We start from the raw sequence: 42,690 nt of genomic DNA, 5'->3' as shown, positions 1-42,690 counted from the left end.
GCCCCACAGCCCGAGGACCTGCACGGCGACGAAGGACGCGACGAGTCCGAGCAGGGTGCACCAGAACATGCGCGGGCGGGACGTCGTACGCGGCAGGTAGCGGCTGAAGTCACCGGCATACGGCGCCCAGGACAGCGACAGGCTCAGCGCGATGGTGCTGGTGAGCACGAACGCGCCGACGCGGTCGGCGCCGGTGGCGGACCCGGTCGTCGCGGGGTGGACCCCGTCGAGCATCCGCCAGGCGATCACCGCGAAGGCCACGGCGAGCACGAACGTCATGACGATCTGCAGACGGTGGATCGCTTCGTAGCCGAGCACGCCCAGAGCCCCCTGAGCCGCCATCATCACCAGCACGCCGAGCCAGAACGGCCAGCCGCACAGCCGCGCCAGCGCATCCCCGCCGAACAGCCCGATCAACGCGTCCCAGGCGACCGAGGACAGCCACTGGAGCGTGCCGGGAAGTACCACGGACCGGCCGAACGCGAGGCGCGCGAGCGGGAGTTGGCCGGTGCCGGTGAGGCCGCCCCAGGTGCTGAGGTAGGCGGTGGGCAGCGCGCCGAGCACGGTCCCGAGGACGACCGCGGCGAGTGCGGTGGTGAAGTCCAGGCCGAGCGCGATCCCGATCGTGCCGGTGAACACGCCCGTCATCGTCAGGTTCGGGGCGAACCACACGGTGAACAGGCGTCCCGCCCCGCCGTACCGGTTGCTCTCGGGGACCGGCTCGATGCCGTGCCCCTCCACGCGGAGGTCGCCGGGTGCGGCCGGCATCCGTCCGTCGAAGACAGCGGGCCGGCCGTCGGCGGGCAGCCCGCCGGGAACATGCGCCAATGGCATGGAAGACATCCCTCCGCCAGTATGAACTGGTTCAGGTTCGACGGGTGTGATCTCAGCCCTCGGATGGGGCACCCCGTGTCCGGTACGACGGACACACTAACCGTTCTCTGCGACGGAGCGGGAGGGGGTCCTCACTCCCGCGGACCAGCGCACGCCCGCGCGTGCTCCGGTTCATTCGAACGGCGCGGGCGGGCCGGTTCACAGCGCGGCGCGTGTCTCCCCTCGGTACTGTCGGAAGTGATCGCCGCTCGCTCTGCGCTCCCGGGTTCCGGGCCCCGGTGGCAGGGCGGAAGGAGGCAGGGTGCCGTGACCGTGATCTCCCTGAAGTCCGCGCGGGTGCGGGAAGGCCTCGCCCTCCCGTACGCCGAAGCCGGCTACCCCAGTGGTACGCCGGTCGTCTTCGTGCACGGTCTGGCGGACTCCTGGTGGTCCTTCGAACCCCTCCTGAGGCGCCTTCCGGCGTCCCTGCACGGATACGCGCCCACGCAGCGCGGGCACGGCGATGCCGACCGGCCCCCGGAGGGCTACACTCCCGATGACTTCGCCGCCGACCTGGTGGCCTTCCTGGACGCGGTCGACATTCCGCGGGCCGTCCTGGTCGGGGCGTCCAGCGGCGGTGTACCGGCCCGGATCGTCGCGGGCAGCCACCCCGACCGCATCGCGGGGCTGGTGCTGCTCGGCGTCCCCGGCACCCTCGCGGACAAGCCGGCGGTGACCGGCCTGGTGACGGCCATGGAGGACCTGGCCGATCCCGTGCCCCGCGCGTTCGTCGAGGACTTCCTGGCCGACACGGCGGCCCGCCCGATCGCCCGGGGGTTCGTCGAGACCATGGTGGAGGAGAACCTGAAGGTGCCCGCTCACGTCTGGAAGGACACCTCCCGCGGGCTCCTCGACGCCGATCTCCGCGCGACCCTCGGGGGCATCCTCGTGCCCACACTCGTCATCTGGGGTGAACAGGACGAATTCCTGCCGCGCGAGGACCAGCAGACCATCCTGGACGCCGTCCACGGCGCCGACTTCCTCGCCTACCCGGGGACCGGGCACTCCGTCCACTGGGAGCAGCCCGAGCGCGTGGTCGCCGACATCACCGCGTTCGTCACGCGGATCGAGCACCCCGGCACGCGAGCCGGCGGCGGCTGACCTCACCCGGCGGGTGCGCGGAAAGCCATCGGCCCGGGGTCACGGTCACTGACGCGATCTGTACCGCCGCCGCCCCGCCGACGTGTCTGCATGGCATGCTCATGCTCCCCACAGGAAGGGATCACGTGCCATGAGACCGAGCCGACGCTCCCTGCTCGCCGCCACCGCCGTACTGGGATCCGTTGTCGCCGCCCCCGCGCCCGCGGGCGCCGCCGAAGTGCCCACCGCGGGCGCCTTCTACGTACAGAGCGCCGTCACAGGACTGAACGCCGCCGACAGCGCGGGCGCGGTCGTCCAGCACAACCCCAAGGGCAACGAGGACCACCAGCAGTGGACCCTGCGCCAGAGCGGGACCTCCTTCGTACTCGAAAGCGCCGACGCGGCGGGCAGTTGCCTGGGCCGCTCGGGCGGCCAGGCCCGAACCGTCGCGTGTGCGAGCGCGGATGCCGCCTGGGAGGTGACGCCGAGCGGCACCGACCAGTACGCGCTCAAAGCCCCGGGAACGAACAGCTACTTGACCGTCTCCGACAAGTCCTCGGGCGCCAACTACCCCGCCGAACTTGCGGTCGGAGCACCGGGCGCCCTGGCTTCCTGGTACCTCACCCCGGTCGCGGCCACGACCCGGTCGATGCCGTCCCAGGACCAACGCACCCTGGACCAGGTCACGTTCCTCACCGCGCACAACGCCTACGCGAACGGGGTGGACGGCGGATTCGCCCCGCCCTTCGTGAACTTCGTACCCAATCAGAAGCGAGGCATCAATCAGCAACTCGCCGACGGCGTACGGGGTTTCATGCTGGACCTGCATCAAACCCCCGACGGGGCCATCCTCTGTCACAACAGTTGCACCCTCGTCAGCAGGCCGGTCGCGCTCTGGGTCGACCTCCAGCGCATGGTCGACTTCCTCAAGCAGCACCCCGATCAGTTCGTCACCGTGTTCCTGGAGGACTACGTCGACCCGGGCGTCCTGCGTGCCGAACTCGCCCGGGTGAACGGCCTGTCCGACGTCCTCTACCGTCCCGACCAGACCGGTGTGCGCGAGCACGGCTGGCCGAAGCTCGCCGATCTCACCGCCGCCGGGCACCGCCTGCTCGTCTTTACCGACCACAGCCGTTCGTCCGACGAGTCCGCCGGACTGACCCGGGACAGTTTCGGCGTCATGTACCAGCGCGAGTGGACCGTCGAGAACTACTGGTCCATGGGCTCGGGCCTCGGCTCCTCCGACTGGTCCTGCTATAGCCGCTGGTACGACGCGGGCACGAATGTCCCGCTCACCCGCACCGAGACGGGGTTCCGTCCCCTCTTCGTCATGAACCACTTCCGCGACGTCACCATCTCGGGGACCGCCGGCACGGACAACACCAAACTCGCCGACCGGGCGCGCCGCTTCTGCGAGCCGGCCGGCCGCAAGAAGCCCAACTACCTGGCTGTCGACCGCTACGACCTGGGCGACCCCGCCTCCGCGGTGAACACGCTGAACGCATACGTGTATCCGTAGGCGGCCGCGACGGGGCATCGACGGGGGCGGCGACGGGGGCGCCGCCCCACGGCGGATGTCAGTGCCGTGCGGCAGGATCCACCTCCCGACCGGAGAGGGGATCAGTCATGGGTATGGGGTACAAGACGTCCTGGCTCGCTGTGCCCGGCGTCGACAGCGGGGCGGTCGCCGACGCGCTCGGACTGGTCGGGCGAGTGGCGATGGACTGGGAAGCGGGGACGGAAGCGGCGTACAGGCGGGGCGTGTTCGTGGCGTCCCCCGTGGAAGGCTGGACGCTCGCCCACGGCCGGATCCACCTCGACAACGGACGCGACGGCGACGGTCCCGCCATGCTGGACTGGCTCGGGTCCCTCGGCCGGTGCCTGGGTGAACTCCAGTACTTCAGCACGGATCGCATCGGCGAGTACCACGCCTGGGCGAGAGTGGAAGCCGGCCGAGTCGTCCGGGCCTATTGCTACAACGGCTGCGCCGGTGACGTGCCCCTGCGACACGGCGAGCCCACCGAGATCGAGTGCCAACTCGGCGTCGGGCAAAGGGGGCTGGAGGAGGGCCGGGAGAACTGGAGCGATGCCGAATGGGACGACTGGCATGCCGCCATGCCCAACGAGCAACACGTCATGGCCATCGCCCGGAACTGGGGAATCCTGCCTCTGGAGATCCCGGACGGTGCCCCGGTGGACGACGGCATCCGTGGACTTCCTCCAGGCGTCGAATGACGCTGACGCGCCCGCAACCCGCCGGTGAGCACGTGACGCTTCGTTCAGTGCTCGCGGAGGCCGCATTCGGCGGAGTAGAGAGTGGAGCCCGGAAGGAGCTGGCAGGTTGCTGCCCCGAATTGGACGACGGCGGCGCCCGAAGGGTCCACGGTGAGGGCGTCGACCCACACGTTCGCAGCGGACAGCACCGCTGCCGGTGTGTGCACTTCAGCCTCGGCCGGTGGGGAGAAGGGCGTGCCGTCGAGGAAGGCGAGGGCGGTCCGACCGCCGTCGGGCAGGAACTCCGCCTCCTCGATGGTCAGCCGCCAGTAGCCGGAGCGCCTGAGCGACGCCCTCCGGGTCGTCCCAGTGATGCCCTGTCGGATTGGGCAGGGCCGACCGGTCGACGGCATCGATGGCGTCCAGCGAGGCCACCCGGCCCGGCGGGGTGTTCATCGCCAGGCTCCGTGGACTCGCTCGATCTCGCCGAGGTACTGCGCAAGATGGAATCGAACCTCCTCGACGACCCCGTGTTCCCGGTCCGGGTACATCAGCTCGGACCAGACGACCGTCTCGCCCTGGAGCCGCACGGTGATGGTGAGTCCGCCGGGGTCCGCAGGGGCTTGGCCACGATCCGCCACCCGCACAGGCCGAGGCGCGTCCGACGGGTAGAGGGGTCCGCCCGGCCGGAGGAGCCGCCGGGGGTGCAGACCGAGCGCGCTGCCGTCGCTGCGCGTCACGAGGTCGAGCCCATCGACAAAGAGGTACGAGTGCACATCGACGCACTCCGGCGGTCCGGGACACGTACTGATCAGCAAGGAACTCACCACGGCATCGCTCCGCCGACCGGACGTCCCGCCCCGAAGCCCACCCGGGGCTCTACGCGGCATCGGCCTCATGTGACGTCATGGGCCGAGCATAGCGAGAGCACGGCTCGGCTTCGGAGGACCGGCTACGAGCACCGGACTTGGGCCACCGACCACCGACCACCGACCACGGGTCACCGACCACCGGCCACGGGCCGCCGCTCCGAGCGGAACGGACTCGGAAGCCATGGCCTGTTGGTATCAGGTCGAGACAATTGCCGGGGTATCGCCTCGTCTCTTCCCTCGTAAACTCCGAAGGGTGAAATGGGGGCGTTCAACCGGCGTCATCGCTCTCGCGCTTCTGCTGACCGGTTGCGGTGCGGAGTTCGATCCACTCTTCGTCGAGAGCGGGAGTTCCGGTCCGGTGATCGGCTGGCGTGAGTGCCCGGGCGCCGAGCACGACGGCATCACCGAGGTCGGCCTGTACCGGTGGGATCACGACGGCAGTGTCGATGATCCGGGCCAGATGCTGTGGCACATCAAGACCTCCGACGGGACCCCGCTCCACCGCATACAGCTCGGAAGTGCCCCGCGAGGCTTCACGACTCGGCTCCCCCTGACCGTCGAGTTGGACCCCACCTCCACCTACGCGCTGCGCACCAACATGACGTCGGACGATCTCGTTTCAGGTTTCCTCACGTTCGAGCCGCGCCAACTCGCCACGGGACGCGTCGTCTTCAGCGAGGGCCAGGAGGAATCACGAAGGTCGTACGAGAACCGGAACGACGAAGACTTCGGCTGCTTCCGCGACTGAAGGACCCTGGGCTGCGATCCTCGGCGCTCACCGTCCGCCCGCGGCGTCCACCGTGTCGGCTGCCACGACGCAGGCGAGCGCGGCCACCCTGCAGGCGATCAGAAACGCCGCGTTGGGACGCGAAGTATTGATCACGACCGCCAACTCCGCCGACCACGGCCACAGGGTTCGCGGGGGCCTCATGACGTGGGTGTACTCGCTCCGCTACGAGCTACGAGCTACGAAGCAGAGTGAGGAGGGGCGTCGCGCTGCTCCCGGGGTCCGTCTTCGGGTCCGTCCGCCGTGGGGTCCTCGCGGACCGGCGTCGTCGTCAGCGCCGCGTACCTGTGGGGGAGGAACCGCGTCACGACGTACACGAGCAGGCTGAGCCAGCACAGGGCGAACAGCCAGCCGCCCACGACGTCGGAGAACCAGTGAACGCCCAGGTAGACGCGGGACAGACCGACCAGCACGGCCCAGCAGCCGATGAGCAGGGCCAGCGCTCTCCTGGACTGTGGGGCGCGGGCCAGCACCGCGAGGACGAGGATGCCGCCCGCGACGGCCGAGGTCGTGGTGTGACCGGAGGGGAACGACCAGCCCGAGGCATGGGTGGCCCAGTTCTCCACGGGGGGCCGGGGACGGGCGATCAGTGACATCACCGCGAACCGCACGGTCTGCGCGGCGGCCAGAGCGCACACGCACGCCGTGACGGTGGTGACCCGCTGCCGCGCCGTATGCCCGAAGAGAAGGCCGGCCACGACGACCAGCACGTACGGAACGGCTCCTGTGCCGGTGTACGTCACGCCGCGTGCCAGGGCGAGCGGTATCTCCGGACGGTGCGCGAGCGACCACGAGGCGAGCTCGCTGTCGCCGGACAAGGGAGCACCCTCGTGCGTGGTCACGACCAGCGTCAGCAGCACGAACGCGACCAGGCTTCCCACCGCGGCCGACCCGGCGACGGCACCGGTGCCCCCGCGCTTCACGGCCGGGCCGAAACGGCATCGGCCTCGGGCGCAGGCGTGGCGCACGTGGCGGAGGACATGGATGTGGCCCCTTTCCTCGGCAGGCGCGCACGAGGCAGGACACCCCGCCCCGTACATGTCCCGCTGCATTCGTCTACATAACTGTAGACGAACGGCGGCCGGGATCGTTCCCGGTTCGACCCGTGAAGATCGCCGTTCTCTCAGCCTGCGACGCCCGGCGCTCCGTCGCCCGGCGGGATCGGTGCCGCGCCGCCCCGCCGGGCGGGCGGAAGACGCGGCCTCGCTGACCGCCCACGGCGACCCCTCTGGCGCACGACAGGGAATGCCGTACCCTACGTGTTACGTATAACCCTGGAGAGCCCCGATGAGACGCATCGCCCTGGTCACCCTCGTCGTCGACGACTACGACGAGGCCATCCGCCACTACACCGAAGCCCTCGGGTTCCGCCTCGTCGAGGACACCCCGCGGCCCGACGGCTCCCGCTGGGTCGTGGTCGAGCCGGGCACGGACGGCGGAGGAACCGGGCTGCTGCTCGCCCGTGCCAAGGACGAGGCACAGCGCGGCCGGATCGGCGACCAGACCGGCGGACGGGTCGGCTTCTTCCTCCACACCGACGACTTCGCCCGCGACCACGCCAGGATGCGCGCCGCGGGCGTGACCTTCCTGGAGGAGCCGCGCCACGAGCCGTACGGCTCGGTCGTCGTCTTCCAGGACCTGTACGGCAACCGCTGGGACCTGCTCCAGCCCGCGGACTGACCCGGCCTCCCGCACCTCGCGCGGGCTGCCGCACCCCCACGCACTTCCGCTCCCTCCCGCTCCGAACGACCTCACGAGGAACACCGCACATGACCGCGCCCCGCATCGACATCGACACCATCCGCCGCCTGCCGAAGGCGGTCCTGCACGACCACCTCGACGGCGGCCTCCGCCCGGCCACCCTCGTCGAGCTCGCGGAGACCGTCGGCCACACCCTGCCCACCACGGACCCGCAGGAGTTGGCCGCCTGGTACTACGAGGCCGCCAACTCCGGCGACCTCGTCCGCTACATAGCCACTTTCGAGCACACCCTCGCCGTGATGCAGTCCCGCGAAGGCCTGCTGCGTACGGCCGAGGAGTACGTCCTCGACCTCGCCGAGGACGGTGTCGTCTACGGCGAGGTGCGCTACGCGCCCGAGCTCATGGTCAACGGCGGGCTGACCCTGCCCGAGGTCGTCGAGGCCGTGCAGGAGGGTCTCGCCGCCGGTATGGCCAAGGCCGCCGCGGCGGGCACCCCGGTGCGCGTCGGCACCCTGCTGTGCGGCATGCGGATGTTCGACCGGACCCGCGAGACCGCCGACCTCGCGGTGGCTTTCCGGGACGCCGGCGTCGTCGGCTTCGACATCGCCGGCGCCGAGGACGGCTTCCCGCCGGCCGACCACCTGGACGCCTTCGAGCACCTGCGCCGCGAGAACGTCCCGTTCACGATCCACGCCGGTGAGGCCCACGGCCTGCCCAGCATCCACCAGGCGCTCCAGGTCTGCGGCGCCCAGCGCATCGGCCACGGCGTCCGTATCACCGAGGACATCGTGGACGGCAAGCTCGGCCGCCTCGCCGGCTGGGTGCGCGACCGCCGCATCGCCCTGGAGATGTGCCCGACGTCCAACCTCCAGACCGGCGCGGCGAAGTCCATCGCCGAGCACCCCATCACCGCCCTGCGCGACCTGGGCTTCCGAGTCACCCTCAACACCGACAACCGTCTGGTGTCGGGGACGACGATGACCCGGGAGATGTCGCTGCTCGTCGAGGAGGCGGGCTGGGGCCTGGAGGACCTGCGCACCGTCACGGTGAACGCCCTCAAGAGCGCGTTCATCCCCTTCGACGAGCGCAACGCCCTCATCGAGGACGTCGTCCTTCCCGGTTACGACATCTGAATGAGCCCGCGGACGTAGGCGGCCTGTCCGACGTGCTGGAGATCGTCGGACAGGACGCTGACCAGGCGTACGCCGAGCGTGACCGGCGGGTCCCAGCGTTCGTCCACGACGCGCTCGAAGTCGTCCGCGGCCAGACCGCCGATGTAGTCGAGGGTCCGTTCGTGGACCGCGTCGTAGTAGCCGAGCAGCAGGTCGCCCGACTCCACCCGGACCCGGGCGACCTTCGCGGACGTGTGGCCGTACCCGGTGTCGCCCCGTGGCAGGTCGAGCCCGAAGCGCTTCGCCCAGTCGTCGGTGAGCCAGACCTGCTCCGTCCCGGCCGCGTCGGCGACGTGGTCGTCCTGGATCCGGGTGAGGTGCCAGACCAGCCAGGAGATCGAGTTCGCCGTCTCGGCGGGGCGGGCGTTGAGGACCTCGGGCGCGAGGCCGCCGACGGCGGCATGGACTTCTTCCCGGATGCGGCCGAATCCGTCGCTGAGGATGTCCTTCGCAAGCATGGAACCACCATCGCGCATCGCGCCCGTCCCTGCGTCCGGAACGGCCCGACCCGGCGTCCCGAACCGGAATCCCGAACCGGGTTCCGTCCGGCATCCCGAACCGCCCCCGCATCCCGCACCGCGCCCCCGGCATCCGGGGCCAGGGCCTCACTCACCTGCCTCGGGAACCACGGGTCCGCGACGGCTCAGGCCCCGTCCTCCGAGGTGTCGAGCAGCGCCATCAGAGCCCGTGCGGCCGGGCTCGTGGCCTCCTCGGGCGGCAGCATCGCGACCGTCTCGTACGACCCCTCAGAAGCGCCCTTGAAGGCCAGCGCGGTGAGATCGCGGGCCTCCGGCTTGTGACCGAAGTGGCGTGGTACGACGGCGATCCCGAGGCCCTCGTGGACGAGCTCCAGGAGGCTGTGGACGTCGTTGACCTCCAGGGCCACCGTCCGCTGCACTCCCGCCGCCGTGAACGCCGCGTCGGTGGTGCGCCGCGGACCCCAGTCGGGGTGGAAGTCGACGAAGGCCTCCTCGCCCAGTTCCCCGGGCGTGACCACGGCCGCGGTGGCGAGCGGGTGCTCCGGGTGGCAGAGCACGGTCATCGGCTCACTGGCCAGCGGCACCGACCGCAGATGCTCGGAGTCGGCGCGGGTCCGCACCGCGAAGGCCAGGTCGAGACGGCCCGCCGCGACCTCCTCCGCCAGCGCCTCGGAGCCCGCCTGGCGCAACCGGATCTCCACGTCCGGATGACGCCGCCGGAACGCCGCGAGCAGTCTGGCGCAGTGCACGCCGGCGATGCACTGTTCGGTGCCGAGGGACAGCGTGCCGCGCAGCACCCCCTGCACGGCGGCCACGGCGTCGTGCGCCGACCGCACCTGGGCGAGGATCCGTTCCGCCTCGACGAACAGGGCGCGACCGGCCTCCGTGAGGGTGACCCGGCGGGTCGTACGGACGAAGAGCGGCGCCTGAAGCTCCCGCTCCAGCGCCCTGATCGACGAGGAGAGACCCGACTGCGACACCATCAGCCGCTCCGCCGCCCGGGTGAAGTGCCGGTCCTCGGCGACGGCGACGAAGTGCTGAAGATGACGGAGTTCCATGAGACGCAAGGGTAGGCGCCGATCAGCGGGCGCCTCGACCGATTGAGAAGCCGGATCGCTCAATGCCATCCGATCCTTCCGTTGGACCGGCGCCCACCGGGCGCGCGAGAGTGGGAGCCTGTTTCCCCGGCCTCACAGGAGTACGCGTTGTACACCCCGCACCCCGATCGTTACGCGGACATGCCCTACCGGCGTACCGGACGCAGCGGCCTGAAGCTCCCCGCGCTGTCGCTCGGCCTGTGGCACAACTTCGGCCCGGACCGGCCCGTGGACGTCCAGCGCGCGATCCTGCGCCGCGCCTTCGACCTCGGCGTCACCCACTTCGACCTGGCGAACAACTACGGCCCGCCGCCCGGCGCCGCCGAGTCCGCCCTCGGTGACGCCCTGAAGGCGGACTTCGGACACCACCGCGACGAGCTGGTCATCTCCACGAAGGCCGGCTATCTGATGTGGCCGGGCCCGTACGGCGAATGGGGCTCGCGCAAGTACCTGCTGTCCTCGCTCGACCAGAGCCTGGGCCGGATGGGTCTCGACTACGTCGACATCTTCTACTCGCACCGCCCCGACCCGGAGACCCCGCTCGAGGAGACGATGGGCGCCCTGCACTCGGCGGTCCAGCAGGGCAAGGCGCTGTACGTCGGCGTCTCGAACTACTCGGCGGAGCAGACCCGTGACGCCGCGAGGATCCTGGCCGAGCTGGGTACCCCGCTGCTCATCCACCAGCCGCGCTACTCGATGCTCGACCGCCGGCCCGAGGACGAGGGACTGCTGGACGCGCTCGACGAACTCCAGGTGGGCTCCATCGCCTACTCGCCGCTGGAGCAGGGCCTGCTGACCGGCCGCTACCTGGACGGCATCCCGGAGGACTCGCGGGCCGCGAGCGACAGTCCGTTCCTGAGCGCGGACACGGTCACCGAGGATCTCGTGGGCCGACTGCGGACCCTCGACGAGATCGCCAAGTCCCGCGGCCAGTCGCTGGCCCAGCTCGCGCTGGCCTGGGTGCTGCGCGGCGGCCGGGTCACCTCGGCCCTGGTCGGCGCCAGCAGCCCGCGGCAGCTCGAGGACAGCGTCGCCGCCATCGGCAACCTGGACTTCCGCGAGGACGAACTCGCCCGGATCGACGCGCTGGTCAAGGCGTAGCACCTACGACGTGCGGCGCGCCCTCGACTCCCGGCGCGCCCCCGACGGCACACCGAGGTCCCCGACGCGTGGCCGCGTCGGGGACCTCGGCGCGTGTCAGGCCGGGACGCGGTCCAGGAATCCGTGCACGCTCCGGATCCGGCCCTCGCCGTCCAGGACGATCACGTCGAAGCCCGCGACGGGCGCCGAGCCGTCCGCCTCGTCGACCAGTTCCCAGCCGAAGCGGGCGATGCCGTGGTGGCCGTCCACCGCGCCCAGCGGACGGAGGACGAAGCCGGGGAACCGCTCGTGCGCCGAGGCGATCACGGCCGCGATCTCCTCGTGCCCGCGGACGTCGGCGAGCGGGTCGGTGTAGGTGCCGTCCGGGGCCCAGGCGGCGGCCACCGCCTTCGCCGGCGTGTCCGGCCCGCTCGCGTTCCAGGCCTCGAAGTAGCGGGTGACGGCGGTCTCGTAGCGCTCGGTGTTCGCGGACATGGTGAACCGGCCTCCATCGGGGAACGTATCCATGGTCAAGGTCCGTGTCCCGGGCGGCTGTTCGGCTGCCGGGACGCGATACGCCCACCCTGACGGGCACCGCGCGAAGCGTCGATTACCCCGCGGGTAATGCCGGGGAGCGGGGCGGTCCCGGAGCCGGAAAAGCTGTCGATGCCCTTTCGGCCACGCGCGGCGGTGAATATGCCAAGAGACTGGCTGGATTCACATGGTGACAGTGTGTCAGTAGTGGCGATACTCAATCAGTAGGGCAATTCAACCAAGCCCGTGCAATTGCACGGAGCAACGCCCGAGAGCCGCAGGGAAAGTGAGGCCGGACCCGGCGACGAGCGACGCCAATGGGGGAGATCGTGCACGACGAATTCCTGTGCCATGTCACCGCGTACGGCATGTGCGGCGGTCAGCGAGTCGGCGTACCCCTCGGCACCTATCGAGCGCCGACCCTGGCGCTGGCCCTGTGGTGGATGCGGGACCGCGCGGCCTGGATGGCGGAAAGACTCGACCCGCAGCCCGAGGACCCCTCCTTTCCGCCCAACTCGATCGCGCCGGTGGGGGACAGGGTCCCCGACGTCCCCATGATGCTGCGCGCATGGTGCGGTGACTCGGAGCAACAAGAACTGGTCGCCGAGGAGTTGGCCGCGGGCAAACTCGTCCGCGTCTCCACCAGCGACGACACCACCGAATACGAACTGCTCGCGGAATCGGTGGACGCGCTGCGCATGCACCGCACCGCCGCGGTGCTGGGGATCTCCGCCGCCTGAGCCTCCGGGCGCCCCGGACGCCGAGCGCTGATCAGGCGCGCAAGGGTGCGAATCGTTAGAATTCTGGCATGGCAGAGAGGCCTGTCGCGGCAACCGCACCCGAGCTCGTCCTCGAAACCGAGGCGGGCTCGACGGTGATGAGTCCGAACCACGATTACCACGTCGGGCGCGATCCGCTGTGCGATGTCGTGATCGACGACGTCCGGGTCTCGTGGCACCACGCGGTGCTGCGGCCCCACGCGGATCACTGGACGCTCGAGGACGAGAACAGCACGAACGGCACGTACGCCGACGGCCGCCGCGTCCACGAATGGGGCGTCGGACCCGGCAGCGTGATCCGCTTCGGCAGTCCCGCCGACGGCCCGCGTGCCGTCCTCGTCAGCCGCCCGCCACCCGTCGCGGAGCGCCCCTCGGCCGTCTCCATGCCGGCCGCCACCAGTACGTTCAGACAGCCGACCACCGTGCGGCCGCTGCCCTCCCGCACCGTGCGCATCGGCCGCGGCCCCGACAACGACCTCGTCATCGACGACCTGATCGTCTCCCGGAACCACGCCGAACTGCTGGCCCGGCCCGACGGGACGTACGAGATCGTCGACCTCGGCAGCCACAACGGCACGTTCCTCAACGGGCAGCCCGTCGAGCGGGCCCTGGTCACACCGGGTGACATCGTCGGTATCGGGCACTCCGCGTTCTGTCTCGTCGGAGACCAGCTCCAGGAGTACGTCGACAGCGGCGAGGTCTCCCTCGACGTGCAGGACCTCGTCGTCGAGGTCGACGGGGGCCGCAAGACGCTGCTGGACCAGGTGTCCTTTCCCGTCGGCGAGAAATGTCTGCTCGCCGTCGTCGGTCCGAGCGGCGCCGGCAAGTCCACGCTGCTGAACGCGCTCACCGGGCAGCGGCCCGCCGACCACGGCACGGTGCTCTACGACGGCCGTGACCTCTATCGCGACTACGCCGAACTGCGCCAGCGCATCGGCCTCGTCCCGCAGGACGACATCCTGCACGCCCAGCTCACCGTCCGCCGGGCACTGACCTACGCCGCCGAACTGCGCTTCCCGCAGGACACCGCGAAGGCGGAGCGCCTGGCGCGGGTGGACGAGGTGATCGGCGAGCTGGGCCTGCAGCAACGCGTCGACCAGCCCATCCACAGTCTGTCGGGCGGACAGCGCAAGCGCGTCAGTGTGGCCCTTGAACTGCTCACCAAGCCGTCCCTGCTCTTCCTGGACGAACCGACCTCCGGACTCGACCCGGGCATGGACCGCTCGGTGATGCACATGCTGCGCGGCCTCGCCGACGACGGCCGTACCGTGATCGTGGTCACCCACAGCGTGCTCAGCCTGGACGTCTGCGACCGGCTCCTGGTGCTCGCGCCCGGCGGCAAGGTCGCCTACTACGGGCCGCCCGACGACACCCTGGCCTTCTTCGGCTACCGGCAGTGGCCCGAGGCGTTCGAGGCCTTCGAGCGCGACACGGAACGGGACTGGGCGGGGGAGTACCGGGACTCGCCGTTCCACCGTCAGTACATCGACAAATCGACCTCGCAGCCGAGGATGCCGGACGCGGCCACCGGAGCGCTCGTCGGACCGCCCCCGAAGGCCCAGAGCTGGGGCTCCCAGCTCGGCACCCTGGTCCGCCGCTACGCCGCCGCGCTCGGGGCCGACCGGACCTTCCTCGCCATCATGATCGCCCTGCCGTTCGTGATGGGCGCGATGGCGCGGGCGCTGGCGGGCGGCAAGCTGACCCAGGAGACGGCGATGAACGCGCTGCTCATCCTGTGCGTCGGCGGCGTCCTGACCGGCGCGGCGAACGCCGTGCGCGAACTCGTCAAGGAACGGACGATCTACCAGCGAGAACGGGCCGTCGGTCTGTCCAGATCGGCGTACCTGATGTCCAAGGTCGTGGTCCTGGGCGCCATCACCGTGCTCCAGGCTGTCGTGCTCACCCTCGTGGGCCTGTTCGGCGTGAACCTCAACGCCCCCGGCGGCGAAGGCGTCCTGATGCCACCGCTCCTGGAGATCACGCTGGCCGTGGCCCTGCTGGCCTTCACCGCGATGATGCTCGGTCTCCTCGTCTCCGCCGTGGTGCGCAAGGAGGAGGTGACGATGCCGCTGCTGGTGCTGCTGGCCATCGTCCAGGTGGTGTTCTGCGGCGCCCTGCTGAAGCTGCACGGCGTGCCCGGCCTCGAACAGCTCTCCTGGCTCGTGCCCTCCCGCTGGGCCCTGGGCGCGATGGCCGGGACCATCGGTCTCGCCCGGATCGTGCCCGGCGAACTGACCGGCGACCCGATGTTCCGGCACTCGACCAGCGCATGGCTGATCAACATGGGCATGCTCGTCGTGCTCTGCGTCGTCTTCGGCTGGCTGGTCGCCCGGCTGCTGCGACGGCACGAGCCCGCGGTCATGCGGAAGTAGCCGCCGATGACGAGCCCCGGATTCCGTCCGACGCATGTCGTTCCGCAGGACGGGCTGCCCGCGTGGGAGTCGCCGGACCCGTCGCGGCCCACTGTTCCCCTGGACGCGCTGCTGCCGGTCGAACTCGTCGACCGGCTCGGTGACTGGGGGCGCGTCGTGTGCGCGAACGGCTGGTCGGCGTGGGTCGACGGCCGCCTGCTGATCGCCGTACCGCAGGTACCGCCGGCGGCGACCCGCCCGCTCGCCCGCACGGCCGATCCGCGCCCGCTGCTGGCCCGGGTCGACCAGGCACTCACCGAGTACCGCCGGGCGGCCGAGGAACTGGCGTCCGGGCGACTGGAGGCCGAGAACTTCCGGGCCCGGACACAGGGCAGCCGGATCGGCGTGATCGTCGACGGCGAGTCGATGTGGCTGTACGACGGCGAGCACGAGCGCTGGGTGTACTGCGACGGAACACGGCTGAGCACCTTCGCGGCCGAGCGCACCCCGTCGACCGCGCGGCGCGAGACGACTCACGAGCCTCAGGAACAGGACCTGTCGCGGGAGCGGGACGAGGCGAGGGAGCAGGAAGAGGCGCGGGAACAGGACGAGGCGCGGGAACGGGACCGGTCGGGAGACCGGGGCCCGGAGCGGGACCGGACGCGGGTTCCCGATCGGCCGAAGGAGCCGGACGGGTCGCAAGGACCGGACCGGCCGACTGCGCCGGACGAGGCGAACGTGCCGGAACGGGCGCAGGACCCGGACCGGGCGCAGGGGCCGGACCGGAAGAAGGAACGCCAGGCGGAGCCCACGCGGATCGTGCGGGAATCCGCCCCGGGCGGACGTTCCGACGGACCTCCCGACGGACCTCCCGACGGGCCTCCCAGTGGACACGAGCCCACCCGCCTGGTCACCTTCGACAGCGACGACAAGGGTGAGGACTGATGCGCGGCGCGCGGCACGAGCGAGGTGACCGCTGATGGACGAGACGTCCGGGCCGGACACCAGTCCGTTCTCGGGGCGGCCCTCCGAGCTGATCGGACGGCAGATCGCGGGCTACCGGATCGAGCGGGAGATCGGCCGTGGCGGGATGGCCGTCGTCTACCAGGCCAAGGACCTGCGACTGGACCGAACGGTCGCCCTCAAGCTGCTCGCCCCGGAACTCGCCCGCAACGACACCTTCCGCGGCCGCTTCACCCACGAGTCACGGGTCGCCGCCGCGATCGACCACCCGCACATCGTGCCCGTCTTCGAGGCGGGCGAGACGGACGGCGTCCTCTACATCGCCATGCGGTACGTCGCCGGGCGCGACCTGCGTCATCTCCTCGACCGCGAGGGCCCGCTGACGGTCACGGTGGCCGGCCGGATCGGCATCCAGGTCGCCTCCGCGCTCGACGCGGCCCACGACCACGGCCTGGTGCACCGGGACGTGAAGCCCGGCAACATCCTGGTGGCCCAGGGCACCGACAGCGACCACCCCGAACACGTCTATCTCACCGACTTCGGACTGACCAAGAAGTCCCTGTCGCTGACCGGGTTCACGAGCGTCGGACAGTTCGTGGGCACCCTCGACTACGTGGCGCCGGAACAGATCTCCGGCAAGCCGGTGGACGGCCGCTGCGACGTCTACAGCCTCGGCTGTGTGGTCTACGAGACGATGGCCGGCCGTCCGCCCTTCCAGCGCGACGACGACATGGCGCTGCTCTGGGCCCACCAGTACGACCAACCGCCGGCCCTGACCTCCGTGCGTCCCGACATCCCGGAGGCCGTCGACGCCGTCCTCGCGAAGGCGCTCTCCAAGAGCCCCGACGACCGGTACGACTCGTGCCTGGCCTTCGTCAGCGCGCTGCGGATCGCCGCACGCGGCCCGGTGACCGGGAGCGGCACCGGCTCGGGCACAGGGGCCGAGGCCGAGGCCGAGGCCGTGGCGGGCGGCCCGGGGCCCGTGCCGCAGCCGCCGGTCTGGGCCCGGCCGGTGTTCCGCCGCTGAGCCGCCACCGTCAGCAATCAGCCGTGAGCCGTGAGCAATCGGCAATCAGCTGTGAGCCATGAGCCGTGAGTTCCGAACCGCAGCGGTCAGGCGGTCAGCCGTCAGCCCGCCGACTCGACCTCGCCCCTGCGCCGGACTCCCTTGGCCAGAAGGGCGCCCAGGAATCCGGTGACCAGCCCCCACAGCAAGGCCAGGCCGAGGGCGCCCCACACCTGGGGCTTCAGGAAGAGCTCCCCCTTCAGGCCTCCGCCGATGTCACCCAGACCGAGGATCGACAGGCCGTAGTTCGCCGAGATCCGGCCGAGCAGGCAGATCATGAGCACGGTCAGCGCCAGCGCGACCGCCATGTGGACGGCGTGCTGCCAGGCCCGCGTCCGGGCCGGTGAACGGGCCGCCATCAGGAAGGCCGCCCCGAGCAGCAGGACGGCGTCGACGGCCACCAGCCAGTAGATTCTGCCGTCGTAGTCCGCGAGGGAGCCCAGGTTGAGCTCGGACACGTCCGGAGTACGCAGCACCTCGTCGAGCACATGGGGCATCGGCAGCCCGAAGGGCCCGTCCACCCGCCCGTTCCAGGTGGCGCCGAGACCGATCGTGAACGCGAGCCAGACGACATTGGGAAGACCCAGGAGCATCACGGCGAAGGTCTCGGCCGCGTGCCCACGGGTCGCCGCCACCACGAGCCCGACGACCACGCCGAGGCCGACGCAGACGAGGAGCAGGACCACCATGGCGTACGCGGCCGGACGCACCGCTTCCTGGAAGCGCAGCAGGCGGGCGGGGAGCGCCGCGCCGCGCGAGACGAGCAGAGCGATCACGAACACACCCGCGAGCCACAGCACCCCGAAGAACAGGGTCGGTGCCATGGCGGTCCTGAAACCCACCTCGGGCGTTGCGCCGAACAGGTCGCCGATGGCGCCGATCGTGCCGTTCCCGAGGTCGATGGTGAAGTTCTGGCGGGCCGCGAGCGCCAGCCCGATCAGCACGAGCAGCCACAGGACGGCGAGCCGTCCGGCCCAGCCGGCCAGTTCCGTCGCCCCGGCGACGGCGCGATGCCGCAGCGGCCGCAGGAATCCCGCCCCGAGCACCAGCGCTCCGGTCAGGGTCACGGACAGCGGGATCACCGTGAGTCCCGCCTTCGTCTCGGCGATGGCTCCCGCGTCGCCGGTGAACTCGACGGTCCCGCCGACCGCGGTGACCAGGGTGGCCGCGACCACCCTCGGAAAGGCGTTGTCGGGGAGGTCGGTGGCGCCGGAGGCCCACAGGCCGAGAGCGGCGACCACCATCATGAGGACCAGACCGGCCAGTACGGCCACGAGGGCCTGGAGCCAGCCGTGACGGGTGGCCGGAGGCTCACCGCTGCTGGGGGCCGGCTGAGCGGACGGTGTCTGGGGACTCACGCTGCCACGCTAAGCAGCGCCGAGACCGTCCGCCCCTCGGGGAGAGCCGGCCGCGTCGGCTTGCGGGCACCGGAGGACCGGGGCACACAATGGGTTCGTTCTGTAGGAAATCGGTGCAAAAGCCTCTCGGACGTCCCTGCATCCCTCCAACGGGAGAAGAGCTCGTGAGCGTCGAACAGCCGTCCTCCGGCCGCCCCACCGGCCCGCCCTCGGGCCCGCTGTCGGGCCCGACCCAGCCGAGTCCGACCCAGCCCGTCAATGTCCCGCCCACCGGACCGCCCAGCGACGCGTCCGGGGCAGGAGGCGGGCCCGGAGGACCAGGGGGCGGCGGCTCGGGAGGGGGCGGCGGCGGTTCTGGCCCCGAGGGGCCCGGCGGTGGAGCCGGCGGACCGGGTGGACCGGGCGGGGGACCCGAACGGCCCTGGTGGCGCTCGGCGCCGCGGGTCGCGCTGATCACCGGTGTCGTGGCGGCGGCGGTGATCCTCGGACTGGTCTTCACCAACAGCGGCGGCGGGGCCAAGAACGCCAGCAGCGAGGTGTTCGCGCAGCCCGCAGGCAAGTCGGGGCCTGACTCGTTCACGGAGTCGACCGCCAACGACAGTTCCATCGAGTCGGAGTCCCCCGCGGCATCGGCCTCGTCGGCGCCCGCCGACAAGGCCGGCACCTACAGCGGCAACGCGCCCGGCCTCTACGGCGGCACCCGTAACGTGGCGAGCTGCGATGTCGAGAAGCAGATCAGCGCGCTGAAGGCGGACCCCGCGAAGACCAAGGCCTTCGCCTCGGTCGAGGGCATCCAGCCGAACGCGGTCCCCGCCTATCTGCGGTCCCTGACCCCCGTACAACTGCGCCTGGACACCCGTGTCACCAACCACGGCTACCGCAACGGCGCCCCCACCAGCTATCAGGCGGTCCTCCAGGCCGGCACCGCCGTCCTCGTGGACTCCCGGGGTGTGCCCAGGGTGCGCTGTGCCTGCGGCAACCCGTTGCTCGAACCGGTACCGCAGAAGGGCAACATCAAGACGACGGGCGACCCGTGGCCGTCGTACCGTCCGCAGAACAGCGTGGCCGTCGTGCCGTCGAAGACGGTCATCGACGTATTCGTCATCTACGACCCCGAGAGCAACGAGTGGATCAAGCGGCACCGGGGCGACGACGTGAAGAAGGACAAGAAGACGCACCCCCCGGTGAGCCCGTCGCCGTCGGTCAGCGACTCGGGCTCCAAGTCCCCGTCGACCTCGGCCTCGACCTCGAACTCGCCGTCGTCCGAGAGCTCGTCCCCGTCGTCGGCCTCCTCCGAACCGTCCTCCTCCGCGCCGTCCTCGGTGGAACCGCCCCCGTCCAGCGAGCCTCCGGCGTCCGAGTCGCAGGCGCCCCCGGCGTCCGGTTCGGCCTCCGCGGACCTGACGTCGCAGTCGGCGGGCTCCTCCCCGGCGTCCCCCTGACTTCACCGAGAGCGGAACGCCGCTCCCTTCCCGTACGGCCCCGCGCTTCTAGGCTGAAGGGGTGAGCGACCACGTGACGAACGAAGCCCGCGTCATCCCTCTGCGCCCGGCGGCGTCGGAGCCCTCCCGGACACCACCGGTGGCCGATGCCCCGGCCCGGGTACCGCGGCCACCGGTCCTCGTGCCGCGCCGGGGACCCGCGGGCCCCGCTCCCTCGGGCAAGGAGCCGTTGTGGCGCGACCTGGTCGGTGATGTCCTGCGGCGCGAGCGGCTGGCTCAGGAACGCACGCTCAAGGACGTGGCCGAGGCCGCCAGGATCTCCATGCCCTACCTCTCCGAGGTGGAGCGCGGCCGCAAGGAGGCCTCCTCCGAGGTCCTCGCCGCGGCCGCGCGCGCCCTCGGTCTCGGCCTGACCGACCTGTTGTGGCTGGCCCAGCGGGAGCTGACCCGGCACACCCGGGCCGAGTCCGTCCGCGGCCGCTCGGCGGCGGCCCCGTCCTCGGGTTCGCGGTACGACGGCATGTGCCTCGCCGCCTGACGGACCCGGGCGCGGTGCCCCCGCCGCGCCCGCACACCGCGCCCTCGCCGCCCGGCATCGGCCCGCTCCTGGCGGGCCGATGTCAGAGCAGGGCGAGCCGGCGGCTGAGGATCTCGTCGGCGAGCCCGTACTCCACCGCTTCCCGCGCGGTGAAGATCTTGTCGCGGTCCATGTCGGCGCGCAGCGTGGCGGCGTCGTGGTGGCTGTGCCGGGACAGCACCTCCTCGACCTGCGAGCGGATCCGCAGCATCTCCTTGGCCTGGAGGCTGAGGTCCGACACCGTGCCCTGACGGCCGTCGCTGGCCGGCTGGCCGAGCAGCACGCGGGCGTGTTCCAGGACGAACCGCCGCCCGGGATCGCCCCCGGCGAGCAGCACCGCGGCGGTGGAGGCGGCCTGCCCGACGCAGAACGTCGAGATCGGCGCCTGGACGAAGGTCATCGTGTCGTAGATGGCCATCAGCGAAGTGAACGATCCCCCGGGCGAGTTGATGTAGATCGAGATCTCGCTCTCCGGGCTCGACGACTCCAGATGGAGGAGTTGCGCGATGACGACGTTGGCGACGCCGTCGTCGATCTCCGTGCCGAGGAAGATGATCCGCTCGGAGAGGAGCCGGCTGAAGACGTCGTACGACCGCTCGCCCTGCGGGGTCCGCTCGACGACGTTCGGAATCGTGTACGTACCCATGTCAGAGCCCCATCCGTCGCCGTGACGCGGCCGGGCGGACGTCGTCGAGCGACTCCACGACCCGGTCCACCATGCCGTACTCCTTGGCCTGTTCCGCCGTGAACCAGCGGTCCCGGTCACCGTCCCTGGAGATCGCCTCCTCGCTCTGGCCGGTGTGCTCCGCGGTGATCCGTTCGATGGCCCGCTTGGTGAACTCGTGGTTCTGTGCCTGGATCTCGATGTCGGCGGTGGTGCCGCCGATGCCCGCGGACGGCTGGTGCATCATGATCCGCGCGTTCGGCAGCGCGAAGCGCTTGCCGCGCGTGCCCACGCTGAGCAGGAACTGCCCCATGCTCGCGGCGAATCCCATCGCGAGCGTGGAGACGTCGTTGGGGATCAGCCGCATGGTGTCGTAGATGGCGAGTCCGGCGGTCACCGAACCACCGGGGCTGTTGATGTAGAGGCTGATGTCGGTGCGCGCGTCCTCGGCGGACAGCAGGAGCAGTTGGGCGCACACCCGGTTCGCGGAGACCTCGTCGACCTGGGTGCCCAGGAAGATGATCCGCTGGGCGAGCAACTGCGCGGCCAGGTGGTCGTCGTAGCGGGTCGCCGGGGTGTCGCCCTCCTCGGCCCACGGGGTGCGGGCCGGATGCCGGCCGGTGATGAGCGGAGTCATGGTTCCTCGTTCCTCCTGGTCGAGACGCGGCGGGCGTCGCCGCTGACCCCACTCTCGGTCCGGCGCCGGTGCCGGAGCGGATTTCTCGGCCCGTGGCAGATTCGCCGTCGGCAGAGCCGCGACGGCGGGGCGGGCCGGCGGAGGTCCGGCGCCGCTCCTCGTGCTCGTCCTCGCGCCGTTCCTCAGACGCCCGCGCGGAGTTGGCGAAAGAACGCCCGGACGTCGGCGACCAGCAGATCCGGCTCCTCCATCGCGGCGAAGTGACCGCCCCGGTCGAACTCGGTCCAGCGGACGATGGTGTCGGTGCGTTCCGCGACATGGCGCAGAGCGACGAAGTTCTCCTCGGGGAAGACGGCGAGCGCCGTCGGAGCGGTCGACGGCTCGGGCGGTGTGCCCCAGTAGGCGGCGTGGGCGCGCTCGTAGTAGATCCGCGCCGACGAACCGGCCGTGCCGGTCAGCCAGTACAGCATCACGTTGGTCAGCAGCAGATCCCGGTCGACGGCGCCCTCCGGACGGTCCCGCGAGTCCGTCCACTGCATGAACTTCTCGGCGATCCAGGCGAGTTGACCGACCGGAGAGTCCGTGAGGGCGTACGCGAGGGTCTGCGGCCGCGTGGCCTGGATCGCCGCGTAGCCCGCTTCCTCGCGGTTCCACGCCTGGCCGCGCCGCCAGGAACGGAGGGTGCGCTCGCGCTCGTACGGGCTCAGCGCGGCCAGTTCCCCGGCTGTCGGCTCGGTGACGGCGGACGATCCGGGCAGCAGGTTGAGATGGACGCCGGTCACCCGGTCGGGGTGTGCCCGCCCGAGCTCGCGCGAGACGGCCCCGCCCCAGTCGCCGCCCTGCGCGCCGTAGCGACGGTGGCCGAGGCGGTCCATCAGCGTCGCGAACGCGGCGGCCACCCGGGTGAACTCCCAGCCGGTGTCGCGTGTCGGTCCCGAGAGCCCGAAGCCCGGGATGCTCGGCACGACCAGGTGGAAGGCGTCCGCGGGATCGCCGCCGTGCGCGCGAGGATCGGTCAACGGCCCGACGACATCGGTGAATTCGACGATGGACCCGGGCCAGCCGTGCGTCATGATCAGCGGGGTCGCCCCGGGCTCCGGCGAGCGGATGTGCGCGAAGTGCACGCGCGCGCCGTCGATCTCGGTGGTGAACTGTGGCCATGTGTTGAGGCGCTTCTCGGCCGCACGCCAGTCGTAGGTGTGCCGCCAGTGGCGGACGAGATCCTGGAGGTAGTCCTTCGGGACTCCGTAGGCCCAGCCCACTCCGGGCAGTTCGTCGGGCCAGCGGGTGGTGTCGAGGCGGCGGTGCAGGTCGTCCAGATCGCTCTGCGGGAAGTCGACACGGAACGGATGGACGCCGGGGGATTCGGTGAGAGTCATGTCCGCGGATGCTAACTCCGCGCCGGGCGCGCCCGGCATGGGTTTTCCGCGCGGAAGGGGCGCCCACCTGGCGCCCGCCGGGGAGGCCCCGGTCGGCGGTGGCGAGGCGGTGGCGAGGTCGTGCGCGCGCGGACGATGAGTTTTCGGACGAGGATCGGTCGACAGAGGTGACGACGCATTCCGCCCGAGGAGGTACACATGCCCGCCGACGGTTTCACCACCTGTCTGTGGTTCGACGGCCAGGCCGAGGAGGCCGCGCACTACTACGTCTCGATGTTCAAGCACTCCCGGCTCGGCCGGGTCGGCCGCTACACCGAGGCAGGGCCCGGGACGCCCGGTTCCGTGCTGGCCGTCGAGTTCGTGGCCAACGGCCAGAAGTTCGTCGCGGTCAACGGAGGCCCGCAGTTCACGTTCGACGAGGCGATCTCGTTCCAGGTCCACTGCTACGGCCAGGAAGAGGTGGACCACTACTGGAACAAGTTCGTCGAGGACGGAGGCGAGGCGGGTCCCTGCGGCTGGCTGAAGGACAAGTACGGACTGTCCTGGCAGATCGTCCCGGACGGGCTCATCGAGCTGCTCGGCGACGCGGACACGGAGAAGGCCGCCCGTACGGCCCAGGCGATGTACAAGATGACGAAGCTGGACATGGCGGCCCTGGAACGGGCGCACGCGGGGGAGTGACCGGCGCCCCGGGCGGCCCCCGCGCCCTCCGGCCGGGACGGGGAGCCCGTCCCGGCCGGCCGGGACGCCTCAGGCGGGGTGGCCGCGCGGGTGGATCCGGGCCGCCAGCACCGCCACGTCGTCCTCCGCGTGCCGGGCGTCGAGCGCGACCAGCACCTCGTCGAGCAGGGCGTCGACGCCGGCGCCCGGGGGAAGCCGCAGCGCGGCCAGCCGTGCCAGCGACGCGTCGATGTCCTCGTCGCGGCGCTCGACGAGCCCGTCGGTGAACATCACCAGGGTGTCGTCGGGGGAGAGCCTGCGGACCACCTGCTCGTAGCCGCCCACCCCCGTGCCCAGCGGCGGACCCACCGGCAGCGGCAGCAGTTCGCCCGAGCCGTCGCCGGCGAACACCACCGGCGGCAGATGCCCGGCACCCGCGATCACCGCGATTCCACGCGCCGGATCGACCCGCACGAGCAGACACGTCGCCGGGCGCCGGCTGCCGTCCTCGGCGACCGCGGTGTCCAGACGGCGCAGCACCCGGTGGGGCGGAAGGTCCGTGGAGGCGACGTAGCGCAGCATCGAGCGGTACGCGTTCATGTCCACCGCGGCGTCCAGGCCGTGGCCCATCACGTCGCCGACGACCAGCAGGGTGCGCCCGAAGTGCAGCCGTACGGTCTCGAACCAGTCCCCGCCCACCAGGGAACCGCCGCCCGCGGGCAGATAGCGGGTGGCGAGGTCGAGGTTCGGATGCGGCCGGCCCGGTGCGGCGAGCAGCGCCCGCTGGAGGTCCAGGACCGTGCCGCGCAGCGACGCGTGCTCGCGGGAGTGGCCGAGGTGCACGGCCGCGAGCCGCGCCGCGTGGTGGGCGCCCGCCACGTCGGCGCCGCTGAACGGCGCGCCCTGCCGGACGGCGAGCAGCACCCCGTACAGGCGCCGGTGCGCGAGCAGCGGTACGGCCATGACCTGCCGGGGTGTCCGGCCGGACAGGTCGATCGAGGCGGCGACCGGACGGCCCTCGTCGAGCGCCCGGACGGACAGCGGGCGCGGGCCCTCCAACGGAGTGAGCAGCCGGGTGCGGCCGGCCTCGGCCACGCGAGTGAGCGCCAGGTCCGGAGGACGGTGGCCGGCCGCGACGTCCCTGGGCAGCAGGTCCACCGCGGCGGTCTCGCAGAAGCGCCGGCACAGGAACGCGACGAGCTCCTCGCAGGTCGTGCGTTCGTCGAGCGTCGTGCCGATCGACTCGACGGCGTCCTCCGAGGCGTCGGACGGCACCCCCGCACCCGCCGTCTCGGCACTGCCCCGGCCCGCCATCACACCTCCACCGCAGCACCCCCTGGGTCCATCCACGCACGGGGGTGGCCCGCCCGCACGCTCAGTTCCGCGGGGGGCGGTCGTTCACCAGGACCGCCGCGCCGTCGAAGCGGCCCGCCTTGAGGTCACGCAGCGCCCTCGGCGCTTCCTCCAGGGAATAGGCGTGCGTCGTGGCGCGGATGCCGTGGCGGGCCGCGAGTGCCAGGAAGTCCCTGCCGTCCTCACGCGTGTTGGCGGTGACGCTGCGCAGTTCCTTCTCCTGGAACAGATCGCTCTCGTAGCGCAGCGGCGGGATGTCGCTCAGGTGGATGCCGGCGACGGACAGGACACCGCCCCGGTCGAGTGCCCGCAGGGCGACCGGCACCAGCTCACCGGCCGGCGCGAAGAGGATCGCGCTGTCCAGCGGCTCGGGCGGCTCGTCGTACGCCCCGCCGGCGGAGGCGGCCCCCAGGCCGAGCGCCAGCTGTCGCGCGGCCGGATCGCGGGTCAGTACGTGCACGGTGGCGCCCTCGGCGAGGGCGAGCTGCGCGCAGAGGTGGGCGCTGCCGCCGAAGCCGTACAGACCGAGCCGCCCGCCCGGCGGCAGCGCGGCCCTGCGCAGGGCCCGGTAGCCGATAATGCCCGCGCACAGCAGCGGGGCAAGGGCGATGTCGTCCACTCCGTCGGGCAGCCGGTAGGCGAAGGCGGCCGGTACGGTCGTGTACTCCGCGTAACCGCCGTCGGCGTCCCAGCCGGTGTACTCGGACGCCGGGCAGAGGTTCTCGGAGCCGCGCAGGCAGTACCCGCAGGTGCCGTCCGTACGGCGCAGCCAGGCGACCCCGACCCGGTCGCCCGGGGCGAAGCCGCTCACCGTGCCGCCGGTCGCCGCCACCACACCGACGGCCTCGTGGCCCGGTGTGACACCGGGGCGGTGCACGGGCAGGTCGCCCTCGGTGACGTGCAGGTCGGTGCGGCACACCCCGCAGGCGCGGACGTGGACCAGGAGCTCGTCGGGGCCGGGCACGGGCACCGGTCGCTCGGCGAGGCGCAGCGGTTCCCCCTCGACCGGCCCCGGCCGGACCACTTCCCATGCCCGCATCATCCCGTGCCCCGTCCCGTCGACGGCCGGACCGGCCCGCCTCCAGTGTCGTGCAGGGCCGCGGTTCGGCGCGCGGCCCGGGTGAAGCCTGGCTAGCGTGAACAGCGCAATCGTTCACCGAACAGGAGAAGGTCGGGTCATGGCCGTACAGCCTGAAGGAACGCCCTGCTGGGCGGACGCGATGTTCAGCGATGTCGAAGGGGCCAAGAGCTTCTACGGGGACGTGCTCGGCTGGACGTTCGGCGAGTCGTCCTCGGAGTACGGGAACTACACGCAGGCCTACTCCGGCGGCAAGGCGGTGGCCGCCGTCGTACCGCCGATGCCGGGGCAGGAGGGCCAGTCCGCCTGGTGTCTGTACTTCGCCTCGCCCGACGCCGCGGCGACCGCCGAGAAGATCAAAAGCCAGGGCGGCGAGGTGCTGATGGAGCCGATGCAGGTCGGCGAGTTCGGCACCATGGCGCTGGCCCGGGACCCCGGCGGGGCCGTCTTCGGCGTCTGGCAGGCGGGCGTCCACGAGGGCTTCGACTCGATCGGCGAGCCCGGTTCGTACGCCTGGGCCGAGGTCTTCACCCGTGAGCCGGAGAAGTCCGACGCGTTCTTCCCGGCCGTCTTCCCCCTCACCGCCCAGCAGGTGCAGGACGACGCGGTGGACTTCCGCGTCTTCAACATCGGCGACAATCCGGTGCTCGGCCGGATGAGGATGACGGACGACTTCCCGCCCGAGGTGCCGTCGTACGTCAACGTCTACTTCGCCGTGGAGAACTGCGACGAGGCGGTGTCGAAGGCGACCGCGCGCGGCGCGGTGCTGCGCTTCGGGCCGATGGACAGCCCCTTCGGCCGGTTCGCCGCGCTGAGCGACCCGCAGGGCGCGTCGTTCTCCGTCATCGACATGAAGACGACCCAGGGCGAGATGCCCGAGATGAAGGACGTGTCCTGACGCTTGTCCGTGGCCGCCACCCCGCCGGTGACCGGCGGGGTGGTCCCGCTCCGCGCCACTCCGTGCGCGGGGCCCTCGGCCGGGCGTGGCATGATCGGGGTCATGCCTGAACGTGTTGTTGCCGCCTGTGACGGGGCTTCGAAGGGAAACCCGGGACCGGCCGGATGGGCCTGGGTCGTCGCCGACGGGGACGAGACCCCGGCCCGCTGGGAGGCGGGACCGCTGGGCACGGCCACGAACAATGTCGCCGAACTGACCGCGCTGGAACGCCTGTTGACGGCCGTGGCCGCCGATGTGCCGCTGGAGGTCCGGATGGACTCCCAGTACGCGATGAAGGCCGTCACGACCTGGCTGCCGGGCTGGAAGCGCAAGGGCTGGAAGACGGCCGCGGGCAAGCCCGTCGCCAACCAGGAACTGGTCGCCCGGATCGACGAACTCCTCACCGGCCGCTCGGTCGAGTTCCGTTACGTCCCCGCCCACCAGGTCGACGGCGACCGCCTGAACGACTTCGCCGACCGTGCCGCCAGCCAGGCCGCTGTCGTGCAGCAGCCCGCGGGCAGCGACCTCGGGTCCCCGGAGCCGCCCGCCTCCCCCGACACCCCGGTCGCCTCGGGTGCCGCCCGCCGCCGCCCCGCGGCCAAGGCGTCCCGGCCGGGCACGTCGAGCCGCACCATCAAGGCTAAGTTCAACGGCCGTTGTGTGTGCGGTCGTTCCTACGCCGCGGGCGAGCCCATCGCCAAGAACGCGCAGGGCTGGGGTCACCCGGAGTGCCGGAGCGAGGCGCAGGGCGGCGCCTGATCCGGCTCCGATCCCCTGACGCGGGTGCGTCCACGCGCCCGCGCCTCGGCCACGACGGGAGGCCGCGCACCCTGTCATCGAGCCGGCGTGGCTTTCTTGATCGTGCCGGTGCGGACCGGAAGGCCGAGCAGGCCGCGGGATCGCATCGAGGGCCTCCACCGCAGTTCGCCCGGCGGCACGTCGAGGGCCAGGTCGGGGAAGCGGTCGAGGAGCGCGGACAGCGCGATTTCGGTTTCCATGCGGGCCAGCGGAGCGCCGAGGCAGTAGTGGATGCCGTGGCCGAGGGCGAGGTGACCGGTGGCGTCGCGGTCGATGTCGAAGTGGTCGGGGTCGGTGAAGCGGTGCGGGTCCCGATGCGCGGCGGCGAGAGACAGCAGGACCGTATCGCCCGCGGGAACGGTCACGCCGCCGATGGTGACGTCCTCGGTCGGAAACCGGCGGATGGCCAGCGGCATCGGGCCTTCGTACCGGGCCAGCTCCTCCACCGCCGCGCTCATGCGCGTGGGATCGGCCCGTAGCTCGGCCAGCTGGTCGGGGTGGCGGAGCAGCGTCAGGACCGCGTTTCCGATGAGGTGAACGGTGTTCTCGTACCCGGCGAACAGGATGAGGAAGGCCAAGGACATCAACTCGTCCTCGCTCAGCCGGTCTTCCTCGTCGCGTACGGCGATCAGCGCGGAGAGCAGGTCATCGGTCGGAGCGGTTCGCTTGTCGGCGATGAGCCGGGTGAGGAACGACAGCATGCTGCCGACCGCTTCCTTGGCGAGGGACGGCCGCGTCGGATCGGGAGCGACGAGAGCGTCGGTCCATGAACGGAAGTCGAGCCGGTCGGTCGGGCCGATGCCGAGCAAGTCGCAGATCACGGTGATCGGCAGCGGCGCAGCGTACGAGGCGATCAGGTCTACGCGTTCGGCAGCGGCAACCGCGTCCAGCAACTGGTCGGCGGTGCGCTGGATCGGCTCGCGCAGCCGCTCGATCCGACGCGGGGTGAAGGCCCGGGTCACCAGGCGCCTGATGCGGGTGTGGTCCGGTGGGTCCATGTTGAGCAGGTTCGCGTCCAGCGCCGGGGGTAAGGCCATGCCTCGGTAGCCGCCGGGCGCCGCGTTGCGCTTGTCCAAGGACAGCCGCGGGTCGGCGAGAGCCTCGCGTACGTCGTCATAGCGGGTTACCAGCCAGGCAGGCAGCCCGTCCGTCCCGGTGATCCGGTGAACGGGCCCGGCTTGGCGGAGCTGTGCGTACACGCTGTACGGATCGCGGGCGAGTCGTTCGGGGTCGATGGAAGCCTGGGGAGCAGGGTTTGTACGGGTCATGCCCTGACCCTACTGATCAGTGATCCGCGCCGAGCGGCGCCGCCTGGATGCGCGGCGCTCCATGATCCGCAGAGTCGGCGAACGGCGTGAATCAGGACCTCGCTGGTGGGCGGGCCCTGGTTCTCGCGATCCCGCTCCACTCCACAGCTCTACGGGTGGGCGATGCCGTCGGAGTTGACGGTCGGGTCGGCGGCAACCGGCGCGCCCGCGCGAGCCGGCCCTCCCGGGGGCCGGCGGTCACGGGCGCGGCCGGGATCAGACGGTGTCGAAGGTGTAGAACGCGGAGTGGTCGAGCAGGTCGGCCGGCCGGGTGTCGTTCCAGGGCTTCATCGTCTCGCCGAGGTCGACGACGTTCGGGGTGTCCTTGAGCGGAAGGTAGCCGGAGCCCGGGTGCCGGCGCTGCCACTGGGCCCACAGCCTGTCTATGAAGGCGTGGTGGAGCCAGAACACCGGATCGTTGGGCGAGACGCCCGTGCCCATCTGGCCGCCCACCCACACGTGCACCCGGTTGTGGAGGTTGACACCCCGCCAGCCTTCGAGGTGATTGCGGAAGCCGTCCGAGGCGCTGTTCCAGGGGGCCATGTCGTACGTCGGCATGGCGAGCACGGAGTCCACCTCGGCGCGGGTCGGCAGTTCCCGTACCCCGCTGCCCAGCGACCTGCGCAGGTAAGTGCGGCTGTCGACGCGGACGTTGACGGGCCAGTTGCCCGCGGAGGCGGCGAAGGGGCCGTCCATCACCCGGCCGTCCAGGCTGCGTCCGGTGCCGCCGAGGAAGTCAGGTGCCCACAGGGACGCCCGCGCGGTGCGGTCGGTGCTCCAGTCCCAGTAGGGCAGCGCCACCGAGGGGTCGACGGCCTGCAGGGCCCGCTCGAACTCCAGAAGGAATCTGCGGTGCCAGGGCAGGAACGACGGTGAACGGTGGCCCGTCCGCTCGCCGTTGTCGGTGTCGCCGAGGATGAACGCGTTGTGCGTCGTGACGAAGGTGTCGTACGTGCCGCTGCGCTTGAGCTGCAGCAGCGCGTCGACGAATCGCCGCTTCTCGTCGGCGGTCAGGCTCGCCTGGTTCTTGCGTACGGTCATGTGCGGGACTCCACGATCTGCTTGCGGGGTGGTTCAGTTGGCGGCGAAGGGCACGAGCGGCGCCCCCTGCAGCTCCACGACGGCGGCGCGGGCCGCGTCGCGCGGGGTGGGTACGGGGTCGTAGTGGCTGACGACGCTGATCCAGGTCCCGTCGGCGTTGCTCATCACGTGCAGCTCCGCGCCGTCGATGAACACGGCGTATCCGCCGCCGTGATGGTGGCCGCCCCCGGTGACCGGGCGGCCTTCTATGCGGCGCCCCCGGAAGACCTCGTCGAAGGGTTCCGGGCCGCCGTGGTGGTGCTCCCCCATGGACTCCCGTGCGGCGGAAGGCCCGTTCGGGGACGCGGACGCCGAGGGTGCGGCGAGGGTCTGGGCACCTGCGCCCGCGGCGAGCGCGGCGGCGGCGCCGAGGGCGCGGCGGCGAGTGAGCTCCGGCATGCGGAGACCTCCTGTGATCAGCGGTGTTGATGACCCGATATGCCTATCGGGTCGTCAAACAACAGGAGAAATCGCCGAATGTCGGTTGGCCATGATCCGGACAATCGCTGATATGTCATGCAGAGTTGAACAAAGATGATCTTGCTGTTCGGGGTGCCCGCCGCACGCCCGCCGACGGAAATCCTCCGGCGGGAGGGTCCCGCGTCGATGATCTTGCGGTCGCGGCCGTCGGTTCGTGGCGCTGCTCACGCCCGCGATCTGGCGTGAACTGCGGGAGCGACGGCCCCTGCTACTCTTCGTGATCAATTGACCGCATTGTGCAACATAGGGGAGTGCGCGTGAAGATCGCGTGCGTCGGTGGCGGACCCGCAAGCCTGTACTTCTCGATCCTGATGAAGCTCCAGGACCCGTCCCATGACATCACCGTCCATGAACGGAACCCGGCCGGATCGACGTACGGCTGGGGTGTGACCTACTGGGCAGGCCTGCTCGACAAACTGCGCGAGGGCGACCCGGCCTCGGCGCTCGCCGTCAGCGAGAACTCGGTGAGCTGGAGCGACGGCGTCGCCCACGTCGGCACCCGCACGACCGTGGCCCCGGGGGACGAGGGATTCGGCATCGGCCGCCGCCGGATGCTCGACCTGCTCGCGGAGCGGGCGCGCTCCCTGGGGGTCCGCGTCGAGTACGAGAGCGAGATCGCGGCCGACGCGCTGCCCGAAGCCGACCTCGTCGTCGCCGGGGACGGGGTCAACAGCACCTTGCGCGAGCGCTATGCCGACCACTTCGGCAGCGAGATCAGCCACGGGCGCAACCAGTACATCTGGCTCGGAACGACGAAGGTCTTCGACGCATTCACCTTCTCCTTCGTGGAGACGGGCCACGGCTGGATCTGGTGTTACGCGTACCGGTTCGGCGACGACCGGAGCACCCTGGTCATCGAGTGCTCCCGGGAGACCTGGACCGGCCTCGGGCTCGACGGCGCGGGCGAGGCCGACGGTCTCGCGCTGCTGGAGAAGCTCTTCGCGGACCTGCTGGACGGGCACAGGCTGATGGGCCGCGAGCGGTCCGACGGCGCGGCCCCGTGGCTCACCTTCCGCACCCTGACCAACCGGACCTGGCACCGGGGCAACCTCGTCCTGCTCGGCGACGCCGCCCACACCACGCACTACTCGATCGGCGCCGGCACCACCCTCGCCCTGGAGGACGCCATCTCCCTGGCCCGGGCGCTGCGCGAGCACCCGGACCTCGAGACCGCCCTCACCCGGTACGGACGGGAGCGCAGGTCCGAACTCCTGCCGGTGCAGAGCGCGGCCCGCCACAGCGCCCAGTGGTACGAGAACCTGCCGCGCTACATCGGCCTTCCGCCGACGCAGATGTTCGCCCTGCTCGGGCAGCGTCACTCGCCGCTGCTGCCGTACGTCCCGCCCCAGCTCTACTACCGGATCGACCGCGCGGCCGGCCGCCTGGAGGCGCTGCGCCGCTTCAAGCGCTGGCTCGGACCCCGCGTGGCCCGCGGCGTACAGGCCCGCGCCCGGCGATAGGCGTGTCGTCCGGCTCGGGTGACAGGCCCGCGCCCGGCGCCAGGGCCTCTCGTCCGGGTCGGGGGGGACCGGCCGGTTGCCCGGCGGGAACCCGTCCAGAAGTGGACCCCACTTGGGGTGAATGGCAATTCACCGGTAAGGTGAATTGTCATTCACCTCCGTTTTCCATGTCTACTTCTGGAGTGCAGATGGCGGCCCTGCGCGAGCGGCTCGCGATCCCTGTCCTGGCGTTCGGCGGGATCCTCATGGCCGTCATGCAGACGGTGGTCGTCCCCTTGCTGCCCGACCTGCCCCGGCTGACGGGAGCCTCGGCGGGCGCGGTCTCCTGGATGGTGACGGCGACCCTCCTCGCCGGAGCGGTGCTGACCCCGGTCCTCGGCCGCGCGGGAGACATGTACGGCAAGCGGCGCGTGCTGCTCATGGCCCTCGGGATGATGACGGTCGGCTCGCTGATGTGCGCGCTCACCTCGGACATCGGCGTCCTGATCGTGGCGCGGGCGCTGCAGGGCGCCGCGGCCGCCGTGGTCCCGCTGTCGATCAGCATCCTGCGCGACGAACTGCCGCCGGAGCGCACGGGGTCCGCCGTCGCGCTGATGAGCTCCACCGTCGGCATCGGCGCCGCCCTCGGACTGCCGCTCGCCGCCCTCCTGGTGCAGTACGCCAACTGGCACGTCATGTTCTGGGCGACGACCGCGCTCGGCGTCTTCGGGACGGCACTGGCCTGGTGGGCGGTGCGCGAGTCACCCGTACGCGAGCCGGGCCGTTTCGACTCCCTGGGCGCGCTCGGTCTGGCCGCCGGACTGGTGTGTCTGCTGCTCGCCGTGTCCCAGGGCGGTGCCTGGGGCTGGACCAGCCCCAGGATCCTCGGGCTGTTCGCCGCCTGCGCGGCCGTCCTCACGCTGTGGTGGCGCCAGCAGCTCCGCGCCGAGCGCCCCCTCGTCGACCTGAAGCTGGCCGCCCGTCCGCGCGTCGCCCTGCCCCACATCGCCGCGCTGCTCACCGGCTTCTCCTTCTACGGCAACTCGCTGGTCACGGCGCAGCTCGTGCAGGCGCCCACGGCCACCGGCTACGGACTCGGCCTGTCCATCGTGGCGACCGGCCTGTGCCTGCTGCCCGGCGGCGTGACGATGCTGCTGCTGTCGCCCGTCTCGGCGCGCATATCGGCGTCCCGCGGTCCCCGGATCACCCTGGCCCTCGGCACGGCGATCATCGCCTCCGGCTACGTCCTGCGGATCGCCGACAGCCGTGACCTGTGGGCGATCATCCTGGGCGCCACGGTGTGCTCGATCGGCACGACCTTCGCCTACTCCGCCCTGCCCACCCTGATCCTGCGGGCCGTGCCCGCCGGGCAGACCGCGTCCGCCAACGGCGTCAACGTCCTGATGCGGACCATCGGGCAGGCCGTGTGCAGTGCGGCCGTGGCCGCCGTGCTCGTCCACCACACGAGCCTCGTCGCGGGCGCTCCGGTGCCGACCCTGCACGGCTATCTGCTGGCCTTCGCGATGGCGGGTACCGTCGCACTGGTGGCCTGTGCCGCCGCGCTGTCGATACCCACCGACCCCGCCTCCCGCGAGACCCCGCGAACCGGCCGCCGCACCGGCGCACCCCGCGACGAGGCCCTCGAAGGAGCCTGAGCACCGTGACCACCCCCCACTCCGGTCTCGCGGCGTCCCCGTCCTCCCCCGGACCGGGAGAGCAGCCGGAAGCCGCGCCCGCCCCCCGCCGTGACGCCGAGGCGAGCAAGGCGGCGATCCTGCGCGCGGCCCGGTATCTGCTGGCCCGGCACGCGCACGCGGACATCACGCTCAAGGCGGTCGCCGACCGGGCCGGGGTGAGCGCGCCGCTGATCCTGAAGTACTTCGGCAACAAGGACGCGCTGTTCGCCCGCGTCATGTCCTTCGAGTCCGACGCCGACGCCCTGCTGGACGCCCCGCTGGAGGAGCTGGGCCGGCACATGGTCCGCCATGTTCTCGAGGGCCAGACCCGGCGCGGTGCCGACCCCGTCCTGCGGATCGTCTTCGCCCCGCTGCACGGGGAGCAGGGCGAGATACTCCGGGCCAACTTCCGCGCCCAGGTCAGCGAGCGTCTCGCCGGGCGGCTGAGCGGGCCGGACGCGGGCCTGCGCGCCGAGCTCGCCGTGAGCACACTGCTCGGCCTCGGCGTGATGTACGGGATCGCGCGGGGCTCGCACCTGCGTGCCACCTCGGTCGACGCGATCGTCGACCGGTACGCGCCCGCCGTGCAGGCGCAGCTCGCGCCGTGATCCGGCGGGCCCGCTGGGAGTGCGGGAGCGGCCGCCGGGCCGGTGCACCCCCTGCGGCGCGGTAGCGGCAGCGTCGCTCAGTTCACCCCGTCCGGCCGGAACTGCACGCTGATCCGGGGCCCCGTGGCCCGTGCCGTCTTGGGGATCGCGTGCTCCCAGGTGCGCTGGCAGGAGCCGCCCATGACGATGAGGTCGCCGTGGCCCAGCGGGCGCCGGACCGTGTCCCCGCCGCCGCGCGGCCGGAGCAGGAGATCGCGCGGGGCGCCCACCGACACGATGGCGACCATCGTGTCCTCGCGGGCGCCCCGGCCGATCCTGTCCCCGTGCCAGGCCACGCTGTCGCGGCCGTCCCGGTAGTAGCAGAGCCCCGCCGTGGTGAACGGCTCGCCCAGTTCCCCGGCGTAGTGCGCCGACAGCGTGTCCCGGGCCTCGTCCAGGACCGGGTGCGGCAGGGGATCGTCCGCGCCGAAGTACGCGAGCAGCCGGGGTACGTCCACCACCTGCTCGTACATCTGGCGCCGTTCGGCCCGCCAGGGGACCTCGGCGGCCAGGCGGCCGAAGAGCTCGTCGGCCCCGCTCAGCCAGCCGGGCAGCAGGTCGAGCCAGGCCCCCTCGCCCAGCGTGGTGCGCCGCAGGCCGTCCAGCGGCCCGAGGCGGAGTTCGTCGGTCTGGTCGAAGAGCGAGCCCTGGAGATGCGTGGCCATGAGGCCAGCGTACTCGGTAATCGAATAAATGTTCCCTTGAGCGTCCGGGCGCCCGGGCGTCCGGACGCCCGCGGTCACCAGGGGACGGGGCCCGACGCGTCGAAGAAGCCGCCGGTGGGTCCGTCCGGGCCGATCCGCGCCATGCGCACGATGATCTCGGCGCCCTCCTCCACGGTCTGGAACCCGGTGTTGCCGTTCAGATCGGTGGCGGTGAAGCCCGGCTCCACGGCGTTGACACGGATCCCGGGGAACGCCTTCGCGTACTGCACGGTGATGGTGTTGACGGCGGTCTTGGACGCGGGATAGGCGACGCCGGGGTAGGCGTGGGCCGGGCCGGCGGGGTCGGTGATCCGGGCCAGCGAGGCCAGGCCGCTGCTGAGGTTCACCACGACCGGGGAGACCGACCGCCGGAGCAGGGGCAGGAAGGCGTGGAGGACGCGGACGACACCGAAGACGTTCGTCTCGAACAGCTCGCGCATCATGCCGGCGGTCACCTCCCCCGCGCCGATCACGCTGTTCCCCGCGCCGCGCCCCTCGACGCCGGCGTTGTTGATCAGGACGTCCAGGCCGCCCTCGGCCTCGACGGTCTTGGCGGCGGCGGCGACGGACGCGTCGTCGGTGACGTCGATGACGACCGAGCGCGCCCCGAGCTCCGCGGCCGCGCGCCGTCCGCGCTCCGGGTCCCGGCTGCCCACGTAGACGGTGTGGCCCTCCGCGACGAGCCGGCGGGCCGTCTCGAAGCCGAGGCCCTTGTTCGCTCCGGTGATGAGTGTTGTGGTCATGCGTCCACACTCCGGCGGATCGCCGCCCACAGCCAGGAGTCCGGTCTTCCTGGGACCGGCGGTACCAGGCGCGTTCGCCCGGGCGGGTGCACAGTGGGTGGCATGGCGAACACGGAGTTCGGGCGTACGGTACGACGCTGGCGTGACCGCGTCACGCCGGAGGCCGTCGGCCTGCCCGGAGGCGGCAACCGGCGCGCGGCCGGCCTGCGCCGCGAGGAGCTGGCCCTGCTCGCCGGCATCTCGGTCGACTACGTCACCCGTCTCGAACAGGGGCGGGCGGCCCACCCCTCGGAGCAGGTCGTCGAGGCGCTGGGCCGGGCGCTGCGGCTGTCCGGGGCCGAACGCGAGCACCTCTTCCAGGTGGCCGGCCTGGTGCCGCCGGGCCGTGGCATGGTGCCGGCCCATATCACCCCAGGTGTCCACCGGCTGCTCGACCGGCTGAGCGGGACACCCGTCGCGGTGTACGACGCGGCCTGGACCCTGCTGCTGGCCAACCCTTTGTACGCGGCCCTGCTCGGCGATCCCTCCGGGTGGAGCGGCAACGAACGCAACGGAGTGTGGCGCAACTTCGTCGGGCCCGGCAGCCGGGTACGGCACACTCCGCGGGAGCGGCGCGCCTTCGAGGCGACGCTCGCCGCCGACCTGCGCGCCACCGCGAGCCGGTACCCGACGGACCGGCGTCTCGTGCAGTTGATCGAGGACCTGTGCGCGAACAGCGTGCGCTTCGCGGAACTCTGGGAGTCCGGGGCCGTCGCCCGCCACGACGCGTCCCGCAAGACCATCGACCACCCCCAGGTCGGCGCCGTGACGCTGGACTGCGATGTGCTGAGCGTCGCGGGCAGCGACCTGCGGATCATGGTCTACACCGCCGAGCCCGGCACGGAGGACGCCGAACGCGTCGCCCTCCTCGGCGTCCTCGGGACGCAGGCCCTCGTGGAGTGATCTCGCGATCTCGTGTGGCTGCGACACCGCGCGGCCACAGCACCCCGTGGCCGCAACACCGCGTAGCTACGACACCCGCTGCTCGGCCAGTACTTCACGGATCACGTGTGCGGCGTTGCCCGCGATCACCGGGTTCGTGACGCGGTAGTAAGGGAGTTGGACGAGGGCCATGGACAGGGCCCAGCCGCGGCCGCGCGCCCAGCCGGAGTCGTCGGCGCCGGCCGCCTCCCGGAAGGCGGGCCGCACCGCGGCGGGCAGGAGGTTCCAGGCCGGGATGAAGTCGCAGGCCGGATCGCCGGTGCCGAAGGTGCCGAAGTCGAGGACGGCCGCGAGGCGGCCCCCGCGGACCAGGAGGTTCATCGGCATCAGGTCCGAGTGGAGCCAGCGCGGCGCGCCGGTCCACGCGGGTGCCGCCAGCGCCTCCTCCCAGGCGTCCGTGGCGGCCCCGGTGTCGACGTGGCCGCGGAGGTCGTCGATCGCCGAGCGTGTCTCGGCGTCCACCGCCGTCAGCGGGGTGCCGCGATAGGCGCCCGGCCCGCCGGGCAGGTCGATCCCGCGCAGGGCGGTGACGAACGCCCCCAGGTCGGCGGCCAGTTCCCGCGCGCCGGTCAGGGCGCCGGTCGCCGGAGTGTCGCCGTCGAGCCAGCGCAGCACGGACCAGTGCCACAAGTAGTCGGCGGTCGGGGTGCCGAGGCCGAGGATCTCGGGGACGGGGAACGGCAGCATCGGGGCGAGCCGCGGCAGCCACGCGTGCTCCTTCACGGCGTCGTCGGCACCGCCCGCGACACGCGGCAGGCGCACGGCCATGTCGTCGCCGAGACGGTAGAGGGCGTTGACTGTACCGGCCGACCGCACGCGCCTCAGGGGCAGCCGGGCCCACCGTGGGAACTGTCCGGCCAGCAGGCGCCGTACGAGCGCATCGCCGATCCGCGTCTCGTCTGCGTGCATGGGCGCTGTGGGCAACGGTGGCCTGCTTTCCGCGAGGAGACTCTGCCGCCGCCATCCTCTGGGCCCCTCGGACCGCCGTGCAAGGTGTTTTGGCGCGGCCAGGCAACCTCCCGGACGTGATCGTCGTCTTGATCGGCAACGGGCGCGTGGCACACGGTCCTTCCTGAAGCTCACTTCACGGACGGAAACCGGCCGCACTATACCCCTTGCGTATACATGCCGTGTATACGTCGTGTGCGTAGCCGGATCGCCGCACGTCACCGCCTTGAAACGAGTCGACAACAGCATCACCACCGGGCCGGGCCCCTCTGCGGACGGACGGTGGCGGACGGAAAGGCACTCATGTACGGCAAAGCCTTCGCCCCGGAGTACCAGGGCGCCTTGACCACCCTGTCGGTGAACTCCTCGCTGACCGACGTCCTCGCGGCGGGCACCGAGCAACTGCGCGCCGCCGAACGGGCAGGCGCCCGGGCGGAGGCCGCCCGGTCGGGCCTCGCGGTCGCCGAGGCGCACCGCCGGCTCGGGCAGGTGACGGACGCCGAGCGGGCGTGGAAGGCGAGTTACCGCACCGCCCGGGAGGCCGGGGACGGCGCCGCGATGGCGTGGGCGCTCTGGAGCGGTGGCACCCTGGCCCGGCAGCGCGGAGCGTTCCCGCTCGCGTGGCGGCTGCTGCGGCTGGCCGCCGAACTCGGCGGACAGGCGGGGGATGTCGTGGTGCGCGGCTACTCGCTGGCCGGAATGGCGGAGACCGGCCGCATCCAGGGCGACTACGCGGCCGTGACGGAGCTGCACGAGCAGTTGCTGGCCGAGGCCCGCAAGCGCGGCGAGGCCCGGCACACCGTGTGGGCGCTGGAGGGCATCGCCCAGATCCACCGCAACACCGGCGCGTACGACCGTGCTTACGCGATGTTCGAGGAGGCGGCCGGGATAGCCGCCGGTGCCGAGGACCGGCGTGGCCACGCGTGGGCGCTGCGCGGACTCGCGGACATCGTCTCCGTGCGGGACGGGAACACCGACCGTGCGCTCGGCCTGCTGAGCGAGGCCGAGGTCTCCTGCCGCGCGATGAAGCTGTCCGGCGCGCTCGCCTACAACCACAAGATGCGCGGCAACGTCCTCTACCGGGCCGGGCGTTACGAGCAGGCCCGCGACGTGTACGCGGGCGCCCTGGCGGAGTTCGAGGCGATGAGCGAGCCCCGCGGCACGGCCCTGTCCCGTCTCGGGCTGGTCAAGTCCCTCGCCCGCCTCGGCCGGGACCACGCCGAAACCGCCGCCGAACTCGACGAGTTGGCCGTGACGCTGGAGGGCATCGGGCTGCGCCACGCCCACCGGATGGTCGAACGGGCGCGCACAGAGCTCGGGTTGACGACCGGGACCGACGAGACGGAGGCCGCGTGACGACCACCCCGGCACTCGACCGAGCGACCACCCCGGCCCTCGGCCGAGTGCTCGCCCCGGCCCTGGGCGGCGCGCCCGCCCCGGCGGCCCCGGCCTCCACGTCGCCGCCCGCCGCCGCGCAGGTGTTGCGCCGCTGCCGTGAACTCGTCTCTCCCGCGCTGGCGGAGGCGATCGGCACGCTGCACCCCTGGGTGGCCGAGATGGCCCGGTACGCGCTCGGCCGCTGCGAGGTCGGCGGTGCCCCCGCCGATCACAGCCAGGGCAAAGGGGTACGACAGGCGCTGGCCGTTCTCGGGGCGGAAACCGTCTCCGCCCCGGCCGGGGCGGGCGTGCCGGCGGCCGTCGCCGTGGAGCTCGTGCACGTCTTCTCGCTGCTCCACGACGACATCATGGACGGTGACGCGCTGCGCCGCGGCCGGCCGGCCGTGTGGAAGGCGTACGGCACCGGTCCCGCCGTTCTCGCCGGTGACGCGCTGTTCGCCCTGGCCGTCGAGACCATGGCTTTCACTCCCCAAGCCGGTTCTGCCGTACGGCAATTGACCACCGCGCTCGGGGACCTGGTGCGCGGCCAGGCCGACGACCTGCTGTTCGCCGACCGGCCCTGGACGGGACCCGACGCGGTCGGGTTGGGGGAGTACGAGGTGATGGCGGAGGGCAAGACCGGTGCCCTGCTCGGCTGCGCCCTGGCACTCGGCGCCCGGCTGGCCGGAGCGCCGGACCGGACCGTGACCGTGCTGGACCGCGCCGGACGCCATCTCGGCGTCGCCTTCCAGATCGCCGACGACGTCCTGGGCATCTGGGGTGATCCCTCGGTCACCGGCAAACCGGTCCACAGTGACCTGCGGCAGGGGAAGAAGACGCTGCCCGTGCTCGCGGCGCTCGGGGGAGCCGGGTACGGCGAACTCGACGAACTCCTCGCGGCCTCAGACTCCTTGGACGATTCCGGGGTCCGCCGGGCGACGGCCCTCGTCGAGCGGGCGGGGGGCCGCGCGGCGGCGGTGCGCGCGGCACGCCGGCGGCTCGCCGCGGCGGACACGCTCCTGGCGGGGCTGCCCCTCGCCCAGGAGCCCGCGGCGGAACTCCGCACCCTGCTGTCCGCCCTCGCCGACCGCACGATCTGAGACCTCCCACGTCCTCGGCCTGACCCCGGCCGTCGGTCCCGCCTCGGCGTCGGTCCTCCGCTCCGTACGCCCGTCCCGGCCGCTCCGGGCCGGGTGCGTGCGACATCGGTCACATGCGGAGGCTGATCGGCCCGGCCAGGCAACCGTCGCCTTCCCTCGTACATCTGTCCGGTCGGGAGCCGGCAGCCCCCGCGGTGCGCAACAGCGCCGCGCTGTAGGGCGGTTGGTGTTCCGGCCGCCCCTGTACGAAGGAACTCAGTGCGTAGACCCCACATACGCCGCGTGGCGATAGCCGTCGCCGTGACGACGGCCGCCACGCTCCCCGGTCCCGCCTTCGCCGCCGCGCCGAACGGGCCCGCCCGTGCGGCGACTTCGGTTTCGTCGCCCGTGGCCGCCGCCAGGGCGGCGGCGTTCGCGCACGCCTCGGCCACCGGTGTCACCCCCGGTGACATCCTCCAGGCCAAGGACGTGATGACGGACCCGGACGGAAAGCGGCACGTCCGCTTCGTCCGTACCCACCAGGGCCTTCCGCTGCTCGGTGGCGACCTGGTCGTCCACCTCGGCGCGCGAGGCGAGTACCTCGGCGTGACCCGGGCCGCCGACCACGTGGTGAAGCCGTCCACCGTCGAGGCGGAGCTGACGCCCGATCAGGCGGTGCGGAAGGCCGAGGCCGTCGCGAAGGGTGACGCGGACACGGCCCGGCTCGTCGTGGATGCCCGCGACGGCGCCGCCGTCCTCGCCTACCAGGTGATCGTCACGGACAGCGACACCACGGAGGCCGGAGGGTCGAGCACGGTCGTCGTGGACGCCCGTACCGGCCGGATCCGCAGCAACACCCCGAACACGGACGAGTTCATCTCGCCGTCCCTGGCGGCCACACTGCGCGAGCGCGGCGAGAGCGCGAGCCCGCAGACCGGTATCGCGGCCGGTGCCGGCACCGCCGGGCTGTCCGGCCTCACGGGCATCGCCGCGGCGGGCCGCTACCCGGCCACGGCCAAGGGGAGCGGGTCCTCCCTGTTCGCCGGCAAGGTGTCCCTGACCACCACCCGCACCGCGCGGACCAGCTATGTGCTCAAGGACCCGACCCGGTGGAACACCGAGACCCGGGACGCCAGGGGCCAGGAGCTGGAGTCCTTCGCGCGGGGCAAGGCGTTCACCGACGGCGACAACAAGTGGGGCAACGGCACCACCTCGGCCCGGACCACCGCCGCCGTCGACGCCCAGTACGGCATCACCCAGACCCTGGACTTCTACAAGAAGACCTTCGGCCGCAAGGGCATCAAGAACAACAGCGCCGGTGCCCGCGGGATGGTCCACTTCGGCAACAAGGTCGGCAACGCCTTCTGGGACTCGGTCTGCGGCTGCATGCTGTACGGCGACGGTGACGGCGATCTGTTCAAGAAGCCGCTGGTCGTCCTGGACGTCACGGGCCACGAGCTGACCCATGGAGTCGTCGACGCGACCGCCGCCCTCGAACCCACCCGCGTGGACAACGACGGGAACCAGTACGGCGAGCCGGGCGCCCTCAACGAGTCGCTGGCCGACGTCTTCGGCTCGGACGTCGAGTTCTCGGCGAACAACCCGAAGAACCCGCCGAACTACCTGGTGGGGGAGAAGCTGGGCCTCGCCCAGAAGTTCCTGCGCCGCCTCGACCACCCGTCCCTCGACGTGCTCGAGGAGACGATTGACTACTGGTCGCCCGCCGCGTACGACACCGAGGTGCACGCCGGCTCCGGTGTCTCCTCGCACGCGTTCTACCTGCTCGCCGAGGGCAGCGGCCGCAAGACGATCAACGGCGTGGTGTACGACTCGCCGACGTACGACGGTTCCCGGGTGACCGGGATCGGCCGCACCAAGGCCACCGCCGTCTTCTACCGGGCGCTCACCCGGTACATGGTCTCCACGACCGACTTCCACGACGCGCGGAAGGCCACACTGAAGGCCGCCGCCGACATGTACGGCGCGAACAGCGCCGAGTACAAGGCGGTGGGCGCGTCCTGGGCCGCCGTCAACGTCACGGCCGCCAACACCCCGGCCGCCCGGCGCTGACGGACGGCTCCGGCAGACGAACCGAGGGGCCCCGCCGACCGGCCGGCGGGGCCCCTCGTGCCGTGCGCCCGGATCAGTGCTGCTGCGTCTTCTGCGGGGTCGCCTCGCTGGGACGTACGACGACGTAGCCCTCGCCCTCCAGCTTGAGCTGCACCGCCTCGCCCGAACCCCCGCGGATCATCGAGCCGATCGACTGCGAGCGGTGCAGCGAGGTGCGCAGGTGCGCGG

At 71.8% G+C, this 42,690-nt stretch carries 43 protein-coding genes, 1 pseudogene and 1 riboswitch; of the genes and pseudogenes, 23 read left to right on the top strand and 21 right to left on the bottom strand.

Features of this window, described 5'->3' with window-relative positions:
- Positions 1-834 (bottom strand): purine-cytosine permease family protein (locus ACWEBX_RS23910; RefSeq protein WP_451886851.1); only part of this gene is annotated, 834 nt, incomplete at its 3' end.
- A riboswitch (TPP riboswitch) is annotated at positions 826-920 on the bottom strand. (Overlaps the previous gene by 9 nt.)
- Before the next feature lie 220 nt (positions 921-1,140).
- Between ACWEBX_RS23910 and ACWEBX_RS23905 the strand changes: the two genes are divergently transcribed.
- From ACWEBX_RS23905 to ACWEBX_RS23895, 3 genes are all read left to right on the top strand, one after another.
- A complete protein-coding gene (locus ACWEBX_RS23905) occupies positions 1,141-1,974 on the top strand; it encodes an alpha/beta fold hydrolase (protein WP_451886850.1) in 834 nt (277 codons plus the stop codon).
- 130 nt (positions 1,975-2,104) lie between these two features.
- Positions 2,105-3,472, top strand: coding sequence for an RICIN domain-containing protein (locus tag ACWEBX_RS23900; protein ID WP_451886849.1), 1,368 nt, complete (start codon positions 2,105-2,107; stop codon positions 3,470-3,472).
- Positions 3,473-3,579: 107 nt separating this feature from the next.
- Positions 3,580-4,188, top strand: coding sequence for a hypothetical protein (locus tag ACWEBX_RS23895; RefSeq protein ID WP_451886848.1), 609 nt, complete (start codon positions 3,580-3,582; stop codon positions 4,186-4,188).
- A 44-nt stretch (positions 4,189-4,232) separates the two neighbouring features.
- On the opposite strand, the gene ACWEBX_RS23890 is transcribed toward ACWEBX_RS23895, so the two are convergent.
- Positions 4,233-4,580 (bottom strand): hypothetical protein, encoded by a 348-nt coding sequence (locus ACWEBX_RS23890; RefSeq protein WP_451886847.1) that lies wholly within the window; start codon positions 4,578-4,580, stop codon positions 4,233-4,235.
- A 39-nt stretch (positions 4,581-4,619) separates the two neighbouring features.
- The gene (locus ACWEBX_RS23885; RefSeq protein WP_451886846.1) at positions 4,620-4,907 is read right to left on the bottom strand and encodes a hypothetical protein; all 288 of its coding nucleotides are present in this window, start codon (positions 4,905-4,907) and stop codon (positions 4,620-4,622) included.
- Positions 4,908-5,292: 385 nt separating this feature from the next.
- Here ACWEBX_RS23885 and ACWEBX_RS23880 point away from each other — a divergent pair, with 385 nt between their 5' ends.
- A complete protein-coding gene (locus ACWEBX_RS23880) occupies positions 5,293-5,787 on the top strand; it encodes a hypothetical protein (RefSeq protein WP_451886845.1) in 495 nt (164 codons plus the stop codon).
- Between the two features lie 27 nt (positions 5,788-5,814).
- On the opposite strand, the gene ACWEBX_RS23875 is transcribed toward ACWEBX_RS23880, so the two are convergent.
- Both ACWEBX_RS23875 and ACWEBX_RS23870 read right to left on the bottom strand, forming a co-directional pair.
- The gene (locus tag ACWEBX_RS23875; RefSeq protein ID WP_451886844.1) at positions 5,815-5,970 is read right to left on the bottom strand and encodes a hypothetical protein; all 156 of its coding nucleotides are present in this window, start codon (positions 5,968-5,970) and stop codon (positions 5,815-5,817) included.
- A gap of 35 nt (positions 5,971-6,005) precedes the next feature.
- Complete coding sequence (locus ACWEBX_RS23870; RefSeq protein WP_451886843.1) at positions 6,006-6,749, bottom strand: phosphatase PAP2 family protein; 744 nt, start codon at positions 6,747-6,749, stop codon at positions 6,006-6,008.
- A 364-nt stretch (positions 6,750-7,113) separates the two neighbouring features.
- Between ACWEBX_RS23870 and ACWEBX_RS23865 the strand changes: the two genes are divergently transcribed.
- The gene (locus tag ACWEBX_RS23865) at positions 7,114-7,506 is read left to right on the top strand and encodes a VOC family protein (protein WP_451886842.1); all 393 of its coding nucleotides are present in this window, start codon (positions 7,114-7,116) and stop codon (positions 7,504-7,506) included.
- 89 nt (positions 7,507-7,595) lie between these two features.
- A complete protein-coding gene (locus ACWEBX_RS23860) occupies positions 7,596-8,660 on the top strand; it encodes an adenosine deaminase (RefSeq protein WP_451886841.1) in 1,065 nt (354 codons plus the stop codon).
- On the opposite strand, the gene ACWEBX_RS23855 is transcribed toward ACWEBX_RS23860, so the two are convergent.
- A complete protein-coding gene (locus ACWEBX_RS23855; protein ID WP_451886840.1) occupies positions 8,648-9,157 on the bottom strand; it encodes a mycothiol transferase in 510 nt (169 codons plus the stop codon). The two genes, ACWEBX_RS23860 and ACWEBX_RS23855, sit on opposite strands and share 13 nt — an antisense overlap.
- A 185-nt stretch (positions 9,158-9,342) precedes the next feature.
- On the bottom strand, positions 9,343-10,236 hold the full coding sequence (locus ACWEBX_RS23850; RefSeq protein ID WP_451886839.1) for a LysR family transcriptional regulator: 894 nt from the start codon (positions 10,234-10,236) through the stop codon (positions 9,343-9,345).
- A gap of 147 nt (positions 10,237-10,383) precedes the next feature.
- Between ACWEBX_RS23850 and mgrA the strand changes: the two genes are divergently transcribed.
- Entirely contained in the window at positions 10,384-11,376 is a 993-nt protein-coding gene (gene mgrA, locus ACWEBX_RS23845; protein WP_451886838.1) for an L-glyceraldehyde 3-phosphate reductase, read from the top strand.
- Positions 11,377-11,472: 96 nt separating this feature from the next.
- Here the strand turns inward: mgrA and ACWEBX_RS23840 are convergent, their stop codons facing one another.
- Positions 11,473-11,850: a nuclear transport factor 2 family protein gene (locus tag ACWEBX_RS23840; protein WP_451886837.1), complete on the bottom strand. Its 378-nt coding sequence runs from the start codon at positions 11,848-11,850 to the stop codon at positions 11,473-11,475.
- A gap of 368 nt (positions 11,851-12,218) precedes the next feature.
- Here ACWEBX_RS23840 and ACWEBX_RS23835 point away from each other — a divergent pair, with 368 nt between their 5' ends.
- From ACWEBX_RS23835 to ACWEBX_RS23820, 4 genes are all read left to right on the top strand, one after another.
- Positions 12,219-12,629, top strand: a complete 411-nt coding sequence (locus ACWEBX_RS23835; protein WP_451886855.1) for a hypothetical protein — start codon at positions 12,219-12,221, stop codon at positions 12,627-12,629.
- Between the two features lie 68 nt (positions 12,630-12,697).
- Entirely contained in the window at positions 12,698-15,040 is a 2,343-nt protein-coding gene (locus ACWEBX_RS23830; RefSeq protein ID WP_451886836.1) for an FHA domain-containing protein, read from the top strand.
- Between the two features lie 6 nt (positions 15,041-15,046).
- Complete coding sequence (locus ACWEBX_RS23825) at positions 15,047-15,964, top strand: hypothetical protein (RefSeq protein ID WP_451886835.1); 918 nt, start codon at positions 15,047-15,049, stop codon at positions 15,962-15,964.
- Between the two features lie 34 nt (positions 15,965-15,998).
- The gene (locus tag ACWEBX_RS23820) at positions 15,999-17,009 is read left to right on the top strand and encodes a serine/threonine-protein kinase (protein ID WP_451886834.1); all 1,011 of its coding nucleotides are present in this window, start codon (positions 15,999-16,001) and stop codon (positions 17,007-17,009) included.
- 101 nt (positions 17,010-17,110) lie between these two features.
- Here ACWEBX_RS23820 and ACWEBX_RS23815 read toward each other — a convergent pair whose 3' ends face one another.
- A complete protein-coding gene (locus ACWEBX_RS23815) occupies positions 17,111-18,406 on the bottom strand; it encodes a streptophobe family protein (RefSeq protein WP_451886833.1) in 1,296 nt (431 codons plus the stop codon).
- Between the two features lie 164 nt (positions 18,407-18,570).
- Here ACWEBX_RS23815 and ACWEBX_RS23810 point away from each other — a divergent pair, with 164 nt between their 5' ends.
- On the top strand, positions 18,571-19,848 hold the full coding sequence (locus ACWEBX_RS23810; protein ID WP_451886832.1) for a DUF6777 domain-containing protein: 1,278 nt from the start codon (positions 18,571-18,573) through the stop codon (positions 19,846-19,848).
- 61 nt (positions 19,849-19,909) lie between these two features.
- Positions 19,910-20,386 carry a helix-turn-helix domain-containing protein gene (locus tag ACWEBX_RS23805; protein WP_451886831.1) on the top strand — a complete coding sequence of 159 codons (477 nt, stop codon included), beginning with the start codon at positions 19,910-19,912 and terminating at the stop codon, positions 20,384-20,386.
- 82 nt (positions 20,387-20,468) lie between these two features.
- Here the strand turns inward: ACWEBX_RS23805 and ACWEBX_RS23800 are convergent, their stop codons facing one another.
- From ACWEBX_RS23800 to ACWEBX_RS23790, 3 genes are all read right to left on the bottom strand, one after another.
- On the bottom strand, positions 20,469-21,071 hold the full coding sequence (locus ACWEBX_RS23800; RefSeq protein WP_451886830.1) for a ClpP family protease: 603 nt from the start codon (positions 21,069-21,071) through the stop codon (positions 20,469-20,471).
- A gap of 1 nt (position 21,072) precedes the next feature.
- Positions 21,073-21,726 carry an ATP-dependent Clp protease proteolytic subunit gene (locus tag ACWEBX_RS23795; RefSeq protein WP_451886829.1) on the bottom strand — a complete coding sequence of 218 codons (654 nt, stop codon included), beginning with the start codon at positions 21,724-21,726 and terminating at the stop codon, positions 21,073-21,075.
- Positions 21,727-21,908: 182 nt separating this feature from the next.
- On the bottom strand, positions 21,909-23,105 hold the full coding sequence (locus ACWEBX_RS23790; RefSeq protein WP_451886828.1) for an epoxide hydrolase family protein: 1,197 nt from the start codon (positions 23,103-23,105) through the stop codon (positions 21,909-21,911).
- Between the two features lie 198 nt (positions 23,106-23,303).
- On the opposite strand from ACWEBX_RS23790, the gene ACWEBX_RS23785 reads away from it, so the two are divergent.
- Entirely contained in the window at positions 23,304-23,786 is a 483-nt protein-coding gene (locus ACWEBX_RS23785) for a VOC family protein (protein WP_365485090.1), read from the top strand.
- Between the two features lie 69 nt (positions 23,787-23,855).
- Here the strand turns inward: ACWEBX_RS23785 and ACWEBX_RS23780 are convergent, their stop codons facing one another.
- Both ACWEBX_RS23780 and ACWEBX_RS23775 read right to left on the bottom strand, forming a co-directional pair.
- Complete coding sequence (locus ACWEBX_RS23780; RefSeq protein WP_451886827.1) at positions 23,856-25,079, bottom strand: PP2C family protein-serine/threonine phosphatase; 1,224 nt, start codon at positions 25,077-25,079, stop codon at positions 23,856-23,858.
- A gap of 61 nt (positions 25,080-25,140) precedes the next feature.
- Positions 25,141-26,157, bottom strand: coding sequence for a zinc-binding alcohol dehydrogenase family protein (locus ACWEBX_RS23775; protein WP_451886854.1), 1,017 nt, complete (start codon positions 26,155-26,157; stop codon positions 25,141-25,143).
- A 139-nt stretch (positions 26,158-26,296) separates the two neighbouring features.
- Between ACWEBX_RS23775 and ACWEBX_RS23770 the strand changes: the two genes are divergently transcribed.
- Both ACWEBX_RS23770 and ACWEBX_RS23765 read left to right on the top strand, forming a co-directional pair.
- Positions 26,297-27,094 carry a VOC family protein gene (locus ACWEBX_RS23770; RefSeq protein ID WP_451886826.1) on the top strand — a complete coding sequence of 266 codons (798 nt, stop codon included), beginning with the start codon at positions 26,297-26,299 and terminating at the stop codon, positions 27,092-27,094.
- Positions 27,095-27,184: 90 nt separating this feature from the next.
- Positions 27,185-27,892, top strand: a complete 708-nt coding sequence (locus ACWEBX_RS23765; RefSeq protein ID WP_451886853.1) for a ribonuclease H family protein — start codon at positions 27,185-27,187, stop codon at positions 27,890-27,892.
- Positions 27,893-27,966: 74 nt separating this feature from the next.
- Here ACWEBX_RS23765 and ACWEBX_RS23760 read toward each other — a convergent pair whose 3' ends face one another.
- From ACWEBX_RS23760 to melC1, 3 genes are all read right to left on the bottom strand, one after another.
- Positions 27,967-29,199, bottom strand: a complete 1,233-nt coding sequence (locus ACWEBX_RS23760; RefSeq protein ID WP_451886825.1) for a cytochrome P450 family protein — start codon at positions 29,197-29,199, stop codon at positions 27,967-27,969.
- Between the two features lie 255 nt (positions 29,200-29,454).
- The gene (gene melC2, locus ACWEBX_RS23755; protein WP_451886824.1) at positions 29,455-30,279 is read right to left on the bottom strand and encodes a tyrosinase MelC2; all 825 of its coding nucleotides are present in this window, start codon (positions 30,277-30,279) and stop codon (positions 29,455-29,457) included.
- 33 nt (positions 30,280-30,312) lie between these two features.
- Complete coding sequence (melC1, locus tag ACWEBX_RS23750; protein ID WP_451886823.1) at positions 30,313-30,717, bottom strand: apotyrosinase chaperone MelC1; 405 nt, start codon at positions 30,715-30,717, stop codon at positions 30,313-30,315.
- Between the two features lie 338 nt (positions 30,718-31,055).
- On the opposite strand from melC1, the gene ACWEBX_RS23745 reads away from it, so the two are divergent.
- The 3 genes from ACWEBX_RS23745 to ACWEBX_RS23735 all read left to right on the top strand — a co-directional run bounded on the left by ACWEBX_RS23745 (position 31,056) and on the right by ACWEBX_RS23735 (position 34,521).
- A complete protein-coding gene (locus ACWEBX_RS23745) occupies positions 31,056-32,258 on the top strand; it encodes an FAD-dependent monooxygenase (protein ID WP_451886822.1) in 1,203 nt (400 codons plus the stop codon).
- A gap of 167 nt (positions 32,259-32,425) precedes the next feature.
- Positions 32,426-33,892: an MFS transporter gene (locus tag ACWEBX_RS23740; RefSeq protein WP_451886821.1), complete on the top strand. Its 1,467-nt coding sequence runs from the start codon at positions 32,426-32,428 to the stop codon at positions 33,890-33,892.
- Positions 33,893-33,897: 5 nt separating this feature from the next.
- A complete protein-coding gene (locus tag ACWEBX_RS23735) occupies positions 33,898-34,521 on the top strand; it encodes a TetR/AcrR family transcriptional regulator (protein ID WP_451886820.1) in 624 nt (207 codons plus the stop codon).
- 77 nt (positions 34,522-34,598) lie between these two features.
- Here the strand turns inward: ACWEBX_RS23735 and ACWEBX_RS23730 are convergent, their stop codons facing one another.
- Together ACWEBX_RS23730 and ACWEBX_RS23725 are read right to left on the bottom strand one after the other, a co-directional pair.
- Complete coding sequence (locus ACWEBX_RS23730) at positions 34,599-35,225, bottom strand: alpha-ketoglutarate-dependent dioxygenase AlkB (protein WP_451886819.1); 627 nt, start codon at positions 35,223-35,225, stop codon at positions 34,599-34,601.
- A gap of 74 nt (positions 35,226-35,299) precedes the next feature.
- On the bottom strand, positions 35,300-36,007 hold the full coding sequence (locus tag ACWEBX_RS23725) for an SDR family NAD(P)-dependent oxidoreductase (RefSeq protein ID WP_451886818.1): 708 nt from the start codon (positions 36,005-36,007) through the stop codon (positions 35,300-35,302).
- A gap of 102 nt (positions 36,008-36,109) precedes the next feature.
- Here ACWEBX_RS23725 and ACWEBX_RS23720 point away from each other — a divergent pair, with 102 nt between their 5' ends.
- The gene (locus ACWEBX_RS23720) at positions 36,110-36,949 is read left to right on the top strand and encodes a helix-turn-helix transcriptional regulator (RefSeq protein WP_451886817.1); all 840 of its coding nucleotides are present in this window, start codon (positions 36,110-36,112) and stop codon (positions 36,947-36,949) included.
- A 66-nt stretch (positions 36,950-37,015) separates the two neighbouring features.
- Here the strand turns inward: ACWEBX_RS23720 and ACWEBX_RS23715 are convergent, their stop codons facing one another.
- Positions 37,016-37,897, bottom strand: coding sequence for an aminoglycoside phosphotransferase family protein (locus ACWEBX_RS23715; protein ID WP_451886816.1), 882 nt, complete (start codon positions 37,895-37,897; stop codon positions 37,016-37,018).
- A 342-nt stretch (positions 37,898-38,239) separates the two neighbouring features.
- Here ACWEBX_RS23715 and ACWEBX_RS23710 point away from each other — a divergent pair, with 342 nt between their 5' ends.
- The 3 genes from ACWEBX_RS23710 (at position 38,240) to ACWEBX_RS23700 (ending at position 42,462) form a co-directional block, all read left to right on the top strand.
- Positions 38,240-39,292, top strand: a complete 1,053-nt coding sequence (locus ACWEBX_RS23710; RefSeq protein WP_451886815.1) for a tetratricopeptide repeat protein — start codon at positions 38,240-38,242, stop codon at positions 39,290-39,292.
- Between the two features lie 47 nt (positions 39,293-39,339).
- Positions 39,340-40,413 carry a polyprenyl synthetase family protein gene (locus ACWEBX_RS23705; RefSeq protein ID WP_451886852.1) on the top strand — a complete coding sequence of 358 codons (1,074 nt, stop codon included), beginning with the start codon at positions 39,340-39,342 and terminating at the stop codon, positions 40,411-40,413.
- 258 nt (positions 40,414-40,671) lie between these two features.
- Positions 40,672-42,462 (top strand): M4 family metallopeptidase, encoded by a 1,791-nt coding sequence (locus ACWEBX_RS23700; protein ID WP_451886814.1) that lies wholly within the window; start codon positions 40,672-40,674, stop codon positions 42,460-42,462.
- 73 nt (positions 42,463-42,535) lie between these two features.
- Here ACWEBX_RS23700 and ACWEBX_RS23695 read toward each other — a convergent pair.
- A pseudogene (locus tag ACWEBX_RS23695) lies at positions 42,536-42,690 on the bottom strand (AIM24 family protein); the annotation flags it as partial.

The sequence above is a fragment of the Streptomyces sp. NPDC005070 genome (assembly GCF_053600395.1).
Note: the sequence above shows the minus strand (reverse complement) of the source record. Positions and strands in the feature narration are given on the sequence as shown.

What these genes read in the sequence shown, in the direction of transcription:
- ACWEBX_RS23775 (WP_451886854.1), bottom strand. Translation starts at nt 26,157, where the DNA reads ATGCGGGCATGGGAAGTGGTCCGGCCGGGGCCGGTCGAGGGGGAACCG.
- ACWEBX_RS23840 (WP_451886837.1), bottom strand. Translation starts at nt 11,850, where the DNA reads ATGTCCGCGAACACCGAGCGCTACGAGACCGCCGTCACCCGCTACTTC.
- ACWEBX_RS23850 (WP_451886839.1), bottom strand. Translation starts at nt 10,236, where the DNA reads ATGGAACTCCGTCATCTTCAGCACTTCGTCGCCGTCGCCGAGGACCGG.
- ACWEBX_RS23800 (WP_451886830.1), bottom strand. Translation starts at nt 21,071, where the DNA reads ATGGGTACGTACACGATTCCGAACGTCGTCGAGCGGACCCCGCAGGGC.
- ACWEBX_RS23825 (WP_451886835.1), top strand. Translation starts at nt 15,047, where the DNA reads ATGACGAGCCCCGGATTCCGTCCGACGCATGTCGTTCCGCAGGACGGG.
- ACWEBX_RS23740 (WP_451886821.1), top strand. Translation starts at nt 32,426, where the DNA reads ATGTCTACTTCTGGAGTGCAGATGGCGGCCCTGCGCGAGCGGCTCGCG.
- ACWEBX_RS23770 (WP_451886826.1), top strand. Translation starts at nt 26,297, where the DNA reads ATGGCCGTACAGCCTGAAGGAACGCCCTGCTGGGCGGACGCGATGTTC.
- ACWEBX_RS23730 (WP_451886819.1), bottom strand. Translation starts at nt 35,225, where the DNA reads ATGGCCACGCATCTCCAGGGCTCGCTCTTCGACCAGACCGACGAACTC.
- melC1 (WP_451886823.1), bottom strand. Translation starts at nt 30,717, where the DNA reads ATGCCGGAGCTCACTCGCCGCCGCGCCCTCGGCGCCGCCGCCGCGCTC.
- ACWEBX_RS23860 (WP_451886841.1), top strand. Translation starts at nt 7,596, where the DNA reads ATGACCGCGCCCCGCATCGACATCGACACCATCCGCCGCCTGCCGAAG.
- ACWEBX_RS23890 (WP_451886847.1), bottom strand. Translation starts at nt 4,580, where the DNA reads ATGCCGTCGACCGGTCGGCCCTGCCCAATCCGACAGGGCATCACTGGG.
- ACWEBX_RS23720 (WP_451886817.1), top strand. Translation starts at nt 36,110, where the DNA reads ATGGCGAACACGGAGTTCGGGCGTACGGTACGACGCTGGCGTGACCGC.
- ACWEBX_RS23900 (WP_451886849.1), top strand. Translation starts at nt 2,105, where the DNA reads ATGAGACCGAGCCGACGCTCCCTGCTCGCCGCCACCGCCGTACTGGGA.
- ACWEBX_RS23865 (WP_451886842.1), top strand. Translation starts at nt 7,114, where the DNA reads ATGAGACGCATCGCCCTGGTCACCCTCGTCGTCGACGACTACGACGAG.
- ACWEBX_RS23725 (WP_451886818.1), bottom strand. Translation starts at nt 36,007, where the DNA reads ATGACCACAACACTCATCACCGGAGCGAACAAGGGCCTCGGCTTCGAG.
- ACWEBX_RS23715 (WP_451886816.1), bottom strand. Translation starts at nt 37,897, where the DNA reads ATGCACGCAGACGAGACGCGGATCGGCGATGCGCTCGTACGGCGCCTG.
- ACWEBX_RS23765 (WP_451886853.1), top strand. Translation starts at nt 27,185, where the DNA reads ATGATCGGGGTCATGCCTGAACGTGTTGTTGCCGCCTGTGACGGGGCT.
- ACWEBX_RS23830 (WP_451886836.1), top strand. Translation starts at nt 12,698, where the DNA reads ATGGCAGAGAGGCCTGTCGCGGCAACCGCACCCGAGCTCGTCCTCGAA.
- ACWEBX_RS23820 (WP_451886834.1), top strand. Translation starts at nt 15,999, where the DNA reads ATGGACGAGACGTCCGGGCCGGACACCAGTCCGTTCTCGGGGCGGCCC.
- melC2 (WP_451886824.1), bottom strand. Translation starts at nt 30,279, where the DNA reads ATGACCGTACGCAAGAACCAGGCGAGCCTGACCGCCGACGAGAAGCGG.
- ACWEBX_RS23895 (WP_451886848.1), top strand. Translation starts at nt 3,580, where the DNA reads ATGGGTATGGGGTACAAGACGTCCTGGCTCGCTGTGCCCGGCGTCGAC.
- ACWEBX_RS23760 (WP_451886825.1), bottom strand. Translation starts at nt 29,199, where the DNA reads ATGACCCGTACAAACCCTGCTCCCCAGGCTTCCATCGACCCCGAACGA.
- ACWEBX_RS23710 (WP_451886815.1), top strand. Translation starts at nt 38,240, where the DNA reads ATGTACGGCAAAGCCTTCGCCCCGGAGTACCAGGGCGCCTTGACCACC.
- ACWEBX_RS23855 (WP_451886840.1), bottom strand. Translation starts at nt 9,157, where the DNA reads ATGCTTGCGAAGGACATCCTCAGCGACGGATTCGGCCGCATCCGGGAA.
- ACWEBX_RS23875 (WP_451886844.1), bottom strand. Translation starts at nt 5,970, where the DNA reads ATGAGGCCCCCGCGAACCCTGTGGCCGTGGTCGGCGGAGTTGGCGGTC.
- ACWEBX_RS23785 (WP_365485090.1), top strand. Translation starts at nt 23,304, where the DNA reads ATGCCCGCCGACGGTTTCACCACCTGTCTGTGGTTCGACGGCCAGGCC.
- ACWEBX_RS23795 (WP_451886829.1), bottom strand. Translation starts at nt 21,726, where the DNA reads ATGACTCCGCTCATCACCGGCCGGCATCCGGCCCGCACCCCGTGGGCC.
- ACWEBX_RS23780 (WP_451886827.1), bottom strand. Translation starts at nt 25,079, where the DNA reads ATGGCGGGCCGGGGCAGTGCCGAGACGGCGGGTGCGGGGGTGCCGTCC.
- ACWEBX_RS23790 (WP_451886828.1), bottom strand. Translation starts at nt 23,105, where the DNA reads ATGACTCTCACCGAATCCCCCGGCGTCCATCCGTTCCGTGTCGACTTC.